The 57,671-nt window shown below is 66.8% G+C and carries 48 protein-coding genes and 2 pseudogenes (1 of these 50 running past the window's edge); 15 read left to right on the forward strand and 35 right to left on the reverse strand.

All coding sequences use genetic code 11. The annotated features are described in order from the left end of the window. The 4 genes and pseudogenes from GFY24_RS42560 to GFY24_RS34845 form a co-directional block, all read right to left on the reverse strand. Window positions 1-4,069: pseudogene (locus tag GFY24_RS42560) on the reverse strand (hypothetical protein); the annotation flags it as partial. 5 nt (window positions 4,070-4,074) lie between these two features. After that, window positions 4,075-4,395, reverse strand: coding sequence for a WXG100 family type VII secretion target (locus tag GFY24_RS34835; protein ID WP_153809374.1), 321 nt, complete (start codon window positions 4,393-4,395; stop codon window positions 4,075-4,077). A gap of 202 nt (window positions 4,396-4,597) precedes the next feature. Beyond that, on the reverse strand, window positions 4,598-5,098 hold the full coding sequence (locus tag GFY24_RS34840; protein WP_153809375.1) for a hypothetical protein: 501 nt from the start codon (window positions 5,096-5,098) through the stop codon (window positions 4,598-4,600). Window positions 5,099-5,304: 206 nt separating this feature from the next. Beyond that, window positions 5,305-6,654, reverse strand: a complete 1,350-nt coding sequence (locus GFY24_RS34845; protein WP_375336146.1) for a DNA polymerase IV — start codon at window positions 6,652-6,654, stop codon at window positions 5,305-5,307. A 230-nt stretch (window positions 6,655-6,884) separates the two neighbouring features. On the opposite strand from GFY24_RS34845, the gene GFY24_RS34850 reads away from it, so the two are divergent. Together GFY24_RS34850 and GFY24_RS34855 are read left to right on the forward strand one after the other, a co-directional pair. Continuing rightward, window positions 6,885-7,763 (forward strand): UTP--glucose-1-phosphate uridylyltransferase, encoded by an 879-nt coding sequence (locus tag GFY24_RS34850; protein ID WP_153809377.1) that lies wholly within the window; start codon window positions 6,885-6,887, stop codon window positions 7,761-7,763. Between the two features lie 120 nt (window positions 7,764-7,883). Continuing rightward, entirely contained in the window at window positions 7,884-8,957 is a 1,074-nt protein-coding gene (locus GFY24_RS34855) for an alpha/beta hydrolase family protein (protein WP_228566954.1), read from the forward strand. A 4-nt stretch (window positions 8,958-8,961) separates the two neighbouring features. Here GFY24_RS34855 and GFY24_RS34860 read toward each other — a convergent pair whose 3' ends face one another. Together GFY24_RS34860 and GFY24_RS34865 are read right to left on the reverse strand one after the other, a co-directional pair. After that, window positions 8,962-9,954 (reverse strand): SMP-30/gluconolactonase/LRE family protein, encoded by a 993-nt coding sequence (locus GFY24_RS34860; protein WP_153809378.1) that lies wholly within the window; start codon window positions 9,952-9,954, stop codon window positions 8,962-8,964. A 121-nt stretch (window positions 9,955-10,075) separates the two neighbouring features. After that, on the reverse strand, window positions 10,076-10,519 hold the full coding sequence (locus GFY24_RS34865; RefSeq protein ID WP_153809379.1) for a MarR family winged helix-turn-helix transcriptional regulator: 444 nt from the start codon (window positions 10,517-10,519) through the stop codon (window positions 10,076-10,078). A gap of 59 nt (window positions 10,520-10,578) precedes the next feature. Between GFY24_RS34865 and GFY24_RS34870 the strand changes: the two genes are divergently transcribed. Further along, window positions 10,579-11,610, forward strand: a complete 1,032-nt coding sequence (locus GFY24_RS34870; protein ID WP_153809380.1) for a hypothetical protein — start codon at window positions 10,579-10,581, stop codon at window positions 11,608-11,610. Between the two features lie 15 nt (window positions 11,611-11,625). On the opposite strand, the gene GFY24_RS34875 is transcribed toward GFY24_RS34870, so the two are convergent. After that, the gene (locus tag GFY24_RS34875) at window positions 11,626-12,168 is read right to left on the reverse strand and encodes a TetR/AcrR family transcriptional regulator (RefSeq protein WP_153809381.1); all 543 of its coding nucleotides are present in this window, start codon (window positions 12,166-12,168) and stop codon (window positions 11,626-11,628) included. Window positions 12,169-12,243: 75 nt separating this feature from the next. On the opposite strand from GFY24_RS34875, the gene GFY24_RS34880 reads away from it, so the two are divergent. After that, on the forward strand, window positions 12,244-12,657 hold the full coding sequence (locus GFY24_RS34880) for an organic hydroperoxide resistance protein (protein WP_153809382.1): 414 nt from the start codon (window positions 12,244-12,246) through the stop codon (window positions 12,655-12,657). Window positions 12,658-12,675: 18 nt separating this feature from the next. Here GFY24_RS34880 and GFY24_RS34885 read toward each other — a convergent pair whose 3' ends face one another. From GFY24_RS34885 to GFY24_RS34995, 23 genes and pseudogenes are all read right to left on the reverse strand, one after another. Continuing rightward, window positions 12,676-13,212 carry a C40 family peptidase gene (locus tag GFY24_RS34885; protein WP_153809383.1) on the reverse strand — a complete coding sequence of 179 codons (537 nt, stop codon included), beginning with the start codon at window positions 13,210-13,212 and terminating at the stop codon, window positions 12,676-12,678. A gap of 335 nt (window positions 13,213-13,547) precedes the next feature. After that, entirely contained in the window at window positions 13,548-16,703 is a 3,156-nt protein-coding gene (gene ileS / locus GFY24_RS34890; protein WP_153809384.1) for an isoleucine--tRNA ligase, read from the reverse strand. A gap of 292 nt (window positions 16,704-16,995) precedes the next feature. Further along, window positions 16,996-17,199, reverse strand: coding sequence for a hypothetical protein (locus GFY24_RS34895; RefSeq protein WP_153809429.1), 204 nt, complete (start codon window positions 17,197-17,199; stop codon window positions 16,996-16,998). A gap of 88 nt (window positions 17,200-17,287) precedes the next feature. Beyond that, a complete protein-coding gene (locus GFY24_RS34900; protein ID WP_153809385.1) occupies window positions 17,288-18,112 on the reverse strand; it encodes a DivIVA domain-containing protein in 825 nt (274 codons plus the stop codon). A 71-nt stretch (window positions 18,113-18,183) separates the two neighbouring features. Beyond that, on the reverse strand, window positions 18,184-18,486 hold the full coding sequence (locus tag GFY24_RS34905; RefSeq protein WP_309231693.1) for a YggT family protein: 303 nt from the start codon (window positions 18,484-18,486) through the stop codon (window positions 18,184-18,186). Between the two features lie 449 nt (window positions 18,487-18,935). After that, window positions 18,936-19,739 (reverse strand): cell division protein SepF, encoded by an 804-nt coding sequence (locus tag GFY24_RS34910; protein ID WP_153809386.1) that lies wholly within the window; start codon window positions 19,737-19,739, stop codon window positions 18,936-18,938. 104 nt (window positions 19,740-19,843) lie between these two features. Continuing rightward, on the reverse strand, window positions 19,844-20,638 hold the full coding sequence (locus tag GFY24_RS34915) for a YggS family pyridoxal phosphate-dependent enzyme (protein ID WP_153809387.1): 795 nt from the start codon (window positions 20,636-20,638) through the stop codon (window positions 19,844-19,846). Then, entirely contained in the window at window positions 20,635-21,375 is a 741-nt protein-coding gene (gene pgeF / locus GFY24_RS34920; protein ID WP_153809388.1) for a peptidoglycan editing factor PgeF, read from the reverse strand. The genes GFY24_RS34915 and pgeF overlap by 4 nt, the downstream gene beginning before the upstream one ends. Window positions 21,376-21,507: 132 nt before the next feature. Beyond that, complete coding sequence (ftsZ, locus tag GFY24_RS34925) at window positions 21,508-22,770, reverse strand: cell division protein FtsZ (RefSeq protein WP_153809389.1); 1,263 nt, start codon at window positions 22,768-22,770, stop codon at window positions 21,508-21,510. Between the two features lie 319 nt (window positions 22,771-23,089). Continuing rightward, entirely contained in the window at window positions 23,090-23,911 is an 822-nt protein-coding gene (locus tag GFY24_RS34930; protein ID WP_153809390.1) for a cell division protein FtsQ/DivIB, read from the reverse strand. Between the two features lie 6 nt (window positions 23,912-23,917). Beyond that, entirely contained in the window at window positions 23,918-25,363 is a 1,446-nt protein-coding gene (gene murC / locus GFY24_RS34935; protein WP_153809431.1) for a UDP-N-acetylmuramate--L-alanine ligase, read from the reverse strand. An 88-nt stretch (window positions 25,364-25,451) separates the two neighbouring features. Next, window positions 25,452-26,681 (reverse strand): annotated as a pseudogene (locus tag GFY24_RS34940) (glycosyltransferase); the annotation flags it as partial. 14 nt (window positions 26,682-26,695) lie between these two features. Beyond that, window positions 26,696-28,204: a putative lipid II flippase FtsW gene (gene ftsW, locus GFY24_RS34945; RefSeq protein WP_153809391.1), complete on the reverse strand. Its 1,509-nt coding sequence runs from the start codon at window positions 28,202-28,204 to the stop codon at window positions 26,696-26,698. After that, entirely contained in the window at window positions 28,201-29,643 is a 1,443-nt protein-coding gene (gene murD, locus GFY24_RS34950; RefSeq protein WP_153809433.1) for a UDP-N-acetylmuramoyl-L-alanine--D-glutamate ligase, read from the reverse strand. The genes ftsW and murD overlap by 4 nt, the downstream gene beginning before the upstream one ends. A 49-nt stretch (window positions 29,644-29,692) precedes the next feature. Next, the gene (mraY, locus tag GFY24_RS34955; RefSeq protein WP_153809392.1) at window positions 29,693-30,769 is read right to left on the reverse strand and encodes a phospho-N-acetylmuramoyl-pentapeptide-transferase; all 1,077 of its coding nucleotides are present in this window, start codon (window positions 30,767-30,769) and stop codon (window positions 29,693-29,695) included. After that, window positions 30,766-32,265, reverse strand: a complete 1,500-nt coding sequence (murF, locus tag GFY24_RS34960; RefSeq protein ID WP_153809393.1) for a UDP-N-acetylmuramoyl-tripeptide--D-alanyl-D-alanine ligase — start codon at window positions 32,263-32,265, stop codon at window positions 30,766-30,768. The genes mraY and murF overlap by 4 nt, the downstream gene beginning before the upstream one ends. Beyond that, the gene (locus GFY24_RS34965; protein WP_153809394.1) at window positions 32,262-33,896 is read right to left on the reverse strand and encodes a UDP-N-acetylmuramoyl-L-alanyl-D-glutamate--2,6-diaminopimelate ligase; all 1,635 of its coding nucleotides are present in this window, start codon (window positions 33,894-33,896) and stop codon (window positions 32,262-32,264) included. Before GFY24_RS34965 ends, murF begins: the two co-directional genes overlap by 4 nt. A gap of 152 nt (window positions 33,897-34,048) precedes the next feature. Beyond that, on the reverse strand, window positions 34,049-35,983 hold the full coding sequence (locus tag GFY24_RS34970) for a penicillin-binding protein 2 (protein WP_194853139.1): 1,935 nt from the start codon (window positions 35,981-35,983) through the stop codon (window positions 34,049-34,051). Then, window positions 35,980-36,645: a hypothetical protein gene (locus tag GFY24_RS34975; protein WP_153809395.1), complete on the reverse strand. Its 666-nt coding sequence runs from the start codon at window positions 36,643-36,645 to the stop codon at window positions 35,980-35,982. Before GFY24_RS34975 ends, GFY24_RS34970 begins: the two co-directional genes overlap by 4 nt. Before the next feature lie 91 nt (window positions 36,646-36,736). Further along, on the reverse strand, window positions 36,737-37,738 hold the full coding sequence (gene rsmH, locus GFY24_RS34980; protein WP_309231706.1) for a 16S rRNA (cytosine(1402)-N(4))-methyltransferase RsmH: 1,002 nt from the start codon (window positions 37,736-37,738) through the stop codon (window positions 36,737-36,739). A gap of 173 nt (window positions 37,739-37,911) precedes the next feature. Beyond that, on the reverse strand, window positions 37,912-38,343 hold the full coding sequence (mraZ, locus tag GFY24_RS34985) for a division/cell wall cluster transcriptional repressor MraZ (protein ID WP_067565033.1): 432 nt from the start codon (window positions 38,341-38,343) through the stop codon (window positions 37,912-37,914). Window positions 38,344-38,780: 437 nt separating this feature from the next. Further along, complete coding sequence (locus tag GFY24_RS34990; protein ID WP_309231694.1) at window positions 38,781-39,206, reverse strand: DUF3040 domain-containing protein; 426 nt, start codon at window positions 39,204-39,206, stop codon at window positions 38,781-38,783. 125 nt (window positions 39,207-39,331) lie between these two features. Further along, the gene (locus GFY24_RS34995; protein ID WP_153809396.1) at window positions 39,332-39,772 is read right to left on the reverse strand and encodes an SAV_6107 family HEPN domain-containing protein; all 441 of its coding nucleotides are present in this window, start codon (window positions 39,770-39,772) and stop codon (window positions 39,332-39,334) included. 217 nt (window positions 39,773-39,989) lie between these two features. On the opposite strand from GFY24_RS34995, the gene GFY24_RS35000 reads away from it, so the two are divergent. The 5 genes from GFY24_RS35000 (at window position 39,990) to GFY24_RS35020 (ending at window position 45,130) form a co-directional block, all read left to right on the forward strand. Beyond that, a complete protein-coding gene (locus tag GFY24_RS35000) occupies window positions 39,990-40,601 on the forward strand; it encodes an N-acetyltransferase (RefSeq protein ID WP_153809397.1) in 612 nt (203 codons plus the stop codon). A gap of 202 nt (window positions 40,602-40,803) precedes the next feature. After that, a complete protein-coding gene (locus tag GFY24_RS35005) occupies window positions 40,804-42,372 on the forward strand; it encodes an NAD(P)/FAD-dependent oxidoreductase (RefSeq protein WP_309231695.1) in 1,569 nt (522 codons plus the stop codon). Beyond that, a complete protein-coding gene (locus GFY24_RS35010) occupies window positions 42,369-43,193 on the forward strand; it encodes a carotenoid biosynthesis protein (RefSeq protein ID WP_153809399.1) in 825 nt (274 codons plus the stop codon). Before GFY24_RS35005 ends, GFY24_RS35010 begins: the two co-directional genes overlap by 4 nt. An 87-nt stretch (window positions 43,194-43,280) precedes the next feature. Beyond that, on the forward strand, window positions 43,281-43,970 hold the full coding sequence (locus GFY24_RS35015; RefSeq protein ID WP_153809436.1) for an LppM family (lipo)protein: 690 nt from the start codon (window positions 43,281-43,283) through the stop codon (window positions 43,968-43,970). After that, window positions 43,970-45,130 carry a glycosyltransferase gene (locus tag GFY24_RS35020; RefSeq protein ID WP_375336147.1) on the forward strand — a complete coding sequence of 387 codons (1,161 nt, stop codon included), beginning with the start codon at window positions 43,970-43,972 and terminating at the stop codon, window positions 45,128-45,130. Before GFY24_RS35015 ends, GFY24_RS35020 begins: the two co-directional genes overlap by 1 nt. A gap of 6 nt (window positions 45,131-45,136) precedes the next feature. Here GFY24_RS35020 and GFY24_RS35025 read toward each other — a convergent pair whose 3' ends face one another. Together GFY24_RS35025 and GFY24_RS35030 are read right to left on the reverse strand one after the other, a co-directional pair. Beyond that, complete coding sequence (locus GFY24_RS35025; RefSeq protein WP_153809401.1) at window positions 45,137-46,087, reverse strand: hypothetical protein; 951 nt, start codon at window positions 46,085-46,087, stop codon at window positions 45,137-45,139. 88 nt (window positions 46,088-46,175) lie between these two features. Then, window positions 46,176-47,174, reverse strand: a complete 999-nt coding sequence (locus GFY24_RS35030; RefSeq protein WP_309231698.1) for a methylenetetrahydrofolate reductase — start codon at window positions 47,172-47,174, stop codon at window positions 46,176-46,178. A gap of 294 nt (window positions 47,175-47,468) precedes the next feature. Between GFY24_RS35030 and GFY24_RS35035 the strand changes: the two genes are divergently transcribed. The 4 genes from GFY24_RS35035 to GFY24_RS35050 all read left to right on the forward strand — a co-directional run bounded on the left by GFY24_RS35035 (window position 47,469) and on the right by GFY24_RS35050 (window position 52,824). After that, a complete protein-coding gene (locus tag GFY24_RS35035) occupies window positions 47,469-48,623 on the forward strand; it encodes a polyprenyl synthetase family protein (RefSeq protein ID WP_375336145.1) in 1,155 nt (384 codons plus the stop codon). Between the two features lie 3 nt (window positions 48,624-48,626). Continuing rightward, entirely contained in the window at window positions 48,627-50,240 is a 1,614-nt protein-coding gene (crtI, locus tag GFY24_RS35040; protein WP_153809403.1) for a phytoene desaturase family protein, read from the forward strand. 65 nt (window positions 50,241-50,305) lie between these two features. Continuing rightward, window positions 50,306-51,913, forward strand: coding sequence for an alpha-(1->6)-mannopyranosyltransferase A (locus GFY24_RS35045; RefSeq protein ID WP_228566956.1), 1,608 nt, complete (start codon window positions 50,306-50,308; stop codon window positions 51,911-51,913). Then, window positions 51,910-52,824, forward strand: a complete 915-nt coding sequence (locus GFY24_RS35050; RefSeq protein WP_153809404.1) for a phytoene/squalene synthase family protein — start codon at window positions 51,910-51,912, stop codon at window positions 52,822-52,824. Before GFY24_RS35045 ends, GFY24_RS35050 begins: the two co-directional genes overlap by 4 nt. Window positions 52,825-52,864: 40 nt before the next feature. On the opposite strand, the gene GFY24_RS35055 is transcribed toward GFY24_RS35050, so the two are convergent. Then, the gene (locus GFY24_RS35055) at window positions 52,865-53,134 is read right to left on the reverse strand and encodes a hypothetical protein (protein WP_153809405.1); all 270 of its coding nucleotides are present in this window, start codon (window positions 53,132-53,134) and stop codon (window positions 52,865-52,867) included. Window positions 53,135-53,240: 106 nt separating this feature from the next. Further along, window positions 53,241-53,609, reverse strand: a complete 369-nt coding sequence (locus GFY24_RS35060; protein ID WP_309231699.1) for an Rv2175c family DNA-binding protein — start codon at window positions 53,607-53,609, stop codon at window positions 53,241-53,243. A 107-nt stretch (window positions 53,610-53,716) separates the two neighbouring features. On the opposite strand from GFY24_RS35060, the gene pknB reads away from it, so the two are divergent. Next, on the forward strand, window positions 53,717-55,723 hold the full coding sequence (gene pknB, locus GFY24_RS35065) for a Stk1 family PASTA domain-containing Ser/Thr kinase (RefSeq protein ID WP_153809407.1): 2,007 nt from the start codon (window positions 53,717-53,719) through the stop codon (window positions 55,721-55,723). 87 nt (window positions 55,724-55,810) lie between these two features. Here the strand turns inward: pknB and GFY24_RS35070 are convergent, their stop codons facing one another. Further along, window positions 55,811-57,199 carry a class II 3-deoxy-7-phosphoheptulonate synthase gene (locus GFY24_RS35070; RefSeq protein WP_309231700.1) on the reverse strand — a complete coding sequence of 463 codons (1,389 nt, stop codon included), beginning with the start codon at window positions 57,197-57,199 and terminating at the stop codon, window positions 55,811-55,813. Window positions 57,200-57,406: 207 nt separating this feature from the next. On the opposite strand from GFY24_RS35070, the gene GFY24_RS35075 reads away from it, so the two are divergent. Continuing rightward, window positions 57,407-57,671, forward strand: the 5' portion of a protein-coding gene (locus GFY24_RS35075) for a polyadenylate-specific 3'-exoribonuclease AS (protein ID WP_153809408.1). It continues 236 nt past the right edge of the window; 265 of the gene's 501 nt are visible here — the first part of the coding sequence; its start codon is at window positions 57,407-57,409; the stop codon falls past the right edge of the window.

The raw sequence follows: 57,671 nt of genomic DNA on the forward strand, positions 1-57,671 counted from the left end.
GCACGGTACTCAAATACGTCGGCGATGTGCGTGATGACGGCGCGGTCGCCGATGCGCGCGGAAACCCCGCCCCCACCCCAGGCAACCCCACCGGAGGCACCCCCACCTCTGGCGCAAACGCACCCGCCGCGAGCGCACCCGCCGCAGGCGCAATACCCCCACCCAACTGACCCCCACCATCCCCAATACCAACGCCCGCCCCCGCCGAGTGCGTCCGCGCCCCACCCTCATCCCCCAACCGAGGCAACGCCAAATCCGCCTCAGGCGTCACCGCACCCGAATCAGGTACGGGCACAGGCTCACACCCCGGCGAATCGCCCTGACCCGGCTCAGGCGTCGGCTCAGGTTCCGGCTCGGGCTCGGGCTCCGGTTCAGGCTCGGGCTCGGGCTCCGGTTCAGGCTCCGGCTCAGGTTCAGGCTCCGGCTCAGGTTCGGGCTCGGGTTCAGGCTCCGGCTCAGGTTCTGGCTCAGGTTCTGGCTCCGGCTCCGGCTCAGGTTCGGGCTCAGGTTCGGGCTCAGGCTCAGGCTCAGGCTCCGGCTCCGGCTCAGGTTCGGGCTCAGGTTCGGGCTCCGGCTCAGGTTCGGGCTCAGGTTCGGGCTCAGGTTCGGGCTCCGGCTCAGGTTCGGGCTCAGGTTCGGGCTCCGGCTCCGGCTCCGGCTCGGGTTCCGGCTCGGGTTCCGGCTCGGGTTCCGGTTCCGGCTCGGGTTCCGGTTCCGGCTCCGGCTCCGGCTCGGGTTCCGGTTCCGGCTCCGGCTCGGGTTTCGGTTTCGGTTTCGGTTCGTCGCCGGGCCTCGGTTCCCAAACGCTGTGGTCAGGCGCTTCCGGTGCCTCATACACCGCGATCGGCGGTATTCCGAAATACCTTGGGGTATACGGAATCTTCGACGTCGTATCGTAAACGTGCTCTTTCCCGACTCCCGGTGATTGCTCCCCTTCCGACCTCTCCTCGCTTTCCGACGACTGCTCGGGTTCCGACGACTGCTCAGGTTCCGGCGTCTCCTCGCTCTCCGGCGTCTCCTCGCTCTCCGGCGACTGCTCGGAGTCCGGCGCTGGCTCGTTCTCTGGCTTGGGCTGCCCAGCCTCCGGCTTCGGCTGTTCCGGTTCCGGTTCGGTTTGTTCGGCCTCCGGTTTGGGTTGGGGGCGTGCGGGTTCGGCCGGCGGTATTGGGCCGGTGTTGTTCTGCTGGTACCGATCGAAGTCGTCGCCCAGCTTCCTGCGCGTATCGATGAGGTCATTCATGCGCTGGTCGAGCACGTCATGTTTGACGAAATGCTCCGCCGGACCCAGATTCTCATCGTTCAGCGCGGTGAATTCGCCCTCCAAAGCCTCCAGCTTCTTCATGAACGCATCCATGCCCGCTCGCCGCATCTGCTCCGCACTCATCCCATCGGGATCAACGCCAAGCTTCCGCACCTGATCACGCATCGAATCGAGCGCAGCATTAGACTCCTGCCGCCGCCCCTCGGCTTCCGGCTCAGGCTGCTCAGCCTCGGGCTTCGACTGTTCCGCTGCCGGTTTCGGCTGTTCGGTCTCCGACTTGGGCTGTTCGGCTTGGGGTTTCGGCTGTTCCGGCTCCGGTTTCGGTGGGGTGGGGTCGGCGGGCTTCTCTTGGTCGATCGCTTGGCGGTAGCGGTCCAGATCGGCGCCCAGCTGTTGGCGGACATCCCGTAGGTCACGCATCTCCTGGTCGAGGCGATCCTTGATCTCGAAGTGCTCGCGCGGTCCGAGGCCCGCGTCGTCGAGTGCCTTGAATTCGCCTTCCAGCCTTTGCAGCTCGCGCATATAACCGTTCATGCCCTCGCGGCGCATCCGCTCGGGACTCATCCCGTCGGGGTCGATACCGAGCTTGCGCAGTTGCTCCCGCATCGAATCGAGCGCGGCCTCCGACTCCTTCGGCTGCGCCACTTCGGGACTGGGCTGCTCGGCTTCAGACTCGAGCTGCTCTGCCTCCGGCTTGGGCTGCTCCGCTTCCGGCTTCGACTGTTCCGCTTCCGGTTTCGGTTGATCGGCCTCGGGCTTCGGCTGCTCGGGTTCCGAATTGGACTGTTCGGGTTCAGGTTTCGGTTGGGAGACCTCCGGCTGGGGTTCGGGTTGGTTGGTGGTCGGGGCGCTTTCGTCGGGGGTGGAGGGTTTGGGGGCTTCGGCGTCGGTGTTGGTGGCCTGGACCGGGGATTCGGGGGTGGGGTCGCCCTCGAGGGTGGGCTGACGTTCTGGGACGCCGGCGCGAGGCTCTTGAGGGGCGGTGCCCTTTTCGGGGGTGGCCGAGCGCGGCGGGGTTGCCGATTCCGCAGGTTTGGGTGCGGTCGGCTGGGAGCGGGATTCACCCGACACGGGCGGGGTGGCGTGGGGCGGCGCGGTACCGGCGGGCTGGTGCGGGTTCGGGGCCGCGGCGGGGATCGGCGCTGGTTGCGCCGGCGAGGCCGAATCCTCCGAATGCTGTTCGGCGGGCACCGCTTTCGGCTCGGCCGACACCTCACCACCCGGCGGCGCGGCAGCGGGCTGGTTCGGCTGCTCCGAGGCGGGCTGAGCCGCATTCCCCGGCGCGGGCTCCGGCTGGGCCTCGTGCTCCTTCGCAGACTCGGCCGGCGGCTGAACCTGCTTCTCCTGCACAGGCTCCGGCTGCGCCTCATGCTCCTTCGCAGACTCGGCCGGCGGCTGAACCTCCTTCTCCTGCACAGGCTCGGGCTGCGCCTCATGCTCCTTCGCAGACTCGGCCGGCGGCTGAACCTCCTTCTCCTGCACAGGCTCCGGCTGCGCCTCATGCTCCTTCGCAGGCTCGGGTTGGGTCTCGTGCTCGTTGACCGGCTCGGATTGGGTCTCGTGCTCGTTGACCGGCTCGGGTTGAGGTTCGTGCTCCTTGGGTGGGGCAGCGGTTTCTTCTCCGTTGGGATGGGGGGTGGAGCCGTCGCCGCCGTTTTCGGATCGTGGTGGGTTGGTTTCCCTTGTGCTCGTGTTGGTTTCGGTGGTGTTCGGGCCGGATTCGCCGGTTTGAGGGGTGTTCGCGCGTGGGGCGGCCGAGGGGTCCCCAGCGGCGGGAGGTGCTGCGGGGTAGGCGGATTGGGAGTGGGTGGAGGGCGATTCCGGGCGGGGGGTGGTGCCGTCGGGGCCGCCGAAATTGGTGCCGTCGGGGGCGGTGTAGCGGAGGCCGCCGGGGGCGTGGGCTCCGGAGGTGGGGTGGCGGAAGCCCTTTGTGCCGCCGGTTAGGGCGCCGAAGATGGCGCCGTTGGTTAGGAGGCGGGGGTCCCAGGTGAAGCCGTTGATTGCGCCGCCTACGCCCCAGGCGCCGACCGCGCCGATCATGCCTGCACCGGCGCCTACCGCCGCGCCGCGGAACATGTTGGGAATGCGGGAGTCTGGGAGGGGGAGGTGTTTCGCGCCCTTGCCGAGGAGGTCTCCGGCGGGGCCGCCTATCGCGCCTGCGGCCGCGGCGGTGAGGGCGGTGTTGCCTACGCGCTTCCAGTCGACGTCTTTGCGGTGGCCCGCGGCCATTTGGCCGAGTTGGATGGCGAGGTCTTGGCCCGCGCCCAGGCCGGTGCTGATCACAACGTGTTTCGCGGTGAATTTCACCAGGGCCTTGAAGGCCATCTTCATGACTTCGCGGGCGATCGCGCTGATCGAGCGGCCGGCCAGCTGACGGATCGCCACGCGTGTGGCCGCCACCGCGGCAGCCTCGACGGCGGGGGCGGTGGGTGGAAAGCACCAGGCGGCAACGAGTTCGACGGCCAGCATGGCCAGAGAGCTGATCACCAGGATTTTGGTGTACTCGATTTCGGTGCCGAGGGCGTCCGCGCCATCGGCGACCGATTCGAGGATTTTCGCGAATTCTTCCAGGGACTGTGGGCCGTGGTCGAGTTCGTCGAGGGACTTGCTCATCTTCTCGATGCCCTCGCCCCACGGGTAGGCGGCGAGTGTGGCGTTCTTGGCATCCGCCAGCTCGTCGAGCAGATCACGGACTTCTCTTGCGGCCGTGCGCCAGTCGGTGCCGATGGCCCACATCTGGTCTTCGTCGCCTTCGGGCCAGTCCGACCCGGCGACCCAGCCCAGGACATCGGGTAGGTCGAATCCCAAAGCCGTTACGCCCGACCGAAACCGCGGCGATTACGCTGCTCGATACCGTCCAGCAGCGTGGCGGCATCGTGCTGCCCGTCCGAATACGACTTGAATGTTGTTGCCAGATGGGTGAATCCGGTCTTCAAGTTCTCGTGGGCAGCCTTGTAGCCCTGATCTCCTTCGGCGAAGGTCGCGCCGTAGCTGTCATTGCCCCACGCATCACCCTTCGCGGACAGCGAGGACTCCAGCCGGTTCAGAATGCCGGTGAGCCGGACATTCAGCTGATCCATCTTCCCTGCGGCACCGCGCAATTCGCTCGTGCTCGCACCGACCTTCGACGCCACCGCCACTCCTCCAACACATTCGACCGGAGTAGGACGGTCTCATGAGCCGAACAGCGGTGAACAGCGATAGGAAGCGGAATTGACGCGTCCCTGACATCTCCTGCGGCACAACCCATTCCGCTTTGACGAGTTGTTTACACAGCGAACGAGCCCGCCATCCACCTGGGATGACGGGCTCGTTCGGGAAGAACTTCGGGAAGAACTACGAGCAGGCCGGGGAGACCTGGTTCGCGAGAGACAGCATGTTGCAGATCCATTCCTTCTGGACCTTCCACTTGCCGTCCTCGGCCACGAACGGCACCACGGCGCTCTGCGGCGCGCCACCGGCCACGGCGACCTGCGCGTCGGCGGTCAGCGTGCCATTGCCCAGATCGGTGACACCGGTGACGGTGATGGTGGCCTGGTTCTGCTTGTACGCCTCGATCATTCGCGAGGGCAGGTTCGGGTCGGCGGCAACGCCCTGCAGCTGATCGAGCTTCTCCGAGTCCGGCACGCTCGGGTCGAGCGCCTTCTGCAGTTCGGCGTTCAGGTCCGCCGCGGTCGGGGCCGGCGGGTAGTTCTGAGCTGCCGTCGTCTGCGACGTAGAGGTCTTCGCGGGCTTGGTGCTCTCCTTCTTGTCACCGCTGCCACACGCCGACAGCCCGAGTACGGTCACGACAGCCAGCGTGGCAACCGCGATACGTCCAGTATTCTGAAGCTTCAACTGCTCGTCCTTTGCGTTCGAGTAGGTCCGTTCGACAAACGTGTCAGCGCGACAACCCGACCGGCGACGCTGCACGACGACACAGAGGCTACCAACGAGGTCCGGGAGAAGCAGACTCCGAACACGCTGCGACGGCACTTTCAGTCCGAATCCTCATAATTGACGTATTCGTCCCTTAGTCCAGGGGCCGCCGACCGGTGTGCCGTTCACCCCAGACTGCCGAGCGGATCGGCCCGCGTCAGCGCCGGATCATCGGCCGAGAACGTGCGCGCCGCACCAGGTCCGGTGGAGCGGGTCTCGAAACGCACGGTCACCACCCCGTGTCCAGCCCCCTGCACCCAACCGTGCCCGAACTCGGGATGCGCGACATCCAGTCCCGGATACCAGGTTTCGGTGGCGAACGAGCGCGTAGCGGGCGGCACCTCCGGCACCGGCCCCGCGGCCACACCCGAAGTCGGCTCCTCCGAAACCGATTCACCCGTATCGACGGCCAAGCGCGGGGAGGCGGAGCGGTCCAATTCCGGGAAAAGCGATTCCTGCCGAATCTCCGACAGCCCAGCGAAACCCACACCGACCAGGCGAATCGGCCCCAACTCCACCGGATCGATGGCCGACCGCTGCGCCGCCGCGGTGAGCGTGGCCAGATCCTCGGTGGCATAGGGCAGCGTCGAGGACCGCGTCACGATACTCATATCCGCGCGTTTGAGTTTGAGCACCACGGTGCGCGCCGCCCGCCCATCGGCAATGAGCCGCCGATGCGCGTGCGCGGCCATGGCATCGATGGCCGGGCGCAGCTGCGGCAGGGTGACGATATCGGTCTCATAGGTGGTTTCGGCACTGATCTGCTTGGCCTCGGCCCGCTCGGCCACCGGCCGATCATCGATACCCCGGGCCAGCCGATGCAGCGAAATCCCCATCGCCCCACCCAGAATCGAGGACGCCTCGGACTCCGGTAGCGCCGCCAGCGCCCCCACCGTCTCGATTCCCAGTGTGCGCAAACGGCTTTCGGCGACCGGCCCGATCCCCCACAGCCGCCGCACCGGTAGCGCCGCCAGGAATCGCTGCTGCTCACCGGGCGATATAACCCGCACCCCATCGGGTTTGGCCATATCGGAGGCGATCTTGGCCAACTGCTTACCGCTCCCCGCCCCGACCGAGGCCACCAGCCCGGTGCGTTCGCGCACCAGCGCCCGCAGCTCCTCACAGAATCGCAGCACCTCATCGGCTGTGGCCCCGGCCAATTCGGCGGGCTCACCGAACGCCTCGTCGAAGGAGAGCGTCTCCAGCACCGGAATCAGGGACCGCATGGCCTCGAACACCTGCCCGCTGAGCTCGCCGTATACCGCCCCGCGCGGCGGCACCACCACCACATTCCCGCCTACCAGCCGCCGCGCCTGATGCATGGGCATGGCCGACCGCGCCCCGAACACCCGCGCCTCGTACGACGCGCCCGCCACCACGCCGCGCCCGCCCATACCGCCGACGAGTACCGGCCGCCCGCGCAGTGTCGGCCTGGTCAACTGCTCGACCGAGGCGAAGAAGGCGTCCATATCCATATGCAGCACCCAGCGCCGGCCGCGCTGATTGTTCGCTGTGTGGCCGCTCGGGGTTAACTGTGCGTCCGCCACGCCGCCCACACCCGGCGCGCCGGACGCGCTCGCACCGGCGCGGGCGCTGCGACCAGGCATAACGCTCCCATCGGCGTGGCGGGCAGAGGTGTTCACCTTCGGGAATCTACGCGCCACTACCGACAGGTTCGGGCACCCCGATGTGTGATGATCGGTCCATGACGATTCGCAAGGCCGTGATTCCCGCGGCGGGCATCGGCTCCCGCCTGTTGCCGCTCACCAAGGCGATCCCGAAGGAGATGCTCCCGGTCGGCGACAAGCCGGTCATCGAGCACACGGTCCGCGAGCTGGTCGCCTCCGGCATCACCGATATCACCATTGTGGTGAGCGGTGGAAAGTCATTGATCCAGGACCACTTCCGGCCCAATCCGGCGCTGGTGGCGCAGCTGCGCGCGGACGGCAAGGCCGCCTACGCCGATGCCGTCGAGGAGGTCGGCGAGCTCAGCCGTCGCGGTCACATCACCTATCTGGACCAGCACGGCCCCTACGGCAATGGCACGCCCGTCCTGAATGCCGCCCGCAACCTGGGCGACGAACCCATGCTGGTGCTCTGGCCCGATGACGTCTTCGTCGCCGGTGTACCCCGCGCCCAGCAGCTCATCGACGCCTACGAGAAGACCGACGCGCCGGTACTCGCCCTCATGCCCATGGACCCGTGCGAATCTCAGCGCTACGGCGTGCCGGTGGTGGAGGAAACCATCGGCGAGGGTCTCATGCGCATCAGCGGTCTGAAGGAGAAGCCCAAGCCCACGGACGCGCCGTCCAGCTACGCGGCCATCGGCGGCTATGTGGTGACACCGGGCATTATCGCGGAGCTGCGCCGCCAGGTGGACAACTGGTACACGCACGGCACCGGCGAGGTCTACCTCACCGATGCCATCAATGTCTTCGCGGCCGAGAATCCGGTGTACGGCCAGGTGATTCGCGGTAACTGGTACGACACCGGCAATCCGGCCGACTACCTGGTGGCCCAATTCGCCTCCGCCCTGGCGCATCCCGAGTACGGTCCACTGCTGCGCGGCATCGTCAACAACTGATCCCACTCACCGAACGCGTTCCGAACCCGCCGGTATCGAATTTGCCGAATCCCGTAACACCGGGGCAACATTCGTCGATCATCCAGACTGGATCCTGCCGACTAGTTTGGGAGTTCGGTTTTGCTACGCGGTGCTACCCTTTCGCACGAAACAGCTCTACGAGCAGCGGCTCTCACCGCCGCCGCCTGTCTGCTCACCGCGTCATTCACCGCGCTGACGGCCACCGCGGCGCCGCCCGACCCGATCACCAGCACGGCAACCCTTTCCAGCACACCGGTTTCCGAGGACGGCTCCCGGATCACGCACTTCGAGGTCCGGGACGCCCGCAATCTCACCCTGCACGTGCGCTCGGCCGCCATGGACGCCGAGTACACCGTGGAGGTGCAGCGCCCCGCCGACGCCTCGGCTCCGCGCCCGGTGCTCTACCTGCTCAATGGTGCCGGGGGCGGCCAGGATACGGCGAACTGGAAGCGCAATACCGATGCCACTCAGTTCTTCGCCGATAAGAACGTGAATGTGGTCATGCCGATCGGCGGCGCGTTCAGCTATTACACCGATTGGCGCGCAGACGATCCCAAGCTGGGCGTGAACAAGTGGAAGACCTTCCTCACCGAGGAGCTGCCCCCGCTCATCGACGGGGCCTTGAACGGCAATGGTTTACGCGCCATCGTGGGCATGTCCATGTCGGGCACCTCGGTACTGCAGCTGCCCATCGCCAAACCCGGGCTCTATCGGGCGGTCGCGGCCTACAGCGGTTGCGCGCAGATCAGCGATCCGATCGGGCGTAAATTCGCCGAGCTGGTGGTCTCCATCGGCGGCGGCAATCCGGCGAATATGTATGGGCCCGATACCGATCCGGAGTGGGCGGAGAACGATCCGTACGTGCACGCCGAGGACCTGCGCGGCCTCGAACTGTATATCTCCAATGGCAGCGGCCTGCCCGGGAAGCACGACAATCTGACCGATGTACGCAGCCTCGGCCCCGCCGACGGCGGCATTATGCAGCAGCTGCTGGTGGGCGGCATTCTGGAGGCGGCCAGCGACTGGTGCGCCCGGAATCTGCAGACCAAGCTGGAGCAGTTGGAGATTCCCGCCACCTTCGAGATCAGTGAGGCGGGCACGCACTCCTGGGGTTACTGGGAGGATGCGTTGCGCGCGTCCTGGCCGGTGCTGGCCAAGGGGCTGGAGCTGTAAAGCCTTACGGCAGTGGAACTATGATCACCCGATTGTCCGGCATGGCGGGCAGCCATAGATTGCGCCCGGCCGGATCGACGGTGAAATCGGCTGGGCCGTGCAGGTTTTCGGGGAGCTTCACCGCGGCCACCTCGACCCCGTCGTCGCGGTAGATGGTCACCGTTCCCGGCTGATCACCCTGGCTCCCAATCCAATCCGAGATGACGAGATTGCCGTTGGCGAGTACAGCGAGCCCGTCCAGCACACCGTGGATACCGCCCACCCGCTGCGGTGCCACCGGATTCTGCGCCAGGTCGAGCCTCCAGAGGTCACCGCCGCTGAAATCCGCGCCCACACCGACCACATAGGCGACCTGGCCGGAGGAGTCGACGGCAATGCCATTGGCTCCGGGTATTCCGGCGGCCAATTGCTCGAACTTCTTGGTCTCCAAGTCGAGTCGGTACACCGTGCCGCGCACGGTGTCGGTGACCAACAGCGTGTGCGGATCCAGCAGCGCTAGGTCATTGAGCAGTACGGGTACGTCGCCGCCGAGCGTGGCCTCGAAGACCTGCCCGTGAGTATCCACGTCGTATCCGACCACGCGATCGATATCGGCGACGAAGACCCGATTGTCGGTGTGCGCCATCCCTTTCGGCGCGTTCAGCGGCGGATCCCCGGGTCGCGGCATGGCCCGCCGTGCGGTCACCGTGCCGACCGAGTTCAGCTCGGTGAGAAACCCGTCGCCGTCCTTCCCGGTGGGATCGATCTTCGCGCCGATATCGGAGACGAACCACCGATCCCCCGCGAACAGCACGCTCTCGGGAGTCGAGAAACCCTCCAGCGAACCGGGTTTGGAGACCGTCCCGGGGGCGTTCGGGGTACTCGTCCCGGTGGCGCGCCGGGGCCCGTCACCCCCGCCGCCGCAGCCGGTGGCCGCCACCAGCAGCAGCACTCCGAGGCAGGTCGTCAGTACCCTGCGACCGCTCTTACCCGTGAAACCGTTCGACCCATGGGACATATGCCCACCCTCCGACGGAAGGTCCCGCCCGGTCCGGCGAGAACGGGCCCAGTCTAGCGACAGCGGGTGCTCTGGCTAACCGAAATCGATTGAACTCCAATCAGTTTCGTTTACGTATCAACTATTCGTCGGCGGCGTTGTAGCGGACCAGATAGCGGGCCAGCTGGGCGATGTCCGCATCATCCCAATCGACGAGGCGGTCGGCGAAGGCGTCGACCCGCCGCCGCGAGGCGGTCCGAGCCACGCGCTTCCCCTCCGGCGTGGCGTGCAATACATGATTGCGCCGATTGGCCGGATCGACGGTGCGATACACATAGCCGTCCTGCTCCAGGGCCGCCACCTGCCGGCTCATCGTGGATTTGTCGAGGTGGAAGTGCCCGGCCAGTTCCGAGGCCAGGCAACCATCCCGCTCGATGACCAGATCGAGAATGCTCCAGGCCACCAGCGATATCTCCGGATGCAGTTCGGCGGCGCGGCCGCGGGCCCGGCGCGCGAAGGCGGTGAACTCGCGCTGAATGATCCCGATCGACTCGGCACGCCCTGGAAATTCCGGCTCCGATTCCATGGTTGTAGACTACAACGAACGCATGGTTGCATTTACCAACTATTTGGAGTGAACCCCCGATGGTCTCGAAAGAAATCCGGCATGTCGCCGCCCACCTGCTGATCCCGCTGCTCATGTGCCTCGGCATGGGGCTGTCCTACCTCGGCGCATTCCACCAGCCGGAACCGAACCACATCGCCGTCGCGGTGGTCGGCGACAGCCCGCAGGCCAAGGTGCTGGCGCAGACCCTGAAGGACACCGGCGGCGACGCACTCGACGTCGTCACCGTCGCCAATCGCGACGAGGCCGTCACGCAACTGCGTGATCGGGATCTGGTCGGCGCGTTCGTGCCCGACGCACAGCACCCCGAAGCCCTTGTCGCCGTTGCCGGATCCGATACCAGCGCCATCGCGGTCGAGAGCATCTTCCGGCGCGTCTCGGACAAGCAGGGCGTTCCGCTCACTGTCACCGATGTCACCAGCCCGAGCTCGGGCGACCCCACCTCGCAGGGCATCTTCTTCCTGCTGGTGGCGGTGAGCATCGGCTCGTACGGTGGCGTCGCGGCCATCGGCGCGGCGGGCGCGGGACTGCGCATGCGGGTCCGCGCGGCCCTGTGCCTGATCACATCCCTGCTGGTGAGCATTATCGGCATGGTCATCGCCGGACCGGTCTTCCATGTGATCGACAGCGATCTCCTCGCCGTCGGCGCGCTGGCCTGGATCTACTCGGCGGGCGTACTCGCCATCGGCATCGGCCTGCACACCTACTTCAAGCAGTTGACGACGCTGATCACCATGGTGTTGTTCGTCATGCTCAACTTCACCAGCTCCGGCGGCGTCTACAGCCCCGAGCTGCAGAACGGGTTCTGGGGTGCGCTGCATGCCTTCTGGAACGGCGCGGGCTTCGTCGAGGGCACCCGCAGCCTGCTCTACTTCGACAATGCCGGGTTCGGATCACATCTGACGGTGCTGTTCGGCTGGCTCGCGGTCGGCGTACTGCTCATGGTCGCCGCCGCCCGGACCGAGAAGCGGCATGCGAGCACCGCGCCTCGCGACCCCGAGGCGGCGGCCCTGGCCGCCGAGGAGGAGACGGCCGAAGCGGTCGGCGTCTGAACGGTTCACACCGCGTCAGCGGCGAATTCCGAGCTGCGCCAAGGCCGTTCGCACACCGGCCCGCACGGTCTCGCCATCGCCCACTCCCCCGCTGACGGTCACGCCGTCCCGAGTCAGCAATAGTGCGCGCGCCGCCTGGTCCACATCGTCGTGACCGGCGGCGCGCAGCCGTTCGGCCATGAGTTCGCGGAACCAGTCGCGGTAGTCGTGCACCACCTTGCGCACGGCGTGCTCCGGATTCGGGAACTCCACGGCGGCATTGAGGAATGGGCAGCCGCGGAAACCCGGGCCGCAGCTGAGCTCGCCGAGCTTGTCGAAAATGGTGACGATGCCGTCCGCGCCCTCGCCGGGTACGGCCTCCAAAACCGCGCGCTGCCGGTCGTATTCGCGCTCGAGATAGGCGACGACGAGGTCTTCCTTGGTCCGGAAGTGACGATAGAAGGTGGCCTTGGCGATTCCGGCCTCGGCGATGATGCGGTCGATGCCCACGGTGTGAATGCCCTCGGTATAGAAGAGCCGGGTGGCGGTCTCCAGTAGGCGTTCACGGGCTGCGCTCATACCCTTGACGATAGCAGACAGGTCTGTCTACTCTGAGAGAGCACATGAACAGACAAGTCTGTCTAGGAGGCAGTAATGGCACCCCTCTACACCGCAGTCGCCACCTCGGTCGGTCGCGACGGCCGCTCGTACACCGATGACGGCATCCTCGATCTCACTCTGGCCCGCCCGAAGGAAATGGGCGGCGACGGTGCGGGCACCAATCCCGAACAGCTTTTCGCCGCCGGTTACTCGGCATGCTTCGCCAGTGCGCTCGGCTTGGTCGCCAAGCGCATGAACCTGGACGCCTCCGATGCCTCCGTCACGGCCGAGGTCGGCTTGAACGCCCTGGAGGGCGGCCGTTTCGGGCTGTCCGTCGTACTGCGCGTCGAACTGCCCGAGCACCTGCACAACGAACAGGGCCAGGCGCTCATCGAGGCCACCCACCAGGTGTGCCCGTACTCCAATGCCACCCGGGGCAATATCCCGGTGGAACTGGTTGTGGAATAAGCCTTTTCGGCGGAACCGTCAGTAGAACCGGCGGATATCGTAGATCTCGAACTGCGACAGCGGAGTCAGGCCGACCGGCACACCCCAGTCGTAGGCATTGAGCACATTGCCACCACCGGCGTAGATGCCCACATGTGAGGCATCGCCATTGAGAATCACCACGTCACCTGGCTGCAGCGCCCTATAAGGGACCTCGAGGCCCACTTCGGCCTGCTGCCAGGTGGTGCGTGGCATATCGATTCCGACACTGCGGAACGCCCACTGCACCAGGCCCGAGCAATCCCAGGCGTCGGGGCCGACACCACCCCACAGATACGGCTTACCGGTCTGAGTCTGCGCCAGCCCGAGCGCGATCATGGCGCGCGGGCTGGTCAGTGGCAATTGTGCGGAGCCGCTGGCACTTCCGGAGGCCGAACCGCTCCCGCTGCCCGACGACGACCCCGAGGCCGAACCGGTATCCGCGTGCACCGCGCCCGCCCAGAGCGCCCCCGCGAGAATCAATGCCGCCGATGTCGTCAGCAATGACGTGAATCGGCGCAGCAGTCTTCGTGTCATGCACTCGCCCTTCAGCTCAACCACGCCGAGCCGCACGACACACGAATTGGCAACTATTCCGCAATCGAGCAAGTTTGCCGCATGCCGTGAGATTCAGCGTTTTTCGACTGGAAACAGCAAGACAAATCGAAATCACCGTAAAGCTGTACGTTAGCTCTACTGTTGCTGTTCTATCCCATTCGTCACACGGTTCACAAGAGGTCTCCTCCTGGCGAGTCTCGAGACCCACGTCACTCACGAACGGCGAACGCCTCCCGAGCGGCACATCCGCCGGGTGCGCGGACAGCGAAGGGACGCGGCCTGTGTGGCCGCGCCCCTTCGCTTCGGTTGATCGATCAGGCCTTGGCGACCCCGGCCTTCACGCCGCCGACGATCTCGGCGGCATCCGCGCCGGCCCCCCCGAAGGTCAGGGTGGTCGCGAGGATTTCACCGGCGATCAGATCGCGGTGGGTCTCGGCCCAGTGCTTGCGGTCCGCGGGGACCTCGAGGACCACGGTGATGCGGTCCGAGACATCCAGGCCCAGCGATTTGCGGGTCTCCTGGAGGTCGCGAATGAGGTCGCGGGCCCAGCCCTCGGCCTCGAGCTCCTCGGTGACGACCGAATTCAGTACCACCAGACCGGCATTGCCGGGCAGGGCGGCGGTGGATTCGGGTTCGGCGGCGACCAGGCGCTGGGTGTACTCCTCGGGCAGCAGCGCGATTCCGGCGGCGGTGACCGTGCCGTCGGCGGCCTCGGTCCACTCCCCGGCCTTGACCGCCTTGATGACCGCCTGCACCTGCTTGCCGATGCGCGGACCGGCGGCGCGGGCGTTCACCACGAGTTCGAAGCGGCCGTGCGCGGCCACATCGGTGGTGAGGTCGACCTTCTTGACATTGACCTCATCGGCGATGAGTTCGGCGAAGGGGCGCAGGCGTTCGGCGTCCTCGGCGGCCACGGTGAGCTCCGAAAGTGGCAGGCGCACACGCAGATTCTGCGCCTTGCGCTGTCCGAGCACGGTGGAGCAGACGGTGCGCACCTCATCCATGGCCGAGACCAGCTCCGGATCGCCCGGCAGCTCCGACGCACTCGGCCAATCGGCCAGATGCACCGAACGCTCACCGGTGAGCCCACGCCAGATCACCTCGGTGAGCAGCGGCAGCAGCGGGGCCGCCAGTCGCGTGGTCACCTCGAGGACGGTGTGCAGCGTGTCGATGGCATCGCGATCCTCTTCCCAGAAGCGCGAACGCGACCGGCGCACATACCAATTCGTCAGCGCGTCCGCGAACGAGCGCAGCTCGTCGCAGGCACCGGCGACGTCGTAGCTCTCCATCGCGGTGGTCATGACATCACGCGTCACGGCCAGCTTGGCGAGGATGTAGCGGTCGAGCACATTGGTCGAATCCGTGCGCCACACACCGGGTGTCGAGGCGTACAGCTGCAGGAAGGTCCACGCGTTCCACAGCGGGCGCATGGTGTGCCCGACGCCCTCGCGGATACCGCGCTCGGTGACGATGAGATTGCCGCCGCGCAGGATCGGTGAGGCCATCAGGAACCAGCGCATGGCATCGGAGCCGTCGCGGTCGAAGACCTCGTTGACATCCGGGTAGTTGCCCTTGGACTTGGACATCTTGAGGCCGTCGTCGCCGAGCACGATGCCGTGCGCCACAACCGATTTGAACGCCGGGCGATCGAAGAGCGCGGTCGAGAGCACGTGCAGGTTGTAGAACCAGCCCTTGGTCTGACCGTTGTACTCGACGATGAAATCACCGGGGCTGTGGGCAGCCTCGGCGGCGGTGCCCTCGAACCACTCCTTGTTCTCGAACGGGTAGTGCACCTGGGCGTACGGCATGGAGCCGGACTCGAACCAGCAATCGAGCACCTCGGGTACGCGCCGCATCATCGACTTCCCGGTCGGGTCATCGGGATTCGGGCGCACGAGATCATCGATGATCGGCCGGTGCAGATCGGTGGGGCGCTCGCCGAAGTCACGCTCGAGCGCGTCCAGGGAGCCGTACACGTCCACGCGCGGGTACTGCGGGTCATCGGACACCCAGACCGGGATCGGCGCGCCCCAGAAGCGATTTCGGCTGATATTCCAGTCGCGCGCGTTCTCCAGCCACTTACCGAACTGACCGTCGCGCAGGTGCTCGGGAGTCCAGCTGATCTCCTTGTTGAGCTCGAGCATGCGATCGCGGAACTTGGTGACCGCCACGAACCAGGACGGCACCGCCATGTAGATCAGCGGCTGACCCGAGCGCCAGCTGTGCGGGTAGGAGTGCTCGATCGTCTCGTGCCGCAACAGTTTTCCGGCGGCCTTGAGGTCCTTGATGATGACCGGGTTGGCGTCGAACACCATCTGACCCTGGTACGGCGGCACCATGGAGGTGAACCGGCCGCCCGCGTCGAGCGGCTGCACGATCTCGATGCCGTTGGCGGAGGCGACATCCATATCCTCTTCACCGAAAGCCGGTGCGAGATGGACGATTCCGGTGCCGGAGTCGGTCGTCACATAGTCGGCGTTGAGCACGCGATGCGCGTTCGGATGACCGACGAAGAAGTCGAACGGCGGCTGGTAGCGCAGGTCCACCAGGGCAGCGCCCGAGTACTCCGACAGTACTTCCGGCTCCTCACCGAACTCGCGGGCGTAGTGCGAAACCCGTTCCGCGGCAAGCAGGTAACGCTTGCCGTCCTGCCCGCGCAGATGCACATAGGTGACATCCGGATGCACCGCGATGGCCAAGTTGGACGGCAGCGTCCACGGCGTGGTGGTCCAGATCAGCGCGTTCGCGCCATCGAGCTGATGCAGCGGATGCTCCGCGGGCACCGACAGCAGCATGTCGACGGTGACCGCCGGATCCTGCCGCATGCGATACGAATCATCCAGGCGCGCCTCCTGATTCGACAGCGGCGTCTGCTCGTACCAGGAGTACGGCAGCACCCGGAATCCCTGATAGATCAGGCCCTTGTCATGCAGCGATTTGAACGCCCACATGACCGATTCCATGAAGTCGAGGTCGAGGGTTTTGTAGTCGTTGTCGAAGTCGACCCAGCGCGCCTGTCGCGTCACATAGTTACGCCACTCGTTCGTGTAGCGAAGAACCGAAGATTTGCACGCGGCATTGAATTCCGCGAGACCCATGGCATCGATCTGTGATTTGTCCGTGATACCGAGCTGCTTCTCCGCTTCGATTTCCGCGGGAAGGCCATGAGTGTCCCAGCCGAAGCGTCGTTCGACCTTCTTACCGCGCATCGTCTGAAAACGCGGGATCAAATCCTTGACATATCCGGTCAACAAGTGTCCGTAATGCGGCAACCCATTGGCGAAGGGGGGTCCGTCGTAGAAGACGAATTCCTCTGCATCGGAACGGTTCTCGATGCTGGCGCGGAAGGTGTCATCGGCGGCCCAGTAGTCCAGCACGCGCCGCTCGAGCTCGGGGAACGAAACCTGCCCGCTGACGGCGCCCAGGTCGGCGCGGGGGTAGGAGTTGGGGTTCGGGTTCTCGCCGGACATCTCGGCGTCAGCTCCTCGCGTGCCAGTGGGTCTGGAATGACCCGGTGGGCACGGGGACGATGAACGACGCTGGTGCGCCGATACCGCGGTACCACCCCGCTTGCCCGGCATAGTGCCGGACCTCTCATTCGCGAGCTGTGACGGGCTCACCCGTTCGGTTCTAGTAAGCGATCACCACCCGGGTGGGCAGGTCACGCCGTTCTTCCGAAGACTCCCCGGTGATGGCCGGATCAACGCCGAAAAACTACTTCGATTCTAGCCGGGCAGGTCCAGTGGATTTTTCCGCACCTGCCTAATGCCTCGCGTGTCGCCCGCCGGGGCGCGATTGCGAATCATCCTCGGGTTCACGCAGTGACAGCGCGCTGACCAGCAGCAGCACCGCACCGAGCACGCACACGATGATGCAGCCCCACGCCCAGATCACCGAACCGGTGGTCAGAGCCGTCACCAGCAGGCCGAAGCCCACCGCTGCCAGAGCCAGCGTCATCACGAGCATGGTCACCACCCCTCTTATGGAAACGGTGGCGGCGCCGCCCTACCCGCTCGCGACGGGAAGCGCGGCACCAATGGCCGTGACTACGACTCTACTTGCCGCCCTTGAGAAGTGCGCCGTTGCCCGAGGCGCCCTCGCCGAACTCGCCGCCGTCGACCGGGACCGCGGAACCACGGTTCTCCAGCTCTTCCAGCTGCGATTCCAGGTAGGACTTCAGTCGCACCCGGTACTCGCGCTCGAACGTCTTGAGCTGCTCGATCCGGCTCTCCAGCACACTGCGCTGCTGGGTGATGGTGGCCATGATCTCGGTGTGCTTACGCTCGGCATCGGCCTGCAGGGCGTCCGCCTTCTCCTTGGCCTGACGGAGCTGGGAATCGCTGCGGGTCTGCGCGTCCGACAGCATGGCCTCGGCCTTCTGACGGGCATCGGCGATCATCGCCTCGGAGCGGGTACGGGCATCGCCGACCAGTCGCTCGGAGTTGGCTCGGGCATTGGCGAGCAGCTGCTCGGCCTCGGTCTTGGCGTCGGAGGTGAGGCGATCGGCCATCTCCTGCGCGAGCGAAAGCACCTTGGCGGCCTGTAGATTCGCGTCCGCACTGGGGGCCTCGGCCTTGACCGGCATGGGGACCGGAGCGGGCATGGGCGGCGGCGGTGCGATCGGGGCGACCTTGACGGGCTCCGGCGCGGGGGCCTGCTTCACGACCTGGACGGGTCCGCGATTCTTCTTGGCATCAGCCAGTTCCGCGTCCAATTCGGCAACGCGCTGGCGAAGATCCGCGTTTTCTTCGATGAGGCGTGAGAGCTCCTGCTCGACCAGGTCGAGGAAGGCGTCGACTTCATCCTCGTTGTAGCCGCGCTTCCCGATCGGTGGTTTGCTGAACGCGACGTTGTGCACATCGGCAGGGGTCAGCGGCATGGAACGATCCCTTCACGCTTCGTTGGAGATCTAGCGGTAGATCTGGGCAAGCATTCTTTCGAGCCATTCTGTCACACCTGAGCTACCGACTGCCCGAGCTGGCCCGTGATCGACATCAAGATGAACACGATGAAAAGCAGGACCATTATCGACAGATCGAGCCTAATTCCCCCAAGATTCACTGGGGGTATCAAACGCCTCAGGAGTTTCACCGGCGGGTCCGTGATGGTGAAGATCGCCTCGAGGATGATCACGACGAACCCGGTGGGCCGCCAGTCCCGCGCAAAGCTGCGAATGAACTCGACGATGACTCGGCTGATCAGCAGGAGCCAGAAGAGGAACAGCAGTAGGTTCAACACCTGGAACAGGGCCACGACGTTCACTCTGCCACAAAGTTTAATTTGCGCCGCCTTCGGCGTCGCGGTTCGCGGCCCCTGAAGGCTCGGTTCTTCACTCCTCCGCTCAGTCGCTGCGCTCCCTCGCTACGTCGCTCCAGAACCGAGCCGGGCCGCGAACTTTGGGGTGACTGCAACTCGGCGACAAGCACGCCAAGACGGCTCGACAAGCCGGGCATAAGTACCTCTTGCTGGTGGTCGCAGGCTCGGATTGCAGTGGCCCCAACTCCATTTCGGCCGATTCGACAGGCCCGAAAGAGTCAAGGCCAGTGAAAATGGCCGCGCGATAGCTCAACTCGCATGTTCGTGGCCCGCCCCGGTTCTGGACTGAGTGGAGCGGGGGAGCGCAGCGGAGGAGCGGAGGGAGGGAAGAACCGGGTTACAGGGCCACGAACCGCCGGAGCGGAGCGAAGGCAGTTAGACAGAGCTTACTTCTGGTTGTAGTAGCCGTTTTCGGCCAGTTTGCGGCGCTCCTCCGCGGAGACATCCACGTCGGCCGGCGAGAGCAGGAAGACCTTCGTCGCGACCTTGTCGAACGAACCACGCAGCGCGAACGCCAGACCCGCGGCGAAGTCCACCAGGCGGCGGGCATCGCTGTTGCTCATCTCGACCAGGTCCATGATCACCGGGGTGCCGTCCCGGAATCGCTCACCGATGATGGCGGCCTCGGCGTAGGTACGCGGGCGCAGCGTGGTGATCTTGGACAAGGGGCCTCCGTCCTCGAAGATCGCGGAACGGCGGGGCGGCTGCTGTTCCAGCCGGCGCTCCTCCATCCGCAACTCTTCCATGCGCCGCTCGGCCTCCGGGTCCACCGCGAGCGCGCCACGGGTGGTGCCGTGGACCATCGAAGCGCCGCCACCGCCACCCATGGAACGGGTACGGCTGGACGGGGCGGTGTCGATACGGGTGGGGCGACGCGGCGCTTCATAGCGGTCGCGGTCACGGTCGCGTTCACGGTCGTCCGCGTATTCGTCGGCGTAATCGTCCCGGCGAGCGGCGCTGTACGCGGGCTTGTACGGCGCCTTGTAGGGCGGCGGCTCGGAGTACCTGGGCTCGTCGTCGTAGCGCTCGTGCTCGTACCGGTCGTAATCACGCTCGGCGTAGGACCGGGGTCGGCGCGGGGCACGCTCTTCCGAGGCGGGGCGGGGCCCGCGATCCTCGACGTAATCATCTTCGTAGTCCTCGAGCGGAACCATGCCGAAGTACGCCTTGAACTTGTGCAGCGTGCTCATCTGGTCGACCTTCCTTCGGCCCCGGTTGGCCTGGGGTGTTGTCCTGCTCAGTCCTCGTTCGCCACCAAGCATATGTTTCATATGTGACTGATGAGGTTTCTTTGCTACGCCGAGGTTATCGGTCGAGCGCCCATCAAAGCGGTTCCGACACGCACGCACGTGGATCCGTGGCGTATTGCGGCCTCCAAATCACTTGACATGCCCGCGGACAGCTCGCTGGCCTGGGGATGTTCCGTCAAAAGTGAGGCATGCATACGGGCGAGTCGCTCGAATGCGGCGTCTGGGTCGGTGTCCAGTGGCAGGATCGCCATCAGGCCCGCGAGCTGCAGTGATACCGATTTTTCGAGCTGTTCGGCGAGGTGGAGCATGGCAGTGTCCGAGACACCGCCGCGGGTCGGGTCGGCGTCCAGGCTCACCTGAAGCAGCACGCGCAGTGGAGCACTCCGCTCCCCCGCGTCCAGGGCCGCAAGGACCCCGGTGTCAAGCGCACTGACCAAGCGGTCGCTATCGACCGAATAGACCGTATCTGCCCAGCGTGCAACGGATTTCGCCTTGTTCCGCTGCAGCCTTCCGATGAACTCCCAGCGCACTTGCGACAGATGACGCAGTTGCGCCACTTTGTCCGAAGCCTCCTGCTCACGCGATTCACCGAACTCACGCAGGCCCAAGCCATAGAGGATCTCGATATCCGAAGCCGGATGGAACTTGGTCACCGGCAGCAGCCGCACACTCCCCGAATCCCGCCCGACAGCGGCGCACGCTGCGTCGATGCGTTCATTCAGAGCATTCAGCGCTGCCGACAATTGCCCGACACGCTCCGGCGCGAAAGTGACTCGCGCCTCCCCCGCCGCGACCGCCGCTGCTCCGGAACCGGTTGCCGCACCCAGGTTTTCAGTCATTCTGCGATTCCCTCCGATGACATCCAAATCACACCGGCGAGCCTGCCGGTCGGCGCGCCGCGCCGATGACTGAACAACGCCTTGTCCTCGATGGTGCACCGCGGGTCCACCGCGACGGCATGCACACCCGCCGCCTCCAGCTGCCGCCTGATACCCGCGCGCAGATCCAACCCGGGGGTACCCCGCACGGTCGTGGTCGCACTCCCGGGCAGATGCTTCTCGACATCGGCGCGCATGGCGGCGGGCACCTCGTACTGCCGGCCACTCGCCGCCGGTCCCAGGAACGCGCCGATCCGCTCGACCTTCGCGCCGAGGGACAGCATCGCCTCGATCGCCTTCGGCACGATCCCGATCCGAGCCCCGATCCGCCCGGCATGCACCGCGGCGATCACCCCGGCCTCGTCATCGGAGAGCAGCACGGGCACACAATCCGCACTCAATGTCACCAGCGCCAGATCCCGTTGCGTGGTCACCAGCGCATCGGTAGCAGGCACCGCCTCCGCCTGCGGGCCGTCGACGATCGTCACGTTACGACTGTGGATCTGCTCCATCCAGACCAGTCGCTCCGGCGGCAGGCCGATGCTCTCGGCGAGCCGAACCCGATTGCGCCGCACGGCTTCCGGATCGTCGCCGACGTGATCCCCGAGATTGAACGAGTCATAGGGCGCTTGTGAGAAGCCCCCGGCACGCGCAGTGACAACCCGTCTTGTTCGATACTTAGGTCCCGCAGAAGTCATACCCCCGAGAGTAGTGGCCAATCCCCGGCAACCCCGCCCCCGATCGGGTGTCCCTCCCCACCCCCTACCGGGAACACGAACGCGCCCGCTCCGATATCGGAGCGGGCGCGAAGGTCGAGCCGCGGCGCCGGGTCAGCGGCGCATGAACGAGGGGACGTCGACGTCATCGTCGTCGGCATCCGGGGGCTGAATGTGGGTGCGGTTGTTGTGCGCCACGGTCGGATCGACTGCGGGGCGGGGGGATTCGTAGGAGGGGGCCGGGCCGCGACCGCTCGACTGGGGTGTCTGAGCAACCGGAGCCGGGGCGGGTTCCTGGCGGACGGGAGCCGGTTCCGAGGTGCGGGCGGAGTATTCGGGGGTGCGGGAAACCTCGCCTGCGGTGGCGCGGGCGGTTCCGAAAGAGCTTGTGGCGGTGCGGCCTACCGCGGGCTCGATGCGTCGTGCTGGGCCGCTACCGTCAAAACCCGCCGCGATCACCGTCACTCGGACTTCGTCGCCCAGGGAATCGTCGATGACGGTACCGAAGATGATGTTGGCTTCGATATGGGCCGCTTCCTGCACCAGCGAGGCTGCCTCGTTGATCTCGAAAAGGCCGAGATCCGAACCGCCTGCGATCGAGAGCAGGACGCCGTGCGCACCATCCATGGATGCCTCGAGGAGGGGCGAATTGATCGCTGCCTCGGCGGCTTTCACCGAACGGCCTTCGCCGCGGGCGGAGCCGATACCCATGAGGGCGCTGCCCGCGCCGGACATGACGGACTTGACGTCCGCGAAGTCGACGTTGATCAGACCCGGGGTGGTGATCAGATCTGTTATGCCCTGAACACCGTTGAGGAGTACCTCGTCCGCGGAGCGGAAGGCATCCATCAGCGAGACCGCGGCGTCGCCCAGCTGCAGCAGCCGGTCGTTCGGGATGACGATGAGGGTGTCACAGGATTCACGCAGCGCCTGGATACCGGCCTCGGCCTGATTGCTGCGGCGCTTGCCCTCGAACGAGAAGGGCCGCGTCACAACACCAATGGTGAGTGCGCCGAGTTTGCGGGCAATGCTCGCCACGACGGGCGCGCCGCCGGTGCCGGTGCCACCGCCCTCGCCGGCCGTCACGAAGACCATGTCGGCGCCCTTGAGCACCTCTTCGATCTCGTCCTTGTGGTCCTCGGCGGCCTTGCGGCCGACCTCGGGGTCCGCGCCCGCGCCGAGGCCACGGGTCAGTTCCCGGCCGACATCGAGCTTGACGTCCGCATCACTCATCAGCAGCGCCTGCGCGTCGGTATTGACCGCGATGAACTCGACTCCCTTGAGTCCCTGTTCGATCATCCGGTTGACGGCATTCACGCCGCCGCCGCCGATTCCGACGACCTTGATCACAGCAAGGTAGTTGTGCGGGGGCGTCATGGGCTCTCGCCTTCCTTAGATCCAAAAAGCTTGTCGTCTAACGGATGCTCGTCGTATGCCAGGTCCGAATGGTCTCGGGATGGTGAACCCTCAACCATAGGTTTAGCCTTATGTCAAGTATCCGACTGGTGCGGAACGGTATTCGCAGCCACCGCGTTACGGGCGCAGGCGCGCCGAAACGAGAATCAGAATCTTGTGTGATCCACCTCGTCCGGTCCACCTGGCATCGTATCGTGGACGGTTGCCCTCCGGTGCCGGGATCGGCGCTGGAAACGTCTCCGCGGGCCACCGAAACTTTCGGTGGCCCAATGGGTATCGCTCACTTTACCGTGACCAGATTCGGACTCGAAACGTCGAACACCTTGCCGGGCTGGGTCAGTAGAGGTCCGACCACAGCCGCCTTCTTCTGTGAATCACCCGTCCCACCCCACAGCACGGTACGCCCATCTCGCAACTCGAGAGCAATATCCGAAACCGATCTGGCCACAACCTCTCCCACGCCGAGGCTCGGCGGGACCACCGCCATCACCGTGACGGCCGCCCGGGTGACCGGATCGGTGCCGCCGGGATGGTCGGTGACGAGTTTCGGGGCGGTACCCGGTGGCGGTTCGATCGCGAATTCCACACCGTCGCAATCGAGCAGGTGCGGTCCGTCCTCCGCGTCGTAGTAGAGCACCGGGGTGCGCTCGACGACCGTCACCTGCACGGTGGACGGGAACTCGCGCCGCACCCGCACACTGCGGACCTTGGGCAGCTGGGCTACGCGTTCGGCCATGGCGGTGGTGTCGATGCGCATCATGGACAGACCGTCCGGGACCTGGAGTGCGTCCAGGACTTGATCTTCCGGCACCACGGCCAGGCCGTCGACGCGCACGGTGCGCACCGAAAGCACCGGTGTGAACCAGGCGGCCAGGCCGAGCGCGAGCAGCAGGACGACACCTACCGCAATGCCTATCCGGACACGACCGGACCGCAATGCGAGTAACAGCCGGGATTCCTCGCGACCCCGGCCACGCCGTAGTCGAGCCCGGCGTGCCGCGGCCTTCGCGGCCGAATCCCGCTCCGCGACAGTCTCGTCCGGCCGATCGTCCGAGCCCTCGGCACCGTCAGCCGAGTCGTCCGCTCCCCCACCCGAACTCATCTCCGCTCACCGCCCGTGCGAGGGTCGCGCACGCAGACCGTCGAGGATCTGACCGCCCAGCATGGTGACATCGCCCGCACCCATGGTGATCACCACATCGCCGGGGCGCGCGAGCGCGGCGACCTGACGGCCCACCCGCGACATATCCGGTTGGTAGTGCACGGGTTTGGTGACGGCATTGGCCACCAGCGCGCCGTTCACACCGGGCAGCGGCTCCTCGCGCGCACCGTAGACATCGAGCACCACGACCTCGTCGGCGAGCGAGAGGGCGGTACCGAACTCGGTCGCGAAAGTGGCGGTGCGACTGTACAAGTGCGGTTGGAAGACCACGATCACGCGACCCTGACGCGAGCGCGCGCCATCGCGGGCCTCCTGCGCCACCAGTTCGGCGGCGGCGCTGAGTACCGCGCGTACCTCGGTCGGATGGTGGGCGTAATCGTCGAAGACGCGGACGCCGTTCTCCCGGCCGGTGAGCTGGAAGCGCCGGTGCACACCGCCGAAACCCTCCAGGCCCTGGATGATTTCGGCCATATCGGCTCCGGCGGCCCGCGCGGCCAGCAGTGCGGCGAGCGCGTTCAAGGCCATATGCCGGCCCGGTACCGAGAGTCGCAGGGTGCGCGGCGCGGGTTCGTCGGAGAGCTGGAACACCGCCACACCGCCGACATCGCGTGGTTCGAAGGAGAGCAGTTGCGCGCCGACCGTCAGTCCGGTGCCCACGAAATCGCCGGAACCGTAACCGATTACCTCGATACCGCGCGGGTCGCCGGCGAGCCGGGCCACGGTGCGTTCGGCCAGGCCGAGCGAGCCCGCGTCATCCAGGCAGACCACGAGACGGCCACCGGTTTGCACGCGGTCCACGAAGTCGTCGAAGACCTGCGTGTACGCCTCGTCGGTGCCGAAGTAGTCCAGGTGATCGGATTCGATATTGGTCACCACGGCCACATCCGGGGCGTACTGCAGCAGTGAGGCGTCGCTCTCGTCGGCCTCGGCCACGAAGATGCCGCCGGTGCCGTGATGGGCATTGGTGCCCGACTCGTTGAGCTCACCGCCGACCGCGAAGGACGGGTCCGCGCCGCAATGCTGCAGCGCGACAACCAGCATGGAGGTGGTGGAGGTCTTACCGTGCGTGCCCGAGACCAGCAGGGTCTTATGCCCCTGCATGAGCTCGGCCAGGACGGCCGGGCGCAGCAGTACGGGCAGGCCGCGCCGATGTGCCTCCACCAGTTCGGGATTGGTCTTGGGGATGGCGGCGTAGGTGGTGACGACCGCGGTCGGCCCGCCGGGCAGCAGGTCCAGGGCACCGGCGTCATGGCCGATGCGCACCTGTGCGCCGCGGGCCCGCAGGGCCAGCACGCCGCGGCTCTCCTTGGCGTCGGAGCCGGAGACCATCCCGCCCCGGGACAGCAGAATTCGGGCGATACCGGACATTCCGGCACCTCCGATGCCGATCATGTGGACCCGCTGCAAAAGTTCCGGTAGGTCCGTCTCCTGCTCCAAAGGTGTGTTCACCGCATCCAGATCTGTTCGGGTTTCGGCTGCTTCAGTCACGACCTGCCACCTCCAGCACAATTCGCGCTACCTCGTCCGCGGCGTCACGGTGACCGGCATCCGCCGCCGCGCGACCCATGGCTGCCAGCCGATCGGAATCCCTGAGCAGCGGTATCACCTCGTCGATCACATATTTCGGAGTCAGCTCCGCGTCCGCCACGATTCTGCCACCGCCCGCGGCCACCACCGGCCGCGCATTGAGTTCCTGCTCGCCATTGCCGTGTGGTAGCGGAACATAGAACGCGGGCAACCCCACCGCCGACACCTCGGCGACGGTCATCGCCCCCGACCGGCACACCACCGCATCCGCCGCAGCGTACGCCAGGGCCATCTGCGACAAATACGGCACCGCAACATATTTCGCGGGCTCATGCAGCCCGGCCAGGCTGAGACTGTTCTTCGGCCCATGCGCGTGCAGCACCGAAATCCCCGCGGCGGTCAACTGCGGCGCGGCAGCCGACACGGCCTCATTGAGACTGCGCGCCCCCTGCGACCCGCCGAACACCAACAGCACCGGCCCCTCGGCGGGCAACCCGAAATGCTCGCGGGCCTGCGCCCGCAAAGCTGGGCGGTTGAGGGTGGAGATCGCGGACCGCACCGGAATGCCGACGACCTCCGCATCCTTGCGCCCGCGACCGCGCACACCCGAATTCCCCGCAGCCGCCAATACTCTGGTGGCGATGCGCGCCCCGATCTTGTTGGAAATCCCCGCCATGGCATTCGCCTCATGCACCACCACAGGCACCTTGCGCCGACCGCCCTTCGTCACATCCTCTTGGTGGCGACTCCCCTTCGTCATCCCGGCATTCTTTTGGCCGGGATCCACCGATATAGGTTGCTGCGCTGCGGGTGTGGATCCCGGCCAAAAACGCGCCGGGATGACGGGGCCGGCCGCGAGATAGGCGGGGAGTGCGACGTAGCCGCCGAAGCCCACGATCACGTCGGCTTCGACCGCGTCGATGATCTCGTGTGTGCGGCGCATCGAGGCCAGTACTCGGCCGGGGAGGCGGAGCAGGTCGGCGGTGGGTTTGCGGGGTAGCGGGACCGGGGGGATCAACTCGAGGGTGTAACCGCGCTCGGGGACCAGTTCGGTTTCCAGGCCGCGCTGGGTGCCCAGGGCGGTGATCCGGATGGACGGGTCGCGTCGGCGTAGCGCGTCGGCGACCGCCAGGGCGGGTTCGATATGCCCCGCGGTGCCACCACCCGCCACGATCACCGAGAGCGGCCGCTCCACTGTCACCTCGAATGTCCCCTGTCCCTATCGTGTTTCGTCGGATAGCTGGGTTCCCAGGCCCGCGTGCTGCGCCACGATTCGGTGGAGCGGCTGGTGCGCCTGGCGGTATCGGAATCTATCGAGCGGCGCGACGGCGAGTCGTACCCGCCCCGGCCGCGACCGCTGGGCGGTAGTGCACGCCGCTGCGGGGCGGCCTTCACACCCGACTTGGCCTTGGCCTTGGCCTTGGGCTTGTTGCGGGCGCGGGCGGCCTGTGCCCGTGCGGGGGAGTACATTTCGGGCACCGGCAGGCGCAGCAGGCGGCTGAAGCGACCGTCCTGTCCGGCCTGCAGCGCCGCCACCGCCTCGGGTTCGTGCCGGGCCGCGTTGGCGATGATGCCGAACATGAGCAGGGTGATGGCGAGCGAGGAGCCACCTGCCGAAACCAGTGGCAGCTGCAGGCCGGTCACCGGCAGCAGGCCGACGACGTAGCCGACATTGATGAGCGCCTGCCCGGTGATCCAGGTGGTGGCCGAGGCGGTCAGCAGCCGGATGAACGGATCCACCGAACGCGTGGCGATGCGCAAACCCGTGTACACGAACAGCGCGAAAAGCCCCAGCACCAAGGCACATCCGAGGAAGCCGAGCTCCTCGCCGATGATCGCGAAGATGAAGTCGTTGTGCGCGTTGGGCAGATAGCTCCACTTGGCCCGCGACTGTCCGAGCCCGCGTCCCCAAATTCCGCCGTCGGCAAGCGAATACAACGCCTGCCGCGCCTGATACCCGATGCCCTGCGGATCGTCACCCGGGTTGAAGAACGCGCGCATACGGTCCGACCGATATCCGGCCGACAGCGCCAGAATGCCGGCCGCCACACCACCGGACACCGCGATGGTCACGAACATACGCAGCGGCAGCCCGCCGAACCACAGCAGCGAGGACAGCACAATGCCCAGCGCGATGGTGGTGGACAGGTTCGGTTCGAGCACGACCAGGAAACACACCAGCAGGCCCGCGGGCACCAGCGGCATGAGAATGTCCTTGTACCCGGCCTTTTCGGTCTGCCGCGAGGCCAGCAGATGCGCGCCCCACACCACCAGGGTCACCTTGGCGATCTCGGACGGCTGCACCGAGACGACCCCGAGGTCGAACCAGCGCCGCGACCCCTGCACCTCGGTGCCGATGCCCGGAATCAGCACCAGCACCAGGAGCACGACGGACAAAGCGAACACCGGGAACGACAACTGCCGCATCACCCGCATGGGAATCCGCAGCGCGATATAGAACAGCACCGCACCGAACAGCGCCATCGCCGCCTGCATGAGGAACAGCGAATACGCGGATTTACCAACGGCATACGACTCGACGCTGGACGCCGAGAGCACCATCACCAGTCCGAGGACGGTGAGCAGTACCGCGATGGCGACGACGAGATGGAACGAGGCCAGCGGTCGCGCCAGCCAGGCCGCGAACCATCCGGTGCCGGCCCGCCGCGCGGAACCTGTTGTCCCCGCGCGGCGTGGCCCCGTCATTCCGGTCTCCCGATGTCCTTCTCGTCCAGGGCCTGCACCGCGGTCACGAAACTTCGTCCGCGATGGGTGTAGTCGGCGAACATGTCCAGGGATGCCGCGGCCGGAGCCAGCAGCACGGTGTCGCCGCGGGTGGCATAACTGGCGGCCACCCGGACCGCGCGAGCCATCACCGCTTCGGGCTCGATTTCGGTGAAGGGGTCACCCATTCCTGCATCGTCCCCCGAATTCAGCTCCACGACGGGGACATCCGGGGCGTGTCGCGCCAGTGCGGCGGCGATCACGGGCGCGTCGACACCGAAGAGTACGGCCGCGATCAGGTGTTCGCGCACCTCCTCCACGAGGTCTTCGACGCTCGCGCCCTTGAGCTGTCCGCCGGCCACCCAGATGACCGAGTGGTGCGCCAGGATCGACGACCGCGCGGCATGCGGATTGGTGGCCTTGGAGTCGTCCACGAAGTCGACACCGCAGAGTTCGCGCACCTGCGCCGCGCGATGCGGGCCCACCTTGTGTTCCTGCAGCCCCTCTTTCACGAACTGCGGTGCCACATCGATGGATCGGGTGAGCGCGGCCGCGGCGAGCGCGTCGGCAACCCCGGCCGGACCCTGCGGGCTGATATCGCCCACCTCGGCCAGAATCGCGGCCTTGGTGAAGGCGCGATCCAGCAGTTTGCCGTCGACCACACCGAGTTCACCGTCGGCGGGTACACCGATCCGGAACCCGACGGTGCGGCGCGCCTTGGACTTTCGCGCCAGCGCGGCCGCGACCTGATCGTCCAGGCCGACCACGCCGACGCGTCCGGTGAGCGCGCGCGCCTTGGCGGCGGCATAGCCGTCGAGTCCGCCGTGCCAGTCCAGGTGATCCTCGGCCACGTTCAGCACCACACCGGCTTCGGGTCGTACCGAAGGGGCCCAATACAATTGGAACGAGGAGAGCTCCACGGCCAGCACCTGCGGACCCGGATTGCGGCGCAGCGCATCCAAAATCGGCAGTCCGATATTGCCGCAGGCGACGCTGGGAATCCCGGCGGCCCGCAGTATCGAATGCGTCATCTGCGTGGTGGTGGTCTTACCGTTCGTGCCGGTGATCACCAGCCACTTGCGCACCGGCCCGTAGATGCGCGCCTGATCGACCCACCAGGCGAACTCGACATCACCCCATACCGGAATGCCCTCGGTGACAGCCGAAACCAGTATCGGGGAGTCGGGCCGCCAGCCGGGGCTGGTGATGACCAGTGCGAACCGTTGCAGCGCATCGGGTTCGAGTAGATCGGCGGTGGTGGCGGTCTGCAGACCGAGTTCGGCGGCTTCGGCCAGGGCCTTACCGCCGCCGTCGGTGACCACCGGGCGGGCGCCGATGTCCTGTAGCGGCTCCACGAGGGAGCGCCCGGACACCCCCCAACCGGCGACGAGAACGTCACGACCGCGCAGGAATTCGAGCATGGGGCCCGGAGAACGCAGGACCCTCGGAGAATGTTCGACCATCAGATGTTCACCCGACCGCAGAGAGGTAATCGCTGTAGAACAGGCCCAGACCGATCGCCGACGCCATGCCGGCCAGCAACCAGAACCGGATGATCACCGTGGTTTCAGCCCACCCGCTCAATTCGAAGTGGTGGTGGAACGGAGCCATCTTGAACAATCGGTTCCGTGTGGTGCGGAAGACCGCGACCTGCAAGATGACCGAAGCCGCCTCGGCGACGAAGAGCGCGCCGATCACGATCATCAGCAGTTCGGTGCGCGTGGTGATCGACAGGCCCGCGAGCAGACCGCCGAGGGCCAGCGAACCGGTATCGCCCATGAAGATCTTGGCGGGCGCGGCATTCCACCACAGGAAGCCGATGCACGCAGCCCCGCCGGCGGCACACACCAGCGCCAGATCCAGTGGATCGCGCACGTTGTAGCAGCCCGCCTCCGGATGCGTGGAGCAGGCATTGCGCCACTGCCAGAAGGTGATGATCATGTACGCGCCCAGTACCAGACTAATGGAACCGGCCGCGAGACCGTCCAGGCCGTCGGTCAGGTTGACCGCGTTGGACCAGGCCACCACGATCAGGCTGACGAAGAACAGGAAGATCACCACGCCCATCGATATTGTGGTGATGTCCCGCGTGTACGACAGGTGCCGGCTGGCGGGGGTCAACCCGTTCGCGCCCTTGAATTGCAGTGCCAGCACACCGAATATGACCGCCGAGGCCAACTGCCCGATGTACTTACCCGCGGCGGTGAGCCCGAGATTGCGCTGCTTACGCAGTTTGATCATGTCGTCCAGGAAGCCGACCGCGCCGAGCGCGGTGGCCAATCCCATGACCAGCAGACCCGAGGCCGAGGGCCCCGGCTCGCCGTAGCTCATCGAAATCAGGTGCGAGCCGAGGTATCCGGCCCACATACCGATGATGATGGCGACGCCGCCCATGGTGGGGGTGCCGCGCTTGGCCTTGTGCGATTCCGGGCCGTCGACCCGGATCTCCTGGCCGAAGCCCTGTTTGGCGAACCAGCTGATCACCGCGGGGGTGAGCAGAATGGAGACGGCGAGCGCGATGGCCGCCGACAGCAGGATCTGTGTCATCGCGCGGCCTCCAGGAGGTGCTCGGCAACGGTCCACAGCCCCACCGACTTCGAGGCCTTCACGAGCACCACATCACCCGGTTCGAGTTCGGCGTCGAGAATCTCGATCGCGGCTTGCAGGTCCGGCACCAGTATCGACTCTTCACCCCAGGAACCCTCCATCACCGCCCCCTGATGCATGCCGTGCGATGGCCGCCCGGTGCCGATCACTATGAGCCGATCGACGTCCAAGCGCACGACGAGCCGGCCGATGCGATCGTGTTCGATCACCGAATCGTCGCCCAGTTCACCCATTTCGCCGAGCACGGCCCAGCTGCGGCGGCGGCCGATCTCGCGGCCCTGCCCGTCCGCTCCGGCCCTGCGGGACATGGTGACGAGGGCTTTGAGCGCCGCGCGCACCGAATCCGGGTTGGCGTTGTAGGAGTCGTTGATGACGGTCACACCGTCGGTCCGGGTGCGCACGTCCATGCGCCGCGCCGAGGCCGCGCTCGCGCCGGCGAGGGCCTGCGCCACGGTTGCGAGATCCGCGCCCTGGTTCAGGGCCACGGCGGCGGCGGACAGAGCATTGCCGACCTGATGCTCACCGTGCACGGCGAGCTGGACGGCGATGGATTCGCCCTTGTGGTGCAGCGTGAATCGCGCCCGCGCCTGCTCGTCCATCTGGACGTCGGTGGCGCGCACATCGGCGTTCGAGTTGAGCCCGACGGTCACTACCCGCGCCGGTGTCCGCTCGGCCATCTGCGCGACCAGGCGGTCGTCGAGATTCAGTACGGCGAGACCGGTGGCCGGAAGGGCTTCCACCAGTTCGCCTTTGGTCTGCGCGATTATTTCCTGACTGCCGAATTCACCCAGGTGTGCGGTGCCGACATTGAGCACCACGCCCACGCTGGGCGGCGCGATCTCGGTGAGCGCCTTGATATGTCCGGGTCCGCGCGCGGAGAGCTCCAGCACGAGGTAGCGGGTGTTCGCGTCGGCGCGCAGCGCCGTCCACGGGTGGCCGAGCTCATTGTTGAACGAGCCGGGCGGGGCGACAACCTCGCCGAGCGGGGCCAGTACGGCCGCGAGCAGATCCTTGGTGGAGGTCTTGCCGGACGAACCGGTCACACCGACCACGGTGAGGCCGCCCGTCGCGGCCAGGCGATCCACGCTGGCCCGCGCCAGCTTGCCGAGGGCCTCGAGTACGGCCGCGCCGGACCCGTCGGTGTCATAGGCCAGCGCGATGGCGCGGCTGGGCGCATGTGCCTGTGGCGCAACCACAATCGCCGGGACGCCGATCGGGCGCGCCGCCAGCACCGCCACCGCTCCGGCGGCTATGGCCTTGGCCGCGAAGTCGTGACCGTCGGCATGCTCGCCCGGCAGCGCCAGGAACAGGTCACCGGGAGTGATTCGGCGCGAATCGAATTCGGCCGCTCCGGTGACCGTCGTGTCGGGGTCGGGGACATCGTGCAGCGTGCCGCCCACGATCTCCGCGATCTCCCGCAAAGTCATCTCGATCATGAATGCGTCAGGTCCCTCGTCCTTCGCGACAAGGCCGCCGCGAGCACCTCGCGGTCGTCGAACGGATACTTCACTCCCGAAATCTCCTGCCCTGTTTCATGTCCCTTGCCCGCGACCAGCAGCACATCGCCGGGTTGTGCCCAGTCGACGGCGGCGGCAATGGCCTGTGCCCGGTCCCCGACCTCCCGGACCTCTCCGCGTTCGCCCGGCGGCACCTGCTCGGCGCCGGCACGGACCGCGGCGCGGATGGCCGCAGGCTCTTCACTACGTGGATTGTCGTCGGTGATGATGAGCAGGTCCGCGCCGCGTGCACCGGCCGCACCCATGAAAGGGCGTTTCCCGGCATCGCGATCACCGCCCGCGCCGACCACTACGGCGAGTCGTCCGTGTCCTTGCTCGGCGAGCAGCGCACGCAGGGTGGCCACCACCGATTCGATGGCCGCGGGCTTGTGCGCGTAGTCGACCACGGCCAGGAAACCCTGTCCGCGCTCCACCCGCTGCATCCGCCCGGGCACATCCACTTCACCCAATGCCGGTGCGGCAGTGGACGTATCGGCTCCGACCGCGGCGCAGACCGCGAGCGCGAGCAAGCCGTTGGCGATGTTGTACGCGCCCGGAAGTCGCAGCGTCACATCGAGTTTCGTACCGGGGCCGCAGGCTTCGAACCGCTGGCTCGCGGCACCGGGGACGGCCGCACCGGCCACCCAATCCGCTTGTACGCCAGGGGTTGTCGTGACGGTCACCAATTCCGGTCGGCCGTCGGCCAGGGCCGCCACGGTCACGTCACCGGCCAGCCGGGCACCCCACTCGTCGTCGATGCACAGCACCGCTTTCGCGGCGGGTACGACGGCCGAATCACCGGGTACGAACAGGCGGCGCTTGGCGGCGAAGTAGTCCTCGAAATCGCGGTGGAAGTCGAGGTGATCCTGCGAGAGATTGGTGAACGCGCCGACCGCGAACGCCACCCCGTCGACCCGGCCCAGCGCGAGTGCGTGACTGGAGACCTCCATGACCACCGCCTGCACACCCTGCTCCACCATGACCGCGAACATGGCGTGCAATTGCGGAGCCTCGGGGGTGGTCAATGCCGAGGGCACCCGCTGCCCGCCGATGCGGGTTTCGATGGTGCCGATCAAGGCGGTGCGAAAACCGGCCGCGGCGAGTCCCGCCTCCACCAGATACGAAGTGGTGGTCTTGCCGGAAGTGCCGGTAATGCCGATGATGCGCAAGGTGCGAGACGGATCACCGTAAAGGGCCGAGGACAATTCGCCGAGCACCGAGCGCGGCGCGTCATGCACCAGCACCGGCACCTCGAGCTCGCCGATCAGTTCCGCGCCCGCCGGATCGGTGAAGACCGCGACCGCGCCGCGCGCCACCGCATCCCGCGCGAACCGCGCGCCGTGCGCGTGCGCCCCGGCCAATCCGGTGAACAGATCACCCGGCCGGACCGCGTTCGAACGCTGCTCGATACCGGTGATCAGCACATCCGCCGGAATACCGGCGGTACCGGCCGGGCGGGCGTTCGTGAGCTCGGCGACCGTGCGCAGGGCGGTCACCGGCGGTGCGGCGGGCCGAAGTACCTGCGGACTGTCTTGCGCGGGCACGAAGCTCCTCTCCGGGACGGTGTTCATCGAAGGTCATGGATCCGAATCCGGTACTCGGACTCGGATCGACGTGTCAGGTTACCTGTGTTGTGTCACCGTGCGATCGGCACGGCGCAGTTCGGTCACCCGCCCGGCCACGAGCCCGGGGCGGTGCCGGTCACGTCCATCGCCTACCTGCTCTAACTCGCCTGCAAAATCAGTGGTTTGGCCGGTGGCGACGGCGGCACCCGATCCCGCTGCAGGGCCCAGGAGGCGAGGCTGTGGAACAGCGGCGCGGCCGATCCACCACCGCTACCGTCGGAGCTGCGCACGGGTGCGTCGAGCATCATGCCGATCACATAGCGCGGATTGTCGGCCGGAGCCATACCCGCGAAGGTGACCCAGTAGCGGTCGGTCGAATAGCAGCGGCACTTCTGATCGATCTGCTGCGCGGTACCGGTCTTACCCGCCACCTGATAGCCCTCGATGGCCGCCGGACTACCGGTACCGGACTGGATACCGCGCGGATCCTTCTGCACCACGGCCTGGAACATCTGCCGCAGCGTCTGCGCGGTCTGCGGACTGATCACCTTGACCGGATCCGGCTGCGTCTCCTCGGTACGGGTGCCGTCCGGGGCGATCTTGGCCTTCACAATGCGCGGCGGAATCCGCACGCCGTCATTGGCGATGGCCTGGTACATGGCGGTCATCTGCAGCGTCGTCATCGAAAGACCCTGGCCGATGGGGAGATTGGCGAAGGTGGAGCCGGACCACTGATCGCGCGGCGGCACCACGCCCGCGCTCTCACCGGGCAGGCCGACACCGGTGCGCTGACCCAGCCCGAACTTCTTGAGCATGTCGAAGTAGCGGTCCTCGCCCACGCGCTGCGCCAGCATGAGCGTGCCCACATTGGAGGACTTACCGAAGATGCCGGTGGTGGTATACGGCGCCACCCCGTGCTCCCACGCATCGTGCACGGTGACGCCGCCCAGGCTGATACTGCCCGGAACCTCGTGCACCTCATCGGGATTGGTGAGGCCGTACTCGATGGCCGCGGCCGCGGTGACGATCTTGTTCACCGAACCGGGCTCGTACACCTCCTGCACCGACGGGTTACCGAGGTCCGATTGCGACCAATACTGCGGTCCCATAGCGGGATTGAAGGTGTTGTCGTTCGCCATCGCCAGCACCTGACCGGTGTGCGCGTCCAGCACCACCGCGGAGGCGGCCTGCGCGCCGGACATGTCCTTGGCCTGCTGCACCTGCTGCTGCACGTAGTACTGCAGATCCTGATCCAGGGTCAGTTCGACGCCGTAGCCGTTCACCGCGGGCACCCGATCACGCCAACTGCCCGGGATCACCGCGCCGTCCGAACCGCGGTCATAGGTCATCGAGCCGTCGGATCCGGCGAGAATCGCGTCCATGGCCGATTCCAGGCCGATCTGCCCGTGCCCGTCCCAGCCGGTGGCGCCGATCATATTGGCGGCCAATGCCCCACCGGGATATTCGCGCATATCCTGACGGTCGACGCCGACCTCCGGAAACTTCAGCCCGATATCGGCCGCGACCTGCGAATCCACATTGCGCGCCAGGGAGGCGTACGGATCGTCGCTGCGCATTTTGGCCAGCAGATCCTTCTCCGGCGCGGCAATACCGAGCTTTTCGTGAATGTATTTGGCAATGGCCTGCAGCCGATCATCGGGCTCGGGCGCGGACGGATTCTTCTCGTGCGCGTCCGCAAGCCGCTTACGCACCTGGATCGGCTGAAAGCTCAACTGCTTCGCGGCAATGGTGAAGGCGAGCGGATTGCCGTAGCGATCGGTGATCGTCCCGCGCTTGGCGGCATCGGCCAGCTTCACGGTGCGCTGATCGGCCGCCTGCGCGGAGAGCATGGGCGCGGAAAAGCTTTGGATCCACAGCAATTGGCCCGCGGTCACCAGCAGGGCCAGCAGCATGAGCACCCGGCCCACCCCGAATCGGAACCGGGTGGCGCCGTCCATACCCGGCGTTGCCCGTGGTCTGGCACTGCGCCCGGGCCCGGAACCCGCACGGCCGGAGCCGGATCGGCTGCGCGTGGCAGCCGCCCGTCCCCGGCCGGAATCACGGCCACCGCGCATTGCGCGGGATGAACTCATCGAGGCGTTCCATTCGGCGCGGCCTGCAGCGCCGGGGACTGCGGCGCCGGATTCGGCGCCGTAACCGGATTGGGTGCGGTGGTCGGCGGATTCGGTGTCCTGGTCACCGGCACCACCCGCTCACCCTGCGCCTGCACCTGACGCGGCGGCTGTGCGGACGGCAGCGGCGGAGTCGTGTTCAACGGCAGCGCCGGCGAACCCTGAGCCACCTTCGGCTCACCGACCACGATCACCTGACCATCCGGAGCCACCACCAGACGGGCCGGATCCTTCGCCGGGATCATGCCCAATTCCGATGCGCGCTGGGCCAATTCGGGCGCCGAATCGGCAGCCTCCACCTCACGCTGCAGCGCCGCCCGCTGATCCGAGAGCTGCTCATTGGTGCGCCGCGCATCGCCGAGGTGATAGCTGTCCTCGGTGGCACGGGTGGTGAGCAGCAGCGTCAGCGCCAAACCACACCCCAGCAGCGCGATAATGGTGGCCACGAACGACATTCGGCCACGCGGGGAATCACCGGCCATACGCCGCAGCGCCGCCGGCAGTTCGGCGCGCTCGCGGCTGCGTCGGCGTGCGTAGGCGCGTTGCGCCGCACCGGATTTCACCTGTTCGGCAGCCTTCACCCGGCGGGCTACCCGAACCGGCGGCTGCGTCTTGATGGTCATTGGGCGGCCCCGCTCCACGCCGGGCGAGCGTGCCACCTCCGAGTCCGATACGCCTTGACAGGGCCCACTCGCCGATTTCGCGCCCGACCATTCATTGCGCAACCTCCCCTGCGATCCGCTCCGCCGCCCGCATGCGCACCGGAGCCGCCCGCGGATTGTCTTCGATCTCCTGCTCGGTGGCCTTCTCCGCGCCCCGGGTCAGAATCTTGAATTCCGGTCCCATACCGGGCAATTCGACCGGCAGATCGAGTGGAGTACGCGAGGCCGACCGCTTGGCCAGCTCATGCTTCACCACCCGATCCTCGAGGGACTGGTAGCTCATGAATACGATCCGGCCGCCGGGCGCGAGCGCGTCCAGCGCGGCCGGAACCGCGGCTTCGAGGGATTCCAACTCCCGATTCACCTCGACCCGCAGCGCCTGGAAGGTGCGCTTGGCCGGATGCCCGCCGGTACGACGAGCCGCGGCCGGAATGGTGGCGTACAACACCTCCACCAATTGCGCACTGGTGACGAACGGGGCTTTCTGCCTGCGGCGCAACACTTCCGAGGCGATCTTGCCCGCGAAGCGTTCCTCACCGTAGACCTTCAGCACCCGGGCCAGATCACCGTGACTGTAGGTATTGAGCACATCGGCCGCGGTCGGGCCGGTGCTGGGATCCATCCGCATATCCAGCGGAGCGTCGATGGAGTACGCGAAGCCGCGCTCGGCCTCGTCCAACTGCATGGAGGAGACGCCCAGATCCATCAGAATGGCCTGCACCGAACCGGTACGCGGCAACCCGGCCTCTTCGAGGGCGTCGGCGATACCGTCATACCTGGTGTGCACCAGGGTGATTCGATCCTCGTAGGGGCGCAGGCGCTCCCCCGCCAGCTTCAGCGCTTCGGTATCGCGATCCAGCCCGACGAGCCGGATATTGGGATACGTACGCAGGAAGTGTTCGGCATGACCACCGAGACCGAGCGTGCAGTCCACATAGACGGCATCGTCGAAACCCAAAGCGGGACCGAGGATTTCGTCTGCGCGATCGAGGAGAACCGGCACATGGCGGGGACCGTCACTGCCTGGGTGCACCTTCGACCTCCCGGACCTCACATTTCGTCGCACGACCCCATGACAGGTCGCTTGCGATTCGGACTGCACTGAAGGATTTCAGTGTCGGTGGCCAATGCCCCAGGGTCTCTGACCGAAGCGCGGCACCTGGCGTTGGGGAAGTACGTCAGGGTCCGCGTCGGGCAGAGGCCGCAGGGCACTCGCCTCGCTGTGGGCTAGAAGATTCCGCCCAGCGACTCATCTCTGGCCTGCGAGTAATCCTCCTCATGCTCGGCGAGGTAGCTTTCCCACGCCGTCTTGTCCCATATTTCGAGGAAGTCGACCGAGCCGATCACCACGCAATCCTTCGAGAGATTCGCGTAGCGGCGGTGCTCAGCCGACAACATGATGCGTCCCTGTGCATCCGGACGCTGTTCATCCGAGGAGGCAGCCAGGTTTCGGACGAATGCGCGAGCCTGCGGATTGCTTCGAGACGCGGCCGCGGCCCGCCGCGCAAGCGCGGTGAACTCGTCCTTCGGATATACGGCAAGGCTGTGGTCTTGACCCTTCGTGACCATCAACCCTCCCGCCAGCTCGTCCCGAAACTTCGCAGGCAACGTGAGTCGCCCCTTGTCGTCCAGTCGAGGGGTATAGGTACCGAGGAACAAGTCCCGACACCTCCTACCGGATCACCCTCTCGACTGTTCGGCCTCCTGTAGTGCGCGCTCCACATTACCCCACTTTCCCCCACTTTCAATCGAAAGCGGCGGTGATCTCGGTCCCCGCTTGGCGAACTTTGCAGGTCACACCAGCTATCACACAGGTGGGGAACTTTCCCCGCAGTTCCCCCGACACGCGCGGCACGCGGCGGACCACACCCGACAACAATCAGCAAACACGCAGATAGCGCGCATTTCCGACGCGGGTGGGTGAGGGTGGGGGAACCCCGTGGGGAGAGGTGGGGAATGCCATGTGCGGCTCGACACGCCGCCGGAAACCCACGAGAAACGCCGTGGCACCACACCCCAAATCGGTGTGGCGCCACGGCGTGTCGCGCTTGCTTCAGTTAGCCGAGCAGCCGCCCCTATGACTAGGAGCGGACCGTTCAGTTGTCCTGTTCGAACCGGCGGCGGAACCGGTCTTCCATACGAGATGAGAACCCGCCGGCCTTCTTCGGCCGACCCTGGCCGCCGCCAGGACCGCTACCCGACGAGGGATGACCGTCACTGCCGCGGCCACCCTGGGACTTCATCCCAGGGCCACCGGTCAGCAACAGCACTCCCGCGCCGAACATGACGATGAATCCGATCAAACTGATGATCGGGAAGTCGCCCAGCTTCACGGGCGCGGCGATGCCTGCCACGAGCAGGAACAGACCGAGGACGAACAGAGCCGCCGACTGCAGTCTGCGCCGGCCGGTGGCGGAACGTAACCGTCCACCCCGAACCGTCGAGGCGAACTTGGGGTCCTCAGCATAGAGCGCGCTCTCGATTTGTTCGAGCATGCGCTGCTCGTGCTCGGAGAGTGGCACGGTACCTCCCCCGGCACTAGATGGTGGCGGTCGCCTCCGGGTAAGCGACAGATAGCCGACGTTGGCGGCTGTCTGTCACCAATAATACGAGTTCGATCAGGTACCTACCACCTACTCGCCGATAGTCATGCCAGCATTCCGGCAACCCAGCCCGTACTGGGACGCAATCGTGACGCCGCTGCCAGCAGATCTTCGATGTCGTGAAGGAATGCGCCTACCCGCGAAGAGAACTCATCGGCGCGCCGATCATCGATCGGACGGGGCAAACCGGCCTCCAGCGCGGCCCGGGTCTCGGACTGGGCGCTGAAGTAATCCGCCCACATCACGAATTCCGGTGCGGCAGTCTGCATCATGACCCAGGCATTGCGGGAACGCGCCCGGGGTGCGCGGTCCGCGCCCGTGAGAGCCAGCACCGCGCCCGCCCCGCGCAGCGCCGCCAGGTAGGCCGTGCGGAAGCGCTCCGCCGGGTCCTGCTCCCCCGCCGCCTGGATCAACAGGCCGTCGGCGCGTCTTAGTAGTTCGCCCGCGCGCCCTGGATGGGCCGGACGTGCATTTCCACCGGACATCGGGTACCTCCCCACTCGCATACCCCGATTAACCGGGACCCCCTCAGGGCGAGAACGGCCTCCAGAAAGATCGAACAGGTATTCGAAGGTTTCAATTGAGTCTGACTCTAAAGACACCCACCGACAAGTTCCGGCGCTCGACCACGCGGCAACACCGGTCGAGAACGGCGCTATCGTCGGACCAACCGTCCGCGCCAACGAGAGCTGCGCCTGCCCGATGACCGCCGTCACCCCGAACACCACGCCCGCGCCCGTCGTCGTCGACCTGTCGGCAGCGACCATGCGCGCCCGGCTGCACGACGCCCTCTCGGTGTATGTCGCGGCCATGGACTACCCGCGCGGCACCGAACACCAGCGCGCGCCCATGTGGACCGAGCACACCACCCGGCCCGGCTGGCAAGCCGTCGCCGCGGTGCTACCCGACGACGACGGCCGCCTGGACCTGCGCACCGCACCCATCGTGGCCATCGCGTATGGGTACCGCGGCGCGCCGCATCAGTGGTGGCATCAGCAGGTGTACAGCGGTATGCGGCGCACCGGATGGCCGGAACACGCTGCGCGCGAACTACTCTCGGACTACTTCGAGCTGACCGAACTGCATGTGCACCCGGCCGCGCAGGGGCGCGGTATCGGAGAGATATTGCTCACCCGGCTGCTGCAGAACCGGCCCGAGGGCATGGTGCTGCTGTCCACGCCCGAGGTGGACGCCGAGGCCAACCGTGCCTGGAAGCTGTACCGGCGACAGGGATTCGGTGATGTCGTAAGACATTTCATCTTCTCCGGGGATACCCGCAAATTCGCGGTGCTGGGGCGGCGGCTGCCGCTGTGAGGGCCACGCCGGGAGTGCTGTCGCGCGACCGCTCGGCCGGACCGGCGGGGCAGCGGCGCGAATCGGCCGAAACCCGCTGGTGCACAGCCGGTGTGGATCCCGGCCACAAGCATGCCGGGATGACGGGGGACGACCTCGCATGGATGGGTTCGGCCGTAGGGGCGCGGCCGGCAGTGGAGATGTACGGGAACGAGGTCCGGCGGTGAGCGTGCTGATCATCGGGTCGGGGCACAATGCGCTGGTCGCTGCTTGTTATCTGGCGCGGGACGGGCATGCGGTCGAGGTGCTGGAGCGCGATACCGTACTGGGCGGGGCGGTTTCGACGGTGGAGCGGTTTCCGGGGCATCAGGTGGATCGCGGGTCGTCGGCGCACATCATGATCCGGCATACCGGGATCATCGAGGAGCTCGAGCTGGAGAAGTTCGGGCTGCGGTATATCGACTGCGACCCTTGGGCTTTCGCGCCCGCGCCGCCCGGGACCGACCTGGCGCCGATCGTGTTCCATCGCGATGTGGAGGCCACCTGCGCATCCATCGCCGCCGCCTGCGGGGCACGCGATGCCGACGCGTATCGAAGATTCGTGCGAGTGTGGGGGCCGCGGACGGCTCGGGTCATGCGGTCGTTCTCCGGGACGCCTACTCCGGGGCGATTATTGAAGTCGTTCTGGGGGCTTGACGCCAAGGGGGGTGGAAGTGCGCTTTCGCGGGAGTTCCTGCAGAGCGGAGATGCGCTGCTGGACAGTTATTTCGACAGCGAGCGACTGAAAGCGGCGCTGGCATGGTGGGGCGCGCAGTCCGGACCACCCATGTCCGAGCCCGGGTCCGCGCCCATGGTCGGGTTCGCGGCGCTCATGCATACGCTGCCGCCGGGGCGGGCAGTCGGCGGTAGTGGGGCGCTCACCTCGGCACTGGTGGCGCGATTGCGTGCCGATGGTGGCGCGATCAGCCCGGGGGACGCCGCGATTTCGCTCACACGGGCCGGGAAGGGCTGGCGGGTCGAGACCGCGAACGGGCGAAAACTGTACGCGGACACCGTTATCGCGGGCTCACACATCCTCACCACGCTGAACCTGCTGGAACAGGGTGGATTCGACGCGGACACCCTCGAAGACTGGCGGCGCCGGATTCGCGTCGGACCGGGCATCGGGATGGTCGTGCGCGCCGCCGCCACCGCGCTACCCGAGTACCCGGGCGCGAAAACCGGTGAATCGGCCCACGGGCTACAACTTCTCGTGACGGATCGCCGCCATCTGCGGCGCGCGCACGGTGCCGCGCTCGCGGGCGATCTCCCGCCGCGCCCCTGCGTACTCGCCATGAGCTTCAGCGCCCTCGACCCGACCATCGCCCCGCCCGGCGAACATCAACTTTCGCTCTGGGCGCAATGGCATCCCTACGAACTGGCCGACGGCAGCTCCTGGAGCGACCACGCCGACCGCGAAGGCGACCGCATCATCGCCGAAGTCGACGCGCACGCACCGGGTTTCGCCGCCACCGTCCGCGACCGCTTCGTCCAGACCCCCGTCGACCTGGAGCGCGAAATGGGCCTGCTCGGCGGCAATGTCATGCACGTCGAAATGTCCTTGGACCAGATGTTCATGTGGCGACCGCTCCCCGAACTCTCGCAGCACCGTGTACCCGGCGCGCCCGGGCTCTACCTCACCGGCGCGTCCACGCACCCGGGCGGCGGCGTCTCCGGGGCCAGTGGCCGCAGCGTCGCGCGCATAGTGCACCGCGATCTCCGCCCCTCCCGGCTCCGGCTACCTCGGCGATGACCGAGCTAGTCGAAGTTCGGACCGTGAAGTTCAATCGATCGGTGATCGCGGCCGCTGTACCCGCGGTGTTGCTGGTCTTGGTGCAGATCGCTTATCCGTTGGCAGATGGGGTGGGGCGGGATCGGGTGACCGTCGCGGTGGTGGTGTTGTCGGCGATGGCGGCGCTGGTGCATGCGGGGGTGACGTGTGGGGTGCGGTGGGCCGCTGGGCTATTGGTGATCATCTCGGGGATCGGGTTGGTGGCCGAGATTGTGGGGACGGCTACGGGGGTGCCGTTCGGGGCTTATGAGTACGCGAGTGGGCGGCTGGGGGCCGAGGTGGCGGGGGTGCCGCTGGTCGTGCCGCTGGCTTGGACCGGGGGGATCTATCCGGTGTGGATGGTGGCCGGGCTGTTGAGTTCGCGTGTGGGAGTGCGGGTTTCGCTTACCGCGCTCGGGGCCGTCGGGTGGGATCTGTTCCTGGATCCGCAGATGGTGGCGGATGGGCAGTGGCATTGGACCGCGGGAGCGCCGGGACTGCCCGGGCTCGGGCAGATTCCGTACACCAATTATCTGGGGTGGCTGGCGGTGGCGCTGGTGATGGCGGCGCTATTGGAGTTGTGGGATCGGACCGCGGGCGACAGCGGGCAGGCCCGGGTGGTTCCGGTGGCCGTATTCCTGTGGACCTGGTTGGGATCGGCGCTGGCCCATGCGGTGTTCCTGGGGTTGCCGGTGTCGGCGATCTACGGGTTCGCGGGGCTCGGGGTGCTGGGGATTCCGCTGGTTCGGGGGCTCATGGCCCGTCGAATCACACTGTGTCCCCTGGGCCATGGCACGATGTGAGCCGTGCCGAGTCCGATCACCTCCACAGCCGACGACCTGCTCGACTCCACGACGCCGGAGCCGAATACCCGGCGACCGCGCCGGTGGATGCGGATAGCGGCCGTCATGCTGTTCGCGGCGCTGGCCGTCATGCTCACCGGATGCCTGCGTGTACAGGTGTCGATGGGCGTGTCCTCCAATGACCGGGTGTCGGGGCGCATTGTCGCCGCGGCGGTCCCGCAGAACGACAAGGACAAAGGGCCACAACTGAAAACGCCCGACGCACTCTCCGGCAAGGTGCGCGTCGACTCGTACTCCCAGGACGGGTACGTCGGCAGCCAGGTGTACTTCGACGATCTCACCTTCGGCGAGGTACAGCAGCTCGGATCACTCTCCGATCAGACGCAGGGCATGTTCACGCTGCAGTTCAATCGGGTCGGCGATCTGGTCACCCTCACCGGGCGGGTGGATTTGAAGAGCCTGCCGCCGCACGGCTCCGATGTGCAGTTCACCGTCGCGTTCCCGGCGCGCGTGGCCACCACCAACGGCACCCGCGAGGGTGATTCGGTGGTGACCTGGAAACTGCCCGCGGGCGATGTGAGCACGCTGCGCGCCGAAGTCGGCTACTCCGACCCGAATACGCGATCCTTTGCCGGCTGGGCGGGCATTGTCGGCGGCATCACCCTGGCCGTGGCGGCCGTGGTCGCGGTGCTGGCGTACATGACCCGGAACCCCGATCCGCCGAAGTACGTGCGCGCGGCGCGCTGGATCAAGGGCAATCGCGAAACGCGGGTGTGATCCGCACCGGAGAACTCGCGGTACGAGCGGGGACGGTGATCGCGGGAATAGGCGCGGCCACCGCCCTGGTGAATCGAATCACCCTGCGGCAGTTACGGGATGGAGCCGCCGAGGTGACCGAGCCGGTCACCGTGTGCGTTCCCGCCCGGAACGAAGCCGATCGACTGCCGGGGCTCATCGCGGATCTGCGTGCGCAGCAAGGGGTTCCACAACTGCGGGTGCTCATTCTGGACGACGACTCCGGGGATGACACTTATCGCGCGGCCATCGACGCGATCGACGGCGACGGCCGATTTACCGTGCTGCGCAACGATATTGCCCCTCCACCCGGCTGGACCGGGAAGAACGCCGCCTGCGCGAAGCTCGCGGATTTCGCGGATGCGGACGCCGGGGTTCTCGTCTTCCTGGATGCCGATGTGCGGTTGACCGCCGGTGCGCTGGCCGCCGCGATCGGCGAATTACGGCGCGCAAGAGCAAGTTTGGTGTGCCCATGGCCGTCCCAAGGGGCCGAATCCGTCGCCGAGTGGATAGTGCAGCCACTGCTGTGCTGGTCCTGGGCCTCCACACTGCCTGTGGCCCTGGGAAATTCGACCCTGCGACCGTCGATGGCCGTGGCTTGCGGACAGTTCCTGGTGTTCGACGCCGCCGACTATCGAGCGATCGGTGGGCATGCCACTGTCGCAGACCGGATCACCGAGGACCTCGCCATTGCGCGCGAGCTGCGCCGGTCCGGGCGGCGGACCACACTCGTCGCGGGCGGGCGGATCGCCTCCACCCGGATGTACCGGGGCGCAAAGGAACTCGACGAGGGGTACCAGAAGTGGCTGTGGACGGCCTACGGCGGGATCGCCGGTAGCGCCGCTGTCGGTAGCGCCGCCGCACTCGCCTACTGGCTCCCGCCCCTGGCCGCACTCGCGGGCCGGGGACGGATTCGCTGGACAGGGCTGCTGGGCTACGCAGCCGCAGTCGCAGGTCGGCTACTGGCGCGGTCGACCGAGAAGAGGGCATGCGCGGGTAGGCTCGCGGGCTCGGATGTCCTTGCGGCGCTGGTTCATCCGGTTTCGGTGGCCTGCTATTTGGGGCTTTCGGCCCGATCCCACCTTGCCCACTGCAGGGGTGGGCTGAGGTGGAAAGGGCGGCCGCTCAACGGTAGTCGTTGACTCCGGTTAGGGGACCGGGGTGACGCCGACGGTGGGGAGGAAGAAGCAGGGGTGGCCGGCGTTGTCGACCACGCCGAACATGGCGGCGAGCACTGTGCCCGAGCCGGTGTCGACGGGGACGGCGCGAACTCCGCCTACCGGGAGTGCGCTCAGGAAGAAATTGTGGACGGCCTGTTCTACGAGAGGGCGCAGTTCGGTGGGAACCTGGGGCGGGATCATGCCGTTCAGGACCTGGGTGAGGGAGCCCATGGGGGCGAAACCGCTCTTGCCGGTGGTGAGGTTCAGCCAGACGACCTGCATGCCGGAGGTGTCGGCGCCGTCGGGGCTGATGCCGTAGGGCACGAAGGCGAACATGGCCTGGCCCGCCTTGACGGCCGAAAGGTCGAGGCCCGGAACGGGTACCGCGTACTTCGGCCATGGTCCGGGTACGGTGCCCGCGATGGCGGGAGCCAAACCGAGCGTCGTGCCACCGAGACAGAAGGGTGCGGCGGTCGGATAGAGGAACGGCTGCACGCCCAATTGCTGTAGCCCGTCCAGGGTTTCGCCGTAGGCGGCGAACCAGTCGGAGGGTGCTGCGGTCTGTGTGGCGCGAGCGATAGCGCTCACCGCGGCTGCGGTGTCCGTGGGGCTGAGGCCACCCGCCATGGCGGCCGCCGCGCCTCGCGCCAGCGCTACGCTGACGCTCTCCCCCGCACCGCCGGTCGAATTCGTCGTGGCCGCGCCGAGTCCGTTCGCCGCTGACGCGTCGGGACGACCGGGTGCGGCCGCGCCGAGTCCATTCGCAGCCGTGCCGGGATCGGTCAGTGGGGCTGCGCCGTTCCCGTTCACACCATTCGAAGGTGCTGCGGGTTGCGCCGGAGCCGAGGGTGGCTCGGCGGTTGCCGGATTGGCGGTGGCGAGTAGGGCGCAGGCTGTGACGGCGCCCGCGAAGCGGACGAGGTTCTGCAACACGGGCATTGTGGCTCCTCAACATCGCGGTCGAGGTCGCACGATACTCGGCTGACCAGCACATTTCTGACATTTCCCCCGGCATGCCGGGTGCGAATCAGGCGGAGATGGAGTTGGCCGAGACGGTGTAGCCGAGGTTCGCCAGGACTTCGCCGGTGGCCTTGGCGAAGTTCAGGGTGATGAAGTGCAGGCAGGGTGCGCCCTCGTCGATGAGGGTCTGCGCCATTTCGGTGGCGATCTCGATTCCGGCGGCGCGTACGGCGGCGCGGTTCTCCTCCGGACCGTCGCCCGCCGCCTTGCGGAGGCGTTCGAGGACCTTGACGGGAAGTTCGCGGCCGGAGAGTTCGACGGCACGCTCGACCGTGCGCAGCGAGGTGATCGGCATCAGCTCGGGGATGATCGGCTTATCGCCCTCGGCCGGGTCCAATGCGGCGACCCGGTCGCGCAGGCGCAGGTAGTGCTCCGGATCGAAGAACATCTGGGTGATCGAATACTCCGCGCCCGCACGGAGTTTCGCGATCAGATGGCCGGTGTCCTGATCCAGGTCGCTGGAGCGCGGATGACCCTGCGGGAACGAGGCGACGCCGACATGGAAGTCGCCGAGATCGCGCACCATGCGCACCAATTCCTCGGCGTATTCGACGCCCTCGGGATGCTTGACCCAGTCCCCCAGCGGATCGCCCGGCGGATCGCCGCGCAGCACCAGCAGATTCCGGATACCCGAATCCGCGTACGCGCCGACGATCGAACGCAGTTCGGCGACACTGTGATCCACCGCGGTCAGATGCGCGACCGTCAGCAGTGTGGTCTCGCGCGCCAGCTGCCCCGTGACCCGAATCGTGCGATCGCGGGTGGAACCGCCCGCACCGTAGGTCATGGATACGAATGCCGGATGCAGGCGCTCGAACTCGCGCGCCGCCCGCCACAGCCGTGCCTCACCGGCCGCGTCACGCGGCGGATTGAACTCGACGGAGAACGGCACCGACCCGTCCGGGCGCGGCCCGAGCTGTTGGATCACCGAGCGAGTTCCGGACCCTTGCGGTGTGCGGAAAACTCGGCCAGGGGTCGAATATCCCTGTACATTGTCGAAACTCACCGACCCAGTTTAAGGGCAACAACCAGCCTCTCTCCCCTGACCCGACCCCACAGCCTGCGCAGACACCCTATTTCCCGCGTTGAAGCGGACAATACGGCCAGCGCAGGGCGGTCGTGTCCCGCCATGTGAGATCACCGGAACAGCACGACCGGTTGCTCTGCTGAGCGGGCCGGGACAGTAGAGTCGTCGGCGAACCCCGCGCGCGCGACCTTTGCGGTTCGCGGCGTCGGCTGTTCGGCGACCATCACCTGCGTTTCATATCGGGAGTGGTTGCCGGATGTCCGGGCGGGACCCGTGCAGGCGCCGCACCCAGGTACGGCCACACCACAGGAGGATCCTCTGTCCGCCGGACCCGGAACCCCGACACGTCAGCCGGTCGGCGCGGGATCACTCGTCGCCGCCGTGCAGGAGCGACTCGCGAAATTCTTCGTGACCAGGCAGGAGATTCTGGCACCGCTGGGGCCGGTGGTGGCCGACGCGTCGCGCGCGCTCGAAGAGTTCGTCCTGCGCGGCGGGAAGCGCACCCGGCCCGCCTTCGCCTGGACCGGATGGCTGGGAGCCGGGCGCAGCGCCACCGATCCACAGGCCGATGCGGTGCTGACCGCCTGTGCCGCACTGGAATTGGTGCAGGCGGCCGCGCTCATTCACGACGACATCATCGACTCCTCGCGCACGCGGCGCGGATTCCCCACCGTGCACATGGATTACGAGACGCGCCATCGCGACGGTCGGTGGGCGGGCGATCCGGCACATTACGGTGCCAGCATCGCGATCCTCATCGGCGATCTGGCGCTGGCCTGGGCCGATGACATGACGCGCGGCGCCGGGCTGGACGCCGGCCAGGAGCGCCGGTTCGCGCCGGTGTGGTCGGCCATGCGGACCGAGGTATTGAGCGGGCAGATTCTCGATATCCACGGTGAGGCGGGCGGGGATGAATCCGTCGAGGCCGCGCTGCTGATCAACCGGTTCAAGACCGCCGCGTACACCATCGAGCGGCCGTTGCATCTGGGTGCGGCGCTGGCCGACGCGGATGACGAATTGATCGCCGCCTACCGGGAATTCGGCACCGATATCGGTATCGCCTTCCAGCTGCGGGACGACCTGCTCGGGGTATTCGGTGATCCGGCGGTGACCGGTAAGCCCTCCGGTGACGACCTGCGCGAGGGTAAGCGCACGGTGCTCATCGCCGAGGCGCTCAGCCGCGCCGACGCCACCGCACCCACCGCGGCGGCCCTGCTGCGCGGCAGTCTCGGTACCGATGTCACCCCCGAACAGGTTGCCGAATTGCGCGGCATACTCACCGATCTCGGTGCGGTGGACGCGGTCGAGGCCCGCATCACCGACCTCACAGACCGCGCGCTGACCGCGCTGGACGCGAGCACCGCCACCACCGATGCCAAGCAGCAGTTGCGAGCAATGGCCATGGCCGCCACCGCACGGGCCTACTGAGCGATGAAAACCGTTGCGGGACCGACCGATCGGGTCGTGGTGGTGGGCGCCGGCCTGTCGGGGCTGGCGGCCGCGCTGCATCTGGTGGGTGCGGGACGACAGGTGACCGTACTGGAGCGGGCCGATCATCCCGGCGGGCGGGTCGGGTTGTATCGCGGGACCGATTACGAGATCGATTCCGGGGCAACGATTCTCACCGTGCCAGGTTTGATCGACGACGCACTTGCCGCCGTCGGGCACACCCGGGAGTCGGTGGGACTGCGCATCATCGATCTGGCCCCGGCCTATCGGGCGAGATTCGCCGACGGCACCAGCGTCGGGGTGTACTCCGATCCCGAGGAGATGACCGCCGAGGTCACCCGGGTGCGCAATGCCGCTGCGGGGCAACGGTATCGGCGACTGCGCGGCTGGTTGGAGGCCGTGTACGAATCCGAGTTCGGGCACTTCATGGACAGCAATTTCGACTCACCCCTGGACATGGTCCGGTATCCGGAGAAGCGGACCGCGCTGCTGAAACTGGTGCGGCTGGGCGCTTTCGGGCGACTCGGGCCCCGGGTACGCAAGATCATGGGTGATGAACAGCTGGCGCGGCTCTTCAGCTTCCAGGCATTGTTCGCGGGGACGGCCCCCAATCAGGCGCTCGCGGTGTACGGCGCGATTCCGTATATGGATACCTGCCTCGGGGTTTCGTACCCCGAAGGCGGCATGCGTGCCATCGCCGATGCGCTGGCGCGCGCCTTCACCGCCGCGGGCGGAACGCTCGAACTGAATACCGAGGCCACCGGAATCGACTACACGGGCCGCCGCGCCACCGCCGTCGAAACCGCGGACGGTCGCACGCTGCCCTGTGATGCCGTGGTCCTCACCGCCGATATCGGCTCACTGCGGACCTTCGGCCTGCGTCACCGTCGCGGCCTGCGCGCCGCCCCCTCCGCGGTCGTCGCGCACGGCACCATCCCCGCGCACATCGCCGCCGCCTGGCCGATTCAAGCGCATCACACCATCGACTTCGGCCGCGAGTGGGATCGCACCTTCATCGAGATCGCGGCGCGAAAAGGCCACGGCCGGCTCATGAGCGATCCGTCGCTGCTGCTGACCCGGCCCGCGCTCACCGATCCGACGCTGTATATCGATCGGGCCGAACAGCGCATCAACGCGGCGGGCCATCTCACCGACACCACGCGTTACGAGCCGCTGTCGCTGCTGGCCCCCTGCCCGAACCTCGATGCCGCGCCCCTGAGTTGGGACCAACTGGCCCCCTACTACCTGCGTGAACTGCTGCAAACCTTGGAAGCTCGCGGCTACCAAGGCATTTCCGAGCACTTCCGCGTCGATATCGTCGACACCCCGCAGACCTGGAAGAACAAGGGCATGCTGGCGGGCACCCCGTTCTCGGCCGCACACCTGTTCCGGCAGACCGGTCCCTTCCGCACCCGGAACCTGGTACCCGGCCGCGACAATGTCGTTCTCGCCGGCACCGGTACCGTCCCCGGAGTCGGTGTTCCGACCGTGCTGCTGTCCGGAAAACTGGCCGCGACCCGCATCGTTGGTGATCTACGACATGCCCGGCCCGCATCCTCCCCTGCCGGGGCGGTGGCAACGGCGTACAACCACTAGACTGACCGGCGTCCTGCACCAAACGCGGCCGGAGCCGCCGACCTTTCCGGGGGGAACGCCCACCAATGCCGACCCCCGATATGGACGTCACCACCACGACTCTCGATCCGAAGCCCCGCGTTACCGAAGCCGCCGAGCCGTACCGCTGGGTGCGGAACTGGGCCGACTTCGCGCGCAGCCCCGAGGGTAAGGCCGCACTGCTCGGCTTCTTCGGCGCGCTCATGATCACCTTCGGCGGTTTCGGAGCGGGCAGTGTGCGCCGCAATGATCCGCTGCTGGAATCCGCGCACCTGTCATGGCTGCGCTTCGGACACGGATACGCGCTGTCCACGGTGTTCGTCTGGATCGGTGTGCTCGCCATGATCACCGCGTGGGTGCGACTGGGCCGGGCCACGCTCGGCACCGTCCCCAATGCCACGGTGACGCTGACCGAACTGCGCGCCATTGTCGGAATCTGGATCTTCCCGCTGCTGTTCGCGGTGCCCATGTTCTCCCGCGACGCCTACTCGTATCTGGCGCAGGGCGCGCTGCTGCGCGACGGATTCAACCCGTATCAGGTCGGGCCGGTGGTGAATCCCGGTGTGCTGCTGGACAATGTGAGCCCCGTCTGGACCACCACCACCGCACCGTACGGGCCGATCTTCCTGCTGCTGGCGCGCGGCATCACCTCCATCACCGGTGACAATGTGGTGGCGGGGACGATCGCGCTGCGCCTGGTCATGCTGCCCGGTCTCGCGCTGATGATGTGGGCGGTACCGCATCTCACCAAACACCTCGGCGGTAAGCCGACCACCGCATTGTGGCTGGCGGTGCTCAATCCGCTGGTGCTGATTCATCTCATCGGCGGCGTGCACAACGAGATGCTCATGGTCGGGTTGATGGCGGCGGGTATCGCGCTGGTGCTCGAACATCATCATGTGGCCGGAATCGTGGTCGTCGCCATCGGTGTCGGAGTGAAGGCGACCGCGGGTATCGCACTGCCATTCCTGGTGTGGATCTGGATGATTCACGAACGTGAGCGGCGCGCCGCCCAGGGTGAGGGCGAATTGCCGCATCCCGCTTTGATGTTCGCCAAGATCGCCGGGCTCGGCGTCGCGGTATTCGGGGTGGTGTTCGCGGCCGCTTCCGCGCTCGCCGATGTGGGTATCGGCTGGCTGACCGCGCTGTCGGGTTCGAAGAAGATCATCAACTGGCTGTCGCTGCCGACGATTCTGGCGCACATGATCACCTGGGTGACCCCGCTGCGGATGGAATCGGTGCTGTCGGTGACCCGCACACTCTGTGCGGTCGCGCTGGTCGCGATTCTGGTGTGGGCGTGGTGGCGGTTCCGCCATACCGAGCAGGAAGCCGTCTTCGGTATCACCGTGGCCTTCGTGGCGATCGTGATCCTCTCGCCCGCCGCGCTGCCCTGGTACTACTCGTGGCCGCTGGCGCTGGCCGCCGGATTCGCCCTGTCCACCACCACATTGCAGGTGCTGGTCGGCTTGTGTACCTGGCTCATGCTGGTATTCCAGCCGGACGGGTCGATCGGGCTGTACAGCTTCTGGCATGTCGCGCTGGCGACCTTCGCGGCCGTGGTCGCGGCGGTCTCACTGCGCACCATCGACCCGCTCAAGCTCAGCGCGCACGCGCATCATCCGGCGACGTTGAATCCGCCGCCCACCCCGGCATGAGTTCGGTGGAACTCGGACTCGCCTATCGGGATTGCCGCCGCATCGCCGCCGAGCACGGGCGCACCTATTTCCTGGCGACCCGACTGCTGGAACCGGAGCGAAGACCCGCCGTGCACGCGCTGTACGCGTTCGCGCGCATGGTCGACGACATTGTCGACGAGAGTGGCGCGGCAATGCGTACGGAACACTCTGCGGAGCAACTGGACCGGATCGAGAACGAGCTACGCGGGCGGCTGGTGCGCGCACCCGGCACCTGCGACGACCGCGTGCTGCTCGCCGTCTCCGATACGATCCTGCGGTATTCCATTGCCCCCGAACACTTCTGGGTGTTCCTGGACTCCATGCGCATGGATATCCCCGGCGGTCCGCAATACCGCGACCGCTACCCCACCTTGGATGCGCTGCGCGAGTACATGCGCGGCTCGGCCGCCGCCATCGGCCTGCAACTATTACCCGTCCTCGGCACCGTCGTCCCGGTCGCCGAGGCCGAACCCGCCGCGGCCGCGCTCGGAGAAGCCTTCCAGCTCACCAACTTTCTCCGCGATATCGCCGAGGACCTCGACCGGGGCCGCATCTATCTGCCCGCCGAGGAACTCGCCGCCTTCGGCGTGGACGACGACCTGCTGAAGCACTGCCGGGACACCGGCCGCACCGACCCCCGAGTCCGCCGCGTCCTGGCGCATCTCATCGCGATCAACCGCGGCATGTACCGCCACGCCACCCCCGGCATCGACCTGCTCGCCCCGCGCGTGCGGCCCGCCATCCGCACCGCCGCCACCCTCTACAGTGCGATCCTGGACGAGATCGAACGCACCGACTACACCGTCTTCACCCACCGCGCGGCCGTCCCCCGGCGTCGCCGCCTCCGCGTCGCCGCACGGGAATTCGCCTCGGACCTGCGCCGGGCATGAAAATGGCGGGGACGGCGAACCGTCCCCGCCACCGCACCGCTTACATCGGGCACATGTAGATCGGCGCGCACGGCTTCTGCACGCTCCCGGTCGGCGCACCGAACAGAGTCAGCAGATCCAGCACCGCACTCCCGGTGGTATTGGCGTAGATGGGCTGCGCATCACTCGGCTGGGCCGCCGGAGTCGCGACCTCCAGCGGAACCCCACCGGCCGGAGCGGACGCACCGGCGACGGCGGAGCCACCGGCGACCGCCCCGGCCAGAGCCGTCATCACGACGGCGGTACGAAGTGCGGGAAGAAGAGCACGCATCGAGCGGAGTCCTTTGATCGGGGAGCAATTGCACCCGTCACGTTTTCAGACTCCGACCCCGCAGCGACAGACCGTGATTCCCGTGCCCCTCGCGCCGGGGGCCGACTCAGAAGGGGTCGGCGGCGGCGCGGCGGATGACCTCGCGGGCGAGGTCGCCGTGCAGGGCGTCGATGGGACGGCCGGGTAGGGATTCGTCCTCGGTGTAGATCCACTCGAGGATTTCCTCATCGGTGTATTTACCGTCGCGCATGACGGTGATCAGGCCGGTGAGATGCTTCGCGATCTCGCCCGTGGAGTCGAAGAACTCCTTCGGGACGGCGATAACGCCGTCGCGGCGGACCGCGATCAGCTGATGTTCGCGCAGCATCTGGTGCACTCGGGTAACGGACAAACCGAGCAGGTCCGCCACGTCGGGCAGGGGAAGCACGGTTACCGAATCCGGCAGGACATCATTGCTGTAGGGGATGGCACTCACGGCTACAACGGTAGTCTGTCGTGCCACGTCCGCCGCATCACACCCCGACCCGACTACCATCGGGTCACAGTCGCGCAAGGCGACAGGGAAATCGGAAGGGTTCGCAGTTGATCGGCGAGATGCTGGAAGGGCGCTACCGCGTCGACGCGCCGATCGCGCGCGGCGGTATGTCCATGGTGTTCCGGGGGGTGGACACCCGTCTGGACCGACCGGTCGCCATCAAGGTGATGGACCCCAAGTTCGCCGCCGACCCCCAATTCCTCACCCGCTTCGAACTCGAGGCCCGCGCGGTTGCCAAGCTCAAACACCCCGGGCTGGTCGCGGTGTACGACCAGGGCGTGGATGGGGATCATCCATTCCTGATCATGGAATTGGTCGAGGGCGGCACCCTGCGCGAACTGCTGCGCGAGCGCGGACCCATGCCGCCGCACGCGGTGCGCGCCGTCGCCGAACCGGTGCTGGCGGCCATCGGCGTCGCGCACGCGGCGGGGCTGGTGCACCGCGATATCAAACCCGAGAACGTGCTCATCTCCGATTCCGGTGAAGTCAAGATCGCCGACTTCGGGTTGGTGCGCGCGGTCGCCGCGGCGAACATCACCTCCGACAGCGTGATTCTGGGCACGGCCGCGTACCTCTCGCCCGAGCAGGTCACCAGCGGAAGCGCCGACTCCCGCAGTGATGTGTACTCGGCGGGCATTCTCATCTTCGAAATGCTCACCGGGCGTACCCCATTCACCGGCGACACCTCCATTTCCGTTGCGCTGCAACGGGTCGAGAAGGATGTGCCGAGCCCGAGCCAGCTCATCTCCGGGGTCCCACCGGAATTCGACGAACTGGTCGCGCACGCCACCGCGCGCGAACCCTCGCATCGATTCGCCGATGCCACCGAGATGGCGCGGGAACTACGCCGGATTGCCCGCGAGTTGCGACTCCCTGACTACCGGGTGCCGTCGCCGACCGAATCGGCCGAGCACCTCAGCGCCCACCACCGGGTCGGCCCGACTCCGGCCGCCGCCCGGCAGGCCCCGTACACCCCCGAACCCGCGCGGCACGCGCCCTACGGGGCCGCCGATGTCACCACGCGCATTCCCGCGGATCCGCCGACCATGCAGGTGCCACCGCATCAGCAGACCCGAGTCATGACCGCCGCCAGGGAGATTCCGCCGGAGTACGCCCCACCCACTCGGCAGGACATGCGCGAACCCGATCGCGGACACCGCTCGGAGCTCATCGAGGATCGCGGTAAATCCCGGCGGACCGTGATCATCTGGCTCAGCATTGTGGTCGCCCTGGCCCTGCTGCTCGGCATCGGCGGCTGGTGGCTGGGAGTCGGCAGATACTCGGCGGTGCCGTCCATCGCCGGACTCGACACCCAGCGCGCGGTCGCCGCGCTACAGGACGCGGGCTTCAAGACCGAGACCAGACAGAAGGCGTCGGACATCATTCCGCTGGGCAATGTGGTCGGCACCGATCCGGCGGCCGGAACCAAGGTCACCAAGGGGTCGACCGTCGCGGTACTGGTCTCCAGCGGTAAACCGAAAGTCCCGGATGTCACACCCGGACAGGATGTTTCGAGCGTGACCAAGGCGATCAGAGACGCGGGGCTGACGCCGGTCGACTCCGGGGAGATCGGCAGCACGGCCCCGAAAGGCACACTCGCCAAGGTGGATCCGGGCCCCGGGACCGTACTCCCCGCGGGCGGCACCGTGAAGGTGTACCGCAGCAAGGGATCCGCGCCGGTCAAACTCCCCGATCTGAGCGGCAAGACCGAGGACGAGGCCAAGGGCATCCTGCAGAAGGCCGGAATCACCATCCGCGACACCCGATCCGAGTTCAACGCCAAGATCAAGGCCGGTCAGGTCATCAGCACCGATCCCGCCGCCGGAACCATGGTCGAATCCGGTGACGGCGTAACACTCGTCATCAACAACGCGGTCGAAGTCCCCAGCGTGCTGGGCTCCAATGTCGCCGCCGCCCGCACCAAACTCGAAGCCCTCGGCCTCAAAGTGACTGTGCGCCAACTGGCCTCGAACGAAAGCTCGATCGTCATCTCCCAGAGCACGCTCGGCAATATCGAATCCGGCTCCACAGTCACCCTCGTAGCGATTCCCTAGATCCCCTTCGGACTTCTACGGACGAAATGCGCCCGATCCGTCAGGATCGGGCGCATTCCTATTTCGTTGTGCCACTGAGCGATTCGCTCAGCGGAGCATCTCCGCTACCAGGAACGCCAGTTCCAGGGACTGCTGGGTGTTGAGGCGGGGGTCGCAGGCCGTCTCGTAGCGATTCTCCAGGTCCAGGTCCGAGATGTCCTGTGCACCACCGAGGCATTCGGTGACGTTCTCGCCGGTGAGCTCGATGTGCAGGCCGCCCGGGTGGGTGCCGAGGGCGTGGTGCACCTCGAAGAAGCCCTGCACCTCGTCGACGATGCGGTCGAAGTGGCGGGTCTTGTAGCCGTTCGAGGTCTCATGCGTATTGCCGTGCATGGGGTCGCACTGCCAGATCACCTGGTGGCCGGTGGCCTGTACCTTCTCGATGATCGCGGGCAGCACCTCGCGGACCTTCTGATTGCCCATGCGGGCGACCAGGGTGAGGCGGCCGGGCTCATTGTTGGGGTCCAGGCGCTCGACGTACTCCACGGCCTGTTCGGGCGTGGTGGTCGGGCCGATCTTGAGACCGATCGGGTTCGCGAGGAGTTCGGCGAAGGCGATATGCGCGCCGTCGAGCTGACGGGTGCGCTCACCGATCCACAGGAAGTGCGCGGACAGGTCGTAGAGCACCGGTTCGCCCGTGGTGGGATGCGAGCTCAGGCGCAGCATGGCGCGCTCGTAATCGAGCACGAGCGCCTCATGGCTGGCGTAGAGACGGGCGGTGGACAGGTTCGGGTCATTGACGCGGCAGGCCTTCATGAAGGCCAGTGCGCGGTCGATCTCCGCGGCCAGGGCCTCATAGCGGGCACCGGCCGGGGACTGTGCCACGAACTCGCGGTTCCAGTCGTGCACCTTGTGCAGATCGGCCATGCCCGCGGAGGTGAGCGAGCGCACCAGGTTCATGGCGGCCGAGGCGTTGGCGTAGGCGCGCACCAGACGCGACGGATCATGTTCGCGCACAGCCGGATCGGCGACGAGCGAATTGACCATGTCACCGCGGTAGGAGATCAGGCCGAGGGAATCGGTATCGGAGGAGCGCGGCTTGGCGTACTGCCCCGCGATGCGCGCCACCTTCACCACCGGCAGGCTGGCGCCGTAGGTGAGCACCACGGCCATCTGCAGCAGGGTGCGGATATTGCCGCGGATATGCGGTTCGGTGTTGTCGGCGAAGGTCTCCGCGCAGTCACCGCCCTGCATGAGGAAGGCCTCACCGCGCGCCACCTCGGCCAGGCGTAGTTTGAGCTCCTCCACCTCGGCGGGTACGCAGATGGGCGGCACCGATTCGAGGACGGTGCGCATCTTGGCGGCCTGCTCCGGATCCCACGACGGCTGCTGCAGCGCGGTGCGAGTCAGGGCGTCATCGAGACGCCGACGCAGCTCGGCAGGCAACGGTGGAAGTTCCGGCAAGCGATCTATCGGTACGTCGACGGTCCAGTTCACAGGTTCAGAATACGGACCGCGGCAAACCGCGTGGACTACACCCAGGGCTGGAATCCCTGACACCGTACGAACCGATCTTGACGCGGGCTGCGAGTCACCGCCGACGAACGGGAACCTAGGCTGGAACCCCGGAGGATCTGCCCGGATCGTCCGCATCCCAGCGTCGCAGGCGAATGCCACGGCCGGAACCGAGGAGAGTCCGTTCTCTTGCGCTATTTCTATGACTCGGAATTCATCGAGGACGGCTCGACCATCGACCTCGTCTCGATAGCCGTGGTGTGCGAAGACGGACGCGAATACTACGCGGTATCAACAGAATTCGACGCCGGCAAGGCCGGGCCATTCGTGCGCCGCAATGTGCTGCCGAAGCTGCCGCCGCGCTCGTCGCACCTGTGGCGCAGCCGCGAGAAGATCCGCGAGGACCTCTACCGCTTCTTCCTCCCCCGCCCCGGTGTCGAACCCGAACTCTGGG

Origin of the sequence: Nocardia sp. SYP-A9097, from assembly GCF_009649815.1 — a bacterium.
In the GTDB taxonomy this organism is placed as follows: domain Bacteria; phylum Actinomycetota; class Actinomycetes; order Mycobacteriales; family Mycobacteriaceae; genus Nocardia.

Excerpts from the sequence above, each read along its gene's own strand:
- ileS (WP_153809384.1), bottom strand. The coding sequence starts at position 16,703 with ATGTCCGGCGAGAACCCGAACCCCAACTCCTACCCCCGCGCCGACCTG.
- pgeF (WP_153809388.1), bottom strand. The coding sequence starts at position 21,375 with ATGACTTCTGCGGGACCTAAGTATCGAACAAGACGGGTTGTCACTGCG.
- GFY24_RS35000 (WP_153809397.1), top strand. The coding sequence starts at position 39,990 with ATGACCGCCGTCACCCCGAACACCACGCCCGCGCCCGTCGTCGTCGAC.
- GFY24_RS34880 (WP_153809382.1), top strand. The coding sequence starts at position 12,244 with ATGGCACCCCTCTACACCGCAGTCGCCACCTCGGTCGGTCGCGACGGC.
- ftsZ (WP_153809389.1), bottom strand. The coding sequence starts at position 22,770 with ATGACGCCCCCGCACAACTACCTTGCTGTGATCAAGGTCGTCGGAATC.
- GFY24_RS34995 (WP_153809396.1), bottom strand. The coding sequence starts at position 39,772 with ATGTCCGGTGGAAATGCACGTCCGGCCCATCCAGGGCGCGCGGGCGAA.
- GFY24_RS34965 (WP_153809394.1), bottom strand. The coding sequence starts at position 33,896 with ATGAACACCGTCCCGGAGAGGAGCTTCGTGCCCGCGCAAGACAGTCCG.
- mraY (WP_153809392.1), bottom strand. The coding sequence starts at position 30,769 with ATGACACAGATCCTGCTGTCGGCGGCCATCGCGCTCGCCGTCTCCATT.
- GFY24_RS34875 (WP_153809381.1), bottom strand. The coding sequence starts at position 12,168 with ATGAGCGCAGCCCGTGAACGCCTACTGGAGACCGCCACCCGGCTCTTC.
- GFY24_RS34865 (WP_153809379.1), bottom strand. The coding sequence starts at position 10,519 with ATGGAATCGGAGCCGGAATTTCCAGGGCGTGCCGAGTCGATCGGGATC.
- GFY24_RS34970 (WP_194853139.1), bottom strand. The coding sequence starts at position 35,983 with ATGAGTTCATCCCGCGCAATGCGCGGTGGCCGTGATTCCGGCCGGGGA.
- GFY24_RS34860 (WP_153809378.1), bottom strand. The coding sequence starts at position 9,954 with ATGTCCCATGGGTCGAACGGTTTCACGGGTAAGAGCGGTCGCAGGGTA.
- GFY24_RS35050 (WP_153809404.1), top strand. The coding sequence starts at position 51,910 with ATGAGTTCGGTGGAACTCGGACTCGCCTATCGGGATTGCCGCCGCATC.
- murF (WP_153809393.1), bottom strand. The coding sequence starts at position 32,265 with ATGATCGAGATGACTTTGCGGGAGATCGCGGAGATCGTGGGCGGCACG.
- GFY24_RS34910 (WP_153809386.1), bottom strand. The coding sequence starts at position 19,739 with ATGAGCACGCTGCACAAGTTCAAGGCGTACTTCGGCATGGTTCCGCTC.
- GFY24_RS34850 (WP_153809377.1), top strand. The coding sequence starts at position 6,885 with ATGACGATTCGCAAGGCCGTGATTCCCGCGGCGGGCATCGGCTCCCGC.
- murD (WP_153809433.1), bottom strand. The coding sequence starts at position 29,643 with ATGCTCGAATTCCTGCGCGGTCGTGACGTTCTCGTCGCCGGTTGGGGG.
- GFY24_RS35045 (WP_228566956.1), top strand. The coding sequence starts at position 50,306 with ATGCCGACCCCCGATATGGACGTCACCACCACGACTCTCGATCCGAAG.
- GFY24_RS35010 (WP_153809399.1), top strand. The coding sequence starts at position 42,369 with ATGACCGAGCTAGTCGAAGTTCGGACCGTGAAGTTCAATCGATCGGTG.
- GFY24_RS34900 (WP_153809385.1), bottom strand. The coding sequence starts at position 18,112 with ATGCCGCTGACCCCTGCCGATGTGCACAACGTCGCGTTCAGCAAACCA.
- GFY24_RS35025 (WP_153809401.1), bottom strand. The coding sequence starts at position 46,087 with ATGCCCGTGTTGCAGAACCTCGTCCGCTTCGCGGGCGCCGTCACAGCC.
- GFY24_RS35015 (WP_153809436.1), top strand. The coding sequence starts at position 43,281 with ATGCGGATAGCGGCCGTCATGCTGTTCGCGGCGCTGGCCGTCATGCTC.
- murC (WP_153809431.1), bottom strand. The coding sequence starts at position 25,363 with ATGATCGGCATCGGAGGTGCCGGAATGTCCGGTATCGCCCGAATTCTG.
- ftsW (WP_153809391.1), bottom strand. The coding sequence starts at position 28,204 with ATGACGGGGCCACGCCGCGCGGGGACAACAGGTTCCGCGCGGCGGGCC.
- GFY24_RS35055 (WP_153809405.1), bottom strand. The coding sequence starts at position 53,134 with ATGCGTGCTCTTCTTCCCGCACTTCGTACCGCCGTCGTGATGACGGCT.
- GFY24_RS34885 (WP_153809383.1), bottom strand. The coding sequence starts at position 13,212 with ATGACACGAAGACTGCTGCGCCGATTCACGTCATTGCTGACGACATCG.
- GFY24_RS34845 (WP_375336146.1), bottom strand. The coding sequence starts at position 6,654 with ATGGATATGGACGCCTTCTTCGCCTCGGTCGAGCAGTTGACCAGGCCG.
- GFY24_RS34895 (WP_153809429.1), bottom strand. The coding sequence starts at position 17,199 with ATGCTCGTGATGACGCTGGCTCTGGCAGCGGTGGGCTTCGGCCTGCTG.
- GFY24_RS34870 (WP_153809380.1), top strand. The coding sequence starts at position 10,579 with ATGGTCTCGAAAGAAATCCGGCATGTCGCCGCCCACCTGCTGATCCCG.
- GFY24_RS34975 (WP_153809395.1), bottom strand. The coding sequence starts at position 36,645 with ATGACCATCAAGACGCAGCCGCCGGTTCGGGTAGCCCGCCGGGTGAAG.
- GFY24_RS34915 (WP_153809387.1), bottom strand. The coding sequence starts at position 20,638 with ATGACTGAAAACCTGGGTGCGGCAACCGGTTCCGGAGCAGCGGCGGTC.
- GFY24_RS34930 (WP_153809390.1), bottom strand. The coding sequence starts at position 23,911 with ATGAGTTCGGGTGGGGGAGCGGACGACTCGGCTGACGGTGCCGAGGGC.
- crtI (WP_153809403.1), top strand. The coding sequence starts at position 48,627 with ATGAAAACCGTTGCGGGACCGACCGATCGGGTCGTGGTGGTGGGCGCC.